Genomic DNA, 43,076 nt, shown 5'->3' on the forward strand with positions numbered 1-43,076 from the left:
GCGCTCATGGACCAACCCCTGCGCGCCCCGCGCCGAACCCCGCGCCGAGATACGCGGCGCGCACCGCCGCATCCGCGCGAATCGCCGCCGGCGTGCCGCTCGCGATGATGCGCCCTTGCACCAGCACGGAAATCCGATCGGCGATCGCGAACACCGCATCCATGTCGTGCTCGACCATCAGCAGCGTGCGGCCCGCGGTGGCTTCGCGAATCAGCTCGATCGCGCGTGCCGCTTCCGCGCGGTTCATGCCGGCAGTCGGCTCGTCCAGCAGCAACGTGTGCGCGCCGCCCGCGAGCGCAATGCCGAGATCGAGCGCGCGCTGCCCGGCATAGCTGAGCGTGCCGGCCTGCACGTCGCGGCGCGCGCTCAGGCCGACTGCGTCGAGCACCTGTGCGGCGCGTGCGTCGACGGTACGCGAGCCGCTGAAGCGCTGCCACCAGCGCGTGCGGTCGCGCTCGGCCAGCATCGCCGCGCAGCGCAGGTTGTCGAACACGGTGAGCCGCGCGAACACGCTGGTGGTCTGGAAGCTGCGCGCGAGCCCGCGACGTGCGATCGCGGCAGGAGCGAGGCGCGTGATCTCCGCGCCGAACAGATCGATGCGCCCGGCGTTCGGCCGCGCGCCGCCGGCAATCAGATTGAAGAGCGTCGACTTGCCCGCGCCGTTCGGGCCGATCAGCGCATGACGCTCGCCGGGCTCGATCGCGAGATCGACGCCGCGCAGAATCTGCGTGGAGCCGAAGCGTTTTTCTATGCCGTAGAGGGCGAGAGCGGGGATCATTGCGAGCTCCCGGCTGTTTGCGTCGAGCTGGAGCGCACGTCGACGCGCGCTCGCGCGCGGCTGGTGTAACGAGCAGCGAGCGCGCCTAGCGCGGCCAGCATGAAGACCGCGACGCCGAACCAAACCGGCGACGCGGCCATTGGCAACGGCAAGCCGGCGACGTTGAAGCCCGCGCCGTCATCCACGCCGAATTGCGCGGCGTACGCCCATTGCACCGCGAGCATCACGGCTGCACTCCACAACAGCGCGGCGGCCACACCCCATAGATAAGCCGCGCGACAGCGGCGCCAGCCGTGCGTCGCGAGGCGCGCCGCATGCCGCTCGACGAAACCCGCCAGGCCATCCGGCGACGCCACCACGACGACGACAAAGAAGAGCCCCAGATAGAACAGCCACGCCCGCGTGACGCTCGCGACCGCGGCGCTGAAAAACGTCAGCACGATCGCGCCCGCGACCGGCCCAAAAAACGCGGCCGTCCCGCCGATCACCGTGGCGATCAGCACGGCGCCCGAGCGCATCATGCCGACGCTTTCCGTCGACACCAGTTCGATATTGATCAGCCCCAGCGTCCCCGCGATGCCCGCGAAAAACGCCGACAGCACCACCACGCCATAGCGAATGCGTCGCGGATAACAGCCGATTGCCGCGGCGCGCGCCGGGTTGTCGCGCACCGCGTTCGCAAGCCGCATGAACGGCGTACGCGACAGCGCGAGCATCGCCGCGCTCGCCAGCAGGCACCACAGCGCGATCAACGCATAGGCCTCGCGCGCCGGACCGAAGCTCCAGTTGCCCAGCCGCGCTCCGCTCGCGCGATCGATCGCCACGCCCGCCTCGCCGCCGAACCAGTCGGGCAGCGCCCACGCGGCCGCCACCACGAGCTCGCCGAGGCCGAGCGTGATCATCGCGAACGCGGTGCCGGCGCGCCGTGTCGCGATGAAGCCGAACAGCACGCCGCACAACGCGCCGCCGAGCCCGCCGACCAGCGGCAACAGCACGAGCGGCACGCCGATCCGGTTGAACACCTGCGCGGCGACCAGCGCGCCAAGCCCGGCATAACCGGCATGACCGAACGACAGCAGCCCGGTTTCGCCGAGCAGCAGGTTGTACGAAAGCGCGAACACGATCATCGTCGCGCTCTGCGCGAGATACGCGAGCAACCAGCTTTGCGGCCAGACGAACGGCGGCACCGCAAGAAACCCGACGAGCGCCAACCACGGCGCGAGTCCGCGCCAGATCGCGCGGGACGGCGCCGCGGGCAGCGCGGACGATTCAGACGCCCCAGACGCTCGGGCCACTTTACGCATGATCGTCGTGCCGTCCGAACAGCCCGCGCGGGCGCAGCGCCAGCATCGCGACGAGCAACAGATACGGAATCAGCGGCGCGAGTTGCGCGAGCGTCAGCGCGTCCCATTCGGGCGGCACCGAAGCGCCGATGATCGCCAGCACATCGCCCAGCGATACATCGCTCGCCACCGCCAGCGTCTGCACGCAGCCGACCAGCAGCGACGCCACCAGCGCCCCGCTCAACGAGCCGAGCCCGCCGAGCACGACCACCACGAACACGATCGAGCCGAGCGACTCCGCCATCGCCGGTTCGATCACGAAGAGCGGCGCGCCGATCACGCCGGCCAGCGCGGCGAGCGCCGTGCCGGCGGCGAACACGCCGGTGAACACGCGCGGCACGTTGTGGCCGAGCGCTTCGACCGCGCTCGCGTGCGTGAGCGCGGCGCGCACGATCAGCCCCGCCTTCGACACGCGCAACACCGCGTACAACGCCACCAGCATCGCCACCGACACCGCCATCATGAACGCCCGGTAGCGCGCGAAAGCTGCGCCGTACACGGTGAACAACGGGCCGTCGAGCACGGGCGGCACCGTCGCGGAAAGCGGGTTCAAGCCCCAGCCGAGCTTGACCAGCTCGCCGAGCAGATACGCGGCGCCGAACGTCAGCAGCAATTCAGGCAGATGGCCATGCACGCGCACGCGCCGCAACAGCCAGCGTTCCAGCGCCGCGCCGAGCAGCCCGACGAAGAGCGGCGCGAGCACCAGCGCGCTCCAGAACCCGGCGCGCGCGGCCACCGAGAAGCCGACGTAAGCACCGAGCATGTAAAAGCTCGCATGCGCGAAATTCAGCACGCCGAGCATGCTGAAAATCAGCGTCAGGCCGGCCGACAGCATGAACAGCAGCAGGCCGTAACTGACGCCGTTGAGCAGATTGATGACGAACGACTGCACGCGCCCGGTCCGCCTATTCCTCTGCCGCCCGCACGGCGGCGTTCAGCGGTTCGAGCGCCGCGCGCAGATCGGCGGGCAGGCTCACCGGACGCCGCGTGACACGATCCACGTACACGTGCACGAAGTGTCCCTGCGCGGCGGGCTGAGCGTCGCCTTCCTTGAAGAGCCCTACTTCGTAACGCACGCTCGAGGTGCCGAGCCGCGTCACCCGCAAGCCCGCCTCAACGCGCTCGGGAAACACCAGCGGCGCGAAGTAGCTGCAATGCGTCTCGACCACGAGCCCGATCGTCGCGCCATGCTCGAAGTCGAGCACGCCGGCGCGGATCAGATACTCGTTCACCACGGTGTCGAAATAGCTGTAGTAGACGACGTTGTTCACGTGGCCGTAGACGTCGTTGTCCATCCAGCGCGTGGTGATCGGCAGGAAATGCGGGTAGGCGGTGCGTGCGGCGGGGGCGGGTTTGTTCATTGGAGCGTGGGGCTTGGCCGGTTATGTTGGCGATCGTCGTCGAGTGGTCGGCGGAGCGCGTCAAAGCGACTCGGTCAGCATGCGGCGGTAGTCGTCGGCCGTGGCTTCGCGGGGGTTCGTGCGGTGGCAGTGGTCCGCGAGCGCGCCCTGCACGACCTTGTCGAACATGCTTGCGTCGACGCCCATCTGCTGGAGCCCGGTCGGCAAGCCGAGTCGCGCCGTCATGTCGAACAACGCCTGCGCGAGATCCGCGTGCTCCGGCAAGTTCATCGCGCGACGCATCCGTGCATAGCGGCGCTCGGCAATCACGCTGTCGGCGGTCTCGTTGAAACGCAGCACCGCGGGCAGCACGACCGCGTTCAGCGTGCCGTGATGCAGCGACGTGCGGCCATTCACCTTCAGGCCGCCCAGCGGATGCGACAGCGAGTGCACGCAGCCGAGCCCCTTCTGGAACGCCATCGCGCCCTGCATCGACGCGCTCATCATATTCAGGCGTGCTTCACGATCGCTGCCGTCCGTTGTCACGCGTTCGATGCTCGCCCACGCGCGTTCCAGACCATCCAGCGCGATGCCGTCCGCGGGCGGATTGAAGGCTGGCGCGAGAAAGGTTTCGATGCAGTGCGCGATCGCATCCATGCCGGTCGCGGCGGTCAGACCCGGCGGCAAGCCGAGCGTGAGCCCGGGATCGCAGAGCGCCGACTTCGGCAACAGATGCCACGAGTGAAAGCCGAGCTTGCGGCCGTCGTTCAGAATCACGATCGCCCCGCGCGCGACTTCGCTGCCGGTGCCCGCAGTGGTGGGTACGGCGATCAGCGGCGCGACAGCGTCGGTGATCTTCGCGCTGCCGCCTTCAATGGTCGCGTAGTGGGTCAGCGTGCCCTCGTGTGTGGCCATGATCGCCACACCCTTTGCCAGATCGATCGACGAACCGCCGCCCACCGCGATCAGACCGTCGCAGCCTTCGTCGCGATAGATCTGCGCGGCCGCCAGCACCATCGCTTCGGTCGGGTTGGACGGGGTGTCGTCGAAGAGCGGCACGTCGCCGAACTGCAACGCGTCGAGCGCGCGCTGTGCGATGCCGGCCGCTACCACGCCCTTGTCGCTGATCAGCAAAGGCCGCTTGATGCCGATTCGCGCGCATTCCGCCGGCAATTGCGCCAACGCGTCATAGCCCAGATGGATGTGGGTCAAGTAGTAGATATAAGCCATGCCTTGCTCCTCGCCGAAACGTGAACTCATTAACTGGCGCAATGAGTGTCGCAATGAGTGGCGCAATGAGTGGCGCCGTGAGTGGCACATTGAGCGACGCGTCGATTGCCGCTCGCGGGTCCGCTTTCCGTCGCGCTCGCTGCGTGATTTGCTACGTGGTTTTTTGCGTGGTCTGATGCGTAGGTAGTTGCGTCGCTTATTGCCCCGGCCTGTCGACGAATTCGAACGGCAAGCCGCGCCGCCGCATCCATTCGCCAAGCGCCTGACCGGTGCCCGCGCGCCACGGCCGCAATCTCGCCGGTTCGACCAGCCGGTATTCGAGCAACTCGGGCGACAGCGCGATGGTTCCGTACGCCTTCACGTGGTACGCGATGATCAGTTCGTTCTTGCGGATGAATTCATACACGCCGATCAACTCGACCGTCTCCGTGTGCAGCGAGGTCTCTTCCAACACCTCACGGGCGATGCCCGCTTCCGGCGTCTCGCCGTTTTCGAGGAAGCCGGTGATCAGCGCGAACATGCCCTCGGTCCACGCGGCATTGCGTGCCAGCAGAATCTTGCCCTCATACTCGACGATCGCCGCCACCACCGGCAGCGGATTGTTCCAGTGGACATAGCCGCACGCGGTATCGGGACAGCTCTGGCGGATGCGGCCGCCGTCATGCTCGGGATCGGCGCGCACGGTCAAAGGTGTGGCGCAGCGAGGACAAAATCGGTATTCGGTCATGGCGTGGGGGGCGTCTCTTTTGTCTTGGGTCTGATTGTGTTTTGCGCGCTGTTTTGTGCGGGGCGGTGCGTGGGTTAAGGCTCAGTTTAGCGTGTGGTTCGTGAACAGTTCGCGGCGTGGTTCGGTCGCAAGGTTTGGTGCTCGGGTTGAATACTCAACGCGCTTCTTCCAGCCCACCTTTTCCAGCCCACCTTTTCCAGCCCACCTTTTCCAGCACACCTTTTCCAGCACGCAATTTCGTGCATGCATTCAGCAACTCACCGCCTCACCGCCGTCTCACGCCGCGCACAGCGTCGAGCGCTTCGGGACAGATGCCGGCATCGTTGTCGGACGCGAAATGCTGCATGGGTGGCGGCGCGCCCGGCGACAGGCGCGCGGTAATGACGGAAAGCGGTCATTTTAGTGCGCCTGCGGGTTATTTGTTTTCTGGTTGCGCGGGTTGGCAGCGACGGGCTCCTCAACAGGCCGTTAGTTGCAATCGCGCGACCGTTAGTTGCAACCGCAATCGGGCATGCGGCTACGGCGATGGCCCCGGCCACGCGGCAGACGCGCCACCGCGATCAGACCCGCCGCGCCAAGCAGCAGCGCGCCCGCTGCGAGCCACAATGCCGGCGAGAATGATCCGGTGTGCTCGGCGATCGGCGCGGCGACCAACGGACCGACGATCTGGCCGACGCCATAGGCCGCGGTCGCATAGCCCATCAGACCAGCCGCTTCGTCTCCGTGCAGACGCCGCGCCTCGCGCATCGCAAACAGCGTGATTGCGGTGAACGGCAGCCCGATCAGGATGCTGCCGAGCGAGAAGCCGCCCGCCGTCGGCCAGACGATCCCGAGCGCGATGCCGCAGGCTTGCAGCGCATAGCAGCCGGCGAGCAGCGTGCGGTTATCCCAATGCCCCGGCAAACGCGCCGCCAGCAGCGCGCCGACGATCAGCGCCGCGCCGAACATCGGCCAGAACAGGTCGGGCCACGACGAGCCCGGCAGCGCATGGCGCGCGATGACGGGCAGGAAAGTCGCGGTGATGATGTACCCGAAGCCGGGAACGCCGTAGAGCAGGATCAGGCAGAGGGCGTCGGCGCGGTGAGGGGTGGGGGTCGAGTCAGGGTGGCTCATGGCGGGATGGCGAGCGGCGGATTGGCTAACGGCTCGTTCGCTGGCGGCGGGTTCGCTGGTGGTGCGCTCACTGGCGGCAGGTTGCCGTGGTTGGTCCGCGTCAGCCGCGTCACCGAACACCGGCCAAACCACAACCGACAGAACCGCACCAATCAACCCGAAGCCGATCCACCCCACCGTCGCGCCATAGCCACCCGCGACGCTCACCAGCAACCCCGTCCCGACGATCCCCACCCCCGGTCCGGTATAAATCACCCCGCTCCACCCATGCGCGCCGAGTTCGGCGAGCCGCCGCAAACCCCACTGCGACGCGAACACGAAAGTCCACGCGCTAACCGCGCCGGCGATGAAACGCACCGCCGCCCACACCCAGAACTGGCTCGTGACGCCCATCGCCAGCGTCAGCAGAACCGTCACGACGAGCCCGCCACGCACCATGCGCGCCGGCTCGACCCGCAACGCGGCGCAACTGACCGCGCCGACAAAGTAACCCGCGTAATTGAACGACGCCAGCCAGCCGCCATGCTGGATGTCGAACTGCGGCTGGCCGAGCGCGCTGCCGTGCAGCATCAACGGCAGCAGCGGCGTGAAGGCGAAACGCCCGATGCCGAGGGTAACGGCCAGCGTCACCATGCAGGCAAGCGCCGCGCGGCGGGCCGCATGGGGTTCGGAGAAGCGATCGTACGTGCGGGAGGCGAGGTCGTTCATGATCGGACGATAAAGGGCAGCGGGGCGGCGGGCCGGCACGTCGGCCGGTTTGGGTTCGTTGAATCGATCTTAGCTTGACCTTTTGATCACGAAAAATGAATAATTCGGATATCACTCATCGCTCGGAGAGAATCATGGATCTGGCCGCCTTGACCATTTTTCGCGCGGTCGTGCGGGAAAACGGCGTGACGCGCGCCGCTGCCAAGCTCAATCGCGTGCAATCGAACGTCACGACGCGTATCAAGCAGCTTGAGGAGCAACTCGGCACCGACCTGTTCATCCGCGACGGCCGCCGCCTCGTATTGACGCCGGCCGGCGAGACGCTGCTGCCCTACGCCGAACGCCTGCTCGCGCTCGCCGACGAGGCGCGTCATGCGGTGCGCGAGGATCGTCCGAGCGGACGCCTGCGTTTGGGCACGATGGAAAGCGTCGCGGCGACGCGCCTGCCTGGCTTGCTCGCGCAATATCACCAGCAGTGGCCCGACGTCGCGCTGGAGCTGGAGACCGGCACGACCGGCAAGCTGATCGAGCGGGTGCGCGAATTCGAAGTGGATGCGGCGTTGGTGGCGACGCCGCTGGACCCGGCTTCGCTCGGGGACATCTTCGAGACGGTGCCGGTGTTCAAGGAAGAGCTGGTGATGCTCACGCCGCGCGGGCATCGGCCGATTCACAAAGTGCGCGACGTTGCGCTGTCGACGCTGATCGCGTTCGAGCGTGGCTGTGCGTACCGGGCTTATATCGAGAAGTGGTATCTGGAGCACGGCGTGAGGCCGGCGCGAGTGCTGGAGCTCGGCTCCTATCACGCGATCGTCGCGTGTGTGGCCGCCGGTGCGGGCGTGGCGGTGGCGCCGCGCTCAGTGCTGGATCTGCAAGCCGATGCCAGCAATATCGCGGTTCATGAACTGCCCGATATCGGGCTGATCGAGACGCTGCTGGTGTGGCGGCGCGGGCATTTTTCGTCCGCGCTCAATGCGCTGCGGCGCACGCTGATGGCCCCGGAGGATGCGGTGGATTTGCTGCCCGCGACGGCCGTTGCGGCTGCGGATGTGCACGCGGCACGCCAATGACTCCCGGCGCTCCGCGTGGCCCATTCGCGGCCTGATCAGACCCGCATCAAAGCTGGCCTTCGACCCAGGCCTTGACGCCAGCCAGTGCAGCGGGCAGGTTCGCCGGCTCGGTGCCGCCCGCCTGCGCCATGTCCGGCCGGCCGCCGCCCTTGCCGCCGACTTGCTGAGCCACGAAGTTGACCAGCTCACCCGCCTTGACCTTCTTGCTTGCGTCAGCCGTCACGCCGGCGATCAGGCTCACCTTGCCGCCTTCGACCGAAGCCAGCACGATCGCCGCGCTCTTCAGCTTGTCCTTCAGCTTGTCGACCGTCTCGCGCAGCGTCTTGACGTCCGCGCCGTCGAGCGTGGCCGCCAGCACATGCACGCCGGCGACTTCAATTGCCTGAGCGGCCAGTTCGTCGCCCTGGCTCGAAGCCATCTTCGACTTCAACGCGCTCAGTTCCTTCTCCAGTGACTTCACCTGATCCTGCACCTGGCTGATCCGCTGCGTCAGTTCCGACGGCTGCGCCTTCAACACCGCCGCGGCCGCATTGATGCGCGCGTCGAGATCCTGCACAAAGCGCACGGCGTTGTCGCCCGTGATCGCTTCCACGCGACGAATGCCCGCCGCCACGCCGCCTTCCATCACGATCTTGAAGAAGCCGATGTCGCCGGTGCGATGCACGTGCGTGCCGCCGCACAATTCACGCGAGAAACCCAAGTCGAGCACGCGCACTTCGTCGCCGTACTTTTCTCCGAACAGCGCCATCGCGCCGCCCTTCACCGCTTCGTCGAACGGCATCACGCGCACGATGCCCGGCGCGTTCGCCAGCACTTCGGCGTTGACGATTTCTTCGACGCGGCGGATCTGCTCGTCCGTCATCGGCGCGTTGTGCGCGAAGTCGAAACGGGTCTTGTCCGCGTCGACCAGCGAACCCTTCTGCTGCACGTGCGAACCGAGCACTTCGCGCAGCGCCTTGTGCATCAGGTGCGTGGCCGAGTGATTGCGTTGCGTGCGAGCGCGGCGCACCGCGTCGATTTCCGCCTTGACGACCTCGCCCACCTTCAGCGTGCCCTGCTCGATCGTGCCGTGATGACCGACCACGTCGGCCTGCACCTTCAGCGTGTCGGTCACCGCGAAGCGCACGCTCGCGTTCGCCAGCACGCCCTGGTCGCCGACCTGGCCACCCGATTCCGCATAGAACGGTGTGTGGTCCAGCACGACGACTGCCTGCTGGCCGTGGGCCGCTTGCTGCACCGATGCGCCGTCCACATACAGCGCGACCACCTTCGCGTCGTCGAAGACGATTTCTTCGTAGCCGTGGAACGTGGTCTTCGCACCCGAGTATTCGAGGCCTTGCGCCATCTTGAACTTGCCCGCCGCGCGCGCCTGTTCGCGCTGACGCGCCATCGCTTCGTCGAAGGCGGCTTCGTCGACCGTCACTTCGCGCTCGCGGCACACGTCCGCGGTCAGATCCAGCGGAAAGCCGTAGGTGTCGTGCAGCTTGAACGCGAGTTCGCCGTCGAGCGTCTTGCCGCCCTTCGCTTCGAGGTCGGCCAGCGCGGCTTCGAGAATCGACATGCCGTGCTCGATGGTCTCGAAGAAGCGCTCTTCTTCCTGACGCAGCACGTCGGTGACGCGTTGCTCCGCTTCCTTCAGCTCCGGGTACGCGCCGCCCATCTGCGCGACGAGGTCCGCCACCATGCGATGGAAGAACGAACCCTTCTTGCCCAGCTTGTAGCCATGGCGGATCGCGCGGCGCACGATCCGGCGCAGCACGTAGCCGCGGCCTTCGTTGCCCGGGATCACGCCGTCGACGATCAGGAACGAGCACGCGCGGATGTGATCGGCGATCACCTTCAGCGAGTTGTTGGTCAGATCGCTCACGCCGGTTTCGCGCCCCGCGGCCTGGATGAGCGCCTGGAACAGGTCGATCTCATAGTTGCTGTGCACGTGCTGCAGCACCGCGGCGATACGCTCCAGCCCCATGCCAGTGTCGACGCACTGCTTGGGCAGCGGCGTCATGTTGCCCTGGGCGTCGCGGTTGAACTGCATGAACACGAGATTCCAGATCTCGATGTAGCGATCGCCGTCTTCCTCAGGCGATCCCGGCGGGCCACCCCACACTTCCGGGCCGTGGTCGTAGAAAATTTCCGAGCACGGACCGCACGGGCCGGTGTCGGCCATCTGCCAGAAGTTGTCCGACGCGTAGCGCGCGCCCTTGTTGTCGCCGATGCGGATGATGCGCTCGACCGGCACGCCCACTTCTTTCGCCCAGATGTCGTGCGCTTCGTCGTCTTCGTGATAGACGGTGACCCAGAGCTTGTCTTTCGGCAACTGGTACACGCCGGTCAGCAATTCCCACGCGTAGTGGATCGCGTCGCGCTTGAAGTAGTCGCCGAACGAGAAGTTGCCCAGCATTTCGAAGAACGTGTGGTGACGCGCGGTGTAGCCGACGTTTTCCAGATCGTTGTGCTTGCCGCCGGCGCGCACGCTGCGCTGCGCGGTGGTGGCACGCGAATACGGACGCGATTCCGCGCCGAGGAACACATCTTTGAACTGCACCATTCCCGAATTGGTGAAGAGCAGTGTCGGGTCGTTGCCGGGCACGAGGCTCGACGAGCGAACGATCGTATGGCCCTTCGATTCGAAGAATTTGAGGAATTTCTCGCGGATTTCGGCGGCTTTCATAGCGTGCGGGGGACGGTCCTGGCTGTTACCGGCGGCATCGTGGGATGCGCCAACTGTTTGTTTCTTAAACGACTGATTATACGGGATCGGCGCCCGTGCGCGGCAGCGCGCCCAGCGCGGTTGGCCGTTTGGCCAGGTTTGGCCGGGTAGCGCGCAATATTGAGATGCACGCGAGTTGTCCTATGACGTTCGACTGACTGCGCCGCCATGCGGGAATCGCTTAAGATTGCCCCCATCCGCGGCGCCTTGCGCGCCGCCTGGCTACCTAGGAGACATTGATCAATATGGGCGCTCTCAGTCATATCCGCGTGCTGGATCTCACACGCGTGCTCGCCGGTCCCTGGTGCACGCAAACGCTCGCCGATTTCGGCGCCGACGTCATCAAGATCGAACGTCCCGAGGTCGGCGACGATACCCGCCACTGGGGGCCTCCGTACCTCAAAACGCCCGCAGGCGCCGACACCCGCGAGGCCGCGTACTACCTCGCGGCGAACCGCAACAAGCGCTCGGTCACGGTCGATATCGCGTCGCCCGAAGGCCAGCGGATCATCCGCGAACTGGCCGCGCAAAGCGACGTGGTGCTGGAGAACTACAAGGTCGGCCAGTTGCAGAAGTACGGGCTCGACTACGCGTCGCTCAAGGAAGTGAAGCCCGATCTGATCTACTGCTCGGTGACCGGCTTCGGACAGACCGGGCCGTATGCGCAACGCGCTGGCTACGACTTCATCGTGCAAGGGATCGGCGGCTTCATGAGCATTACCGGCGAGCGCGACGGCCAGCCGGGCGGCGGCCCGCAAAAGGCCGGCGTGGCGATCGCCGACCTGATGACCGGCATGTATTCGACCATTGCCGTGCTCACCGCGCTCACGCACCGCGACCGGACCGGCGAAGGGCAATACATCGACATGGCGCTGCTCGACGTGCAGGTGGCGATGCTCGCCAACATGAATTCGAACTATCTGGCGAGCGGCCAGCCGCCGATGCGCTGGGGCAACGCGCACCCGAACATCGTGCCCTACCAGACCTTCCAGACCAGCGACGGCTGGATCATCGTCGCGGTCGGCAACGACGGGCAGTTCCGCAAGTTCGTCGAAGCGGGCGGGCGGCCGGAGCTCGCCGACGACGAGCGTTTCGCGACCAACCCGGCGCGCGTGCGTCACCGCGACATCCTCGTGCCGATCCTCGCCGACATGGTTCGCCTGCAAGGCAAGCAACAATGGATCGCCGCGCTCGAAGCGACGGGCGTGCCGTGCGGGCCGATCAACGATCTCGGCGAAGTGTTCGAGAACGAGCAGGTGGTGGCGCGCGGCATGCAGGTCGATCTGCCGCATCCGTCGGGCGGCACGGTCAAGCTGGTGCGCAATCCGATCAACATGAGCGGCACGCCGCCCGAAGCGCTGGCTCACCCGCCTACGCTAGGCGAGCACACCGAGAGCATTTTGCGCGACGTGCTGGGTTATGACGAAGCGAGGGTTGCGGCGTTGCGGGCGAAGTTGGTGATTTGAGGGGGCGCGACGGGGGATTTGTGGCGGCAACGCCGCCATGTTGTGATGGCGAAGCTGCTGCGTCGTCGCATCACATGCGGCGATCCCGCGACCGCCCCAGCCCGACTCGCGGCGCACCCGGCCGCGTCAACGCAAATGCGTCAACGCGAATGCGTCAACGCAAATTCAACCCCGCGCGCCCAACGAGGCCAGCCAGGACCGCCCTTCGTCCCAATCGCCGAGACCGCTATCCGCGTTGATATGGCCGCGTGCGCCGATATCCATCCAGCGGCTGCCCCACGCGTTTGCACAGGTCTGTGAAAACGGCACGCCGCCATAGGGATCGTCGCTGCTCGCCACGACCATGGTCGCAAACGGCAAACGCGTGAGCGGCACCGGCGCGAAGCCGCTGGCGTCCTGCGGAAAATGAGCCTCGGAGGGATCGGGCACGGCGACCAGCAACGCGCCCGCGACCTTCGCGAGCTGCGCCGCGCTCGCGTATTGCGACGCCCAGAAAGCGGTCGTCAGGCAACCGAGACTATGGGCGGCGAACACCACCGGCGCATCGGCGGCGGCCACCGCGGCGTCGAGCGTGCGGCACCAGGCGTCGCGCACGGGATGGTCCCAGTCCGGCATCGGCACACGCGTGCACGCCGGATCGAGCGCCTCCCAGCGTGTTTGCCAGTGGCCGGCGCCGGAACCCAGGTAGCCCGGCAGCACGAGTGTGTTCAGTTTTTGTCCGCTCATCGCGTTCCCCGTTCGTAGTTAGTTTTTTGACGTTCGCGTACAGCCATTTGCTTACCGCTGTTCACTCGTCACTGTTCGCGTCTTGCAACCCGCATCTTGCGGTTCGCCTCTCGCAGCGTTTCTTGCAATCCACAATCGAAGCCCATCTTCGCAGAGTTTATTGTCGACGCTCCGCCGCCCCCGACCTTACCGCATCACACGCCCCACGCCCACACCCCGCGGATCCGCCGCCGGCTCGGGCGTCGTGCCCTCGATGCGGATCATCTGCACGTCGCCGTTGACGGACTGCTCCTCCAACGCACCTCCTGTTACAGCGCCGACCCGGCCTCCGATTCCGCATCAGAACCGCTCAAACGTTGGCTGCGCGCCGCACTCGCCTGCCGTCGGCGGAGTCGTCAGGTAGAATTGCCGGATAAGTGGCCGCATTGCGCGTCCCCGACAGACTTTCACCTTCTCGCATGAATACCGAACGCATCGACGCGCCAGCGGCATCCAATTTCATCCGCAACATCATCGACGACGACAACCGCACCGGCAAGTGGGGCCAGCGCGTCGAAACGCGCTTTCCGCCCGAGCCGAACGGCTATCTGCATATCGGTCACGCGAAGAGCATCTGCCTGAACTTCGGCGTCGCGCGCAGCTACGGCGGCGTGTGCCATCTGCGCTTCGACGACACCAATCCGGAAAAGGAAAGCGTCGAATACGTCGACTCGATTATCGACTCGGTGCGCTGGCTCGGCTTCGAATGGGAAAAAGACGGCAAGGAGCAGCTCTATTACGCGAGCGACTACTACGACAAGCTGTACGAATTCGCCGAACTGCTGATCGAGCGCGGCAAGGCGTACGTGGACAGTCAGTCGGCCGAAGAAATGCGCGCGAACCGCGGCTCGGCCACCGAAGTCGGTACGCCGTCGCGCTTCCGCGAGCGTTCGGTGCAGGAGAACCTCGACCTGTTCCGCCGCATGAAAGCCGGCGAGTTCAAGGAAGGCGAACACGTGCTGCGCGCGAAGATCGACATGTCGTCGCCGAACTTCAACATGCGCGACCCGGTGATCTACCGGATCCGTTTCGCTCATCACTACCGTACCGGCGACACATGGTGCGTGTACCCGATGTACGACTACACGCACTGCATCTCGGACGCGCTGGAAAACATCACGCATTCGCTGTGCACGCTCGAGTTCGAAGACCATCGTCCGCTGTACGACTGGATTCTGAACGAGCTTGCTGAAGCCGGCATCTTCACGCGCCCGCTGCCGCAACAAATCGAGTTCTCGCGCCTGAACCTGACCTACGCGATCACCAGCAAGCGCAAGCTGCTACAACTTGTGAACGAAGGCCACGTGGACGGCTGGGACGACCCGCGTTTGCCGACCATCGTCGGCGTGCGCCGGCGCGGCTTCACGCCCGAGGCGATCCAGTTGTTCTGCGAGCGCATCGGCGTGACCAAGGTCGATTCGTGGATCGACATGAGCGTGTTCGAAGGCGCGCTGCGCGACGATCTCGACGACAAGGCGCCGCGCACGGCCGCCGTGCTCGACCCGCTCAAGCTGATCATCGACAACTTCCCGGAAGGCCTCAGCGAACCGTGCAGCGCACCGGTGCATCCGCATCATCCGGAACAGGGTGTGCGGGAGTTTCCGATTTCGCGCGAACTGTGGATCGAGCGCGAGGACTACAACGAAGCGCCGCCAAAGGGCTACTTCCGCCTGTTCCCGGGCAACAAGGTGCGCCTGCGCTACGGCTACGTGATCGAATGCACGGGCGCGGACAAGGACGAGAACGGCAACGTCGTCGCGGTCCATTGCAACTACTTCCCGGACAGCAGATCGGGCACCGAAGGCGCGAACACCTACAAGGTCAAGGGCAACATTCACTGGGTCAGCGCGGCTGCCGCCTGTCCGGCCGAAGTGCGCATCTACGACCGGCTGTTCAAGGAGCCGCAACCGGACGCCGGCGGCCGCGACTTCCTCGAAGCGCTGAATCCGGATTCGAAGCGCGTGGTCAACGCCTACCTCGAACCGGGTGCGCGCGACGCGCTGCCGGAACAGCGCTATCAGTTCGAGCGCCACGGCTATTTCGTCGCCGACCGGGTCGATTCGAAGCCGGGCAAGCCCGTGTTCAATCGCATCGTCAGCCTGCGCGACAGTTGGGGCAAGCCGGCATAAGCTGGAGCGGCTGCCGTTTGTAGCGCATCCGAAGTTGCGCATCCGAAGTTGAATACGGCGTGCATCTCGCTCACGAGATGCACGCCGTTTCGTTGCATGATGTTTCATCGACAGTCACTGCGCGCTCAGGTGAACGCGCCGGTCCGGGAGGCCCGATGAAAGTTGCAGCCCGCCGCGGGGCAAGTGCCGGAACGATGACGACAGGCACGGCTCGCGGCACACGCCACGCACATTGCACGCGTGCCGTTGCCGCAGCGTGTGCAATGCACGCCGCGCGCTTCGCCTGTCGCACGCGTTGCGCACTCGTCGCGCTGGCCGTGTTCGGCGCGGTGTCGTTCGCCGGCCCGGCTCGCGCCGACGAACTCACCGGCACGCTGAAAAAGATCCACGACGACGGCGTGGTGGTGCTCGGCGTGCGTGAAGCGTCGATTCCGTTCTCGTACTTCGACGGCAAGGGCACGGTCGGCTACTCGCAGATCATCGCGCTGCAGATCGTCGGCGAAATCAAAAAGTCGCTCGGCATGCCGCAACTGAAGGTACACGAAATCACCGTGACCTCGTCGAACCGCACGCCGATGCTGCTGAACAACCAGATCGATCTGGAATGCGGCTCGACCACGCACACGGTGGAGCGCGAAAACGTGGCCGCGTTCTCGAACAGCTTCTTCCAGTACGCGGTGCGCATGATCACGCGCAAGAGCAGCGGCATTACTGATTTTCCGGATCTGGCCGGCAAGCCGGTGGTGACAACCGCCGGCACATCCGACGAACGCCTGTTGCGCCGCCTGAATACCGACAAGCATCTGAACATGCGCATCACCAGCGCGCGCGATCATCTGGAAGCATTCACCGCGCTCAAGGATGACCGGGCCGTGGCCTTCGTGATGGACGAGCCGATCGTGTACGGCTTCAAGGCGACCGACCCGCACCCCGACGACTTCGTGGTGACGGGCACGCCGCTGGGCTACGAGGTCTATGCGTGCATGTTCCGCAAGGGCGACGAACCTTTCCGCGACCTGGTGAACGGAGTGATCGCGCGTGGGCAGACTTCCGGGGACGCGGAACGTCTGTACGAGCGGTGGTTCACGCAGCCCATTCCGCCGCACGGCATCAATCTGAACTTCCCGCTGTCGGAACAGAACCGCGCCCTGTTCGCGCATCCGAACGACCGGGCGCTCGACTGAGCTTGCGGCGTGAAGTGAGGCACGAGGCGTTGGGCTCGCAGGGCGATGATCACCGCGCCTGCCTGCTGCTCACTTGTGACCTGCCCTCGCCGCCGGCCGCCGTCACGCCTATAGCGACCGATGCAGTTCCGCAAGCGACAGCGTCATCTGAAAGAGCCGCGTGAGACTGCGGCTCGCATACTTCGGAACTTCGTCGATCGCGGCCCAGCGGTAGGCATCCATTTCGGGAATCAGCGTGCCGTCCGAGCGCCGCGGGAACAGCGACGTGCAGCTGCATGAACTCAGATCGAGTTCGTCGGCGGCAGCGCGCGCGGCGAACAGATGCAGATCCTTGTCGCGCCGGTAGACGAACAGGCCGAGATCCTTCAGACGCCCGGGCTCGATCGCGATACCGGTCTCCTCGACCAGCTCGCGCAGCGCGGTGACGTGCGGCGCCTCACCCTCTTCGCCATGCCCTTTCGGAATGTCCCAGTGCGACGTTTCAGTGGCGTGCGCCAGCAGCACCCGGCCGTCCGGGTCGAGCAGAACGATGCCGCACGAAACCACCCGCGGGCTCATCGCCGCACCCTGCCGCGGCAACGTGCGGTTTCGAGCCGCGCCGGCACCCGGCCGACGCGCGCCGGCATCACGACCCGCATGCTCAGTGCTTTTTCTGCAATTGCCAGGCGCCGCTGCCTTGCTTGCAGAATTGCGGGTTCAGGTGCATCGATTGTCCCTTCGCATTCAGCACGACGCCGAGATCGCGGCAGGTACGCCCGCCGTCGCGGGCGGTGCTGGCGACGGTGATCGTCGCGTCGATCTTCACACTGTTGCCGGTGCCTTCGTTGACCCAGTTGACGCTTTCGCCGTCCTTCTGATCGTTCAGCGCGGCGATGACGGCCTTCTTGATCGAGTCGTTGTCGCGCTGTCTCATGTAGGTGATCGGCGTGTCGTTCAGAAAGCTGAGATTCGCCGCCTGCGCGCCGATTGCGCTGCCCAGCAGCAGGCTGGCGCAGCTCAGGTGAAGCAGCACACGGGTTCGCATCGACATGAAGGATTCTCCTCGAAAGTATACTGGGCGGTCTCGAGCGCGCGCGCCGCAGCTCTTGATCTGGACCTCAAAAGCATAGCATGCCCCCTTCGAAGCGCCCGCGCAGCGCGGCTTGCGGCTGACCCGCGGCAAGGGAATCCGAACCGCAGCCGTCGGCATACCTCGCGCTCAACCGTCACACGCTAAACGGCCACGATAGGCGCGGTCAACTTTAAGCCGACGCTGATGGCGTCTTACGAAACGCTTTTCTAAGATCGATTTTTTACGCAGCAGCGGCCGTCAGGCTTTGGACCGCTCGTTATGAACATCTTTCTTGTCCTCGAAATTTTCGCCATCACGCTCGCGCTGCTCTGCGTCGCGCTCGTGCCGGTCGCGATCGGTCGCGATCCCGGTCTGGCCCGCCGCATCGTACGGATCGACGCCGTACCGGCGGCGCGCTGGCCCAATCTGCTGACGCGCGTCGGCGTGGCCTGCCTGCTGGTGTCTTTCGCGCTGCTGGTCGGCGCCTGCTACTCCATTCTCGCTTACACCGACTGATCGCGATCGGAGCGATACACAGGCCGCCGAAAGCATGGGCGGCCGGGCCAGCGCCTTCGTCGTCAATGAGCGGCCGCGCCAGTCGCCGCCGTTTTCGCTACCGCGTTCGGCGCGTGATACCCGTCGGTCAGCGTATTCAGAAACGCCACCACGTCCTTGATTTCCGCTTCGTCGAGCGCCGGCTTGTCGCCCGGTTTGCGATCGAACGGCGCCTCGGTGTTCAGATTGGCCCAGTAGCGCTGCGGCAAATCGTCGAACTTCTGCACCTTGCCCTTCGAGACCGGATAGAACTTCTCCGGATTCGTATCGCGTTCGGCGTAAAAGCGCACAACCTGCTCGAGCGAATGGTAGATGCCGTTGTGGAAGAAGCTCTTCTTCAACGCGACGTTGCGCAGCGTCGGCGTTCGGAAGATGCCGCAAAACTCGTCGCGCCCTTTCAGGTCGGTGCGCTCCGGGCCGCAGGCGCCGAGGTCGTAGAAGTGCGGATCGCGATTCACCGGCAGCGCGCGGTTGCGCGGCACGCCGATCGCGATCAGCCCGAAATCGCTGAATTGCGGCGGCGCGCCGTTTCTGGTGCGCTGGCTGATGTGGCAGCTCGCGCAATTGCCTTTCTGTTCGTCGTTGAAAAGTTGCAGGCCGTGCAATTCGGCTGGCGTCAATTGCGCGTTGCCCGCCAGATAGGCGTCGTACTTGCTGGTGTACGGATTGAAGACCTCGGGCGTCTGCTCGAAGGTTTCGAGCGCTTGCAGCACGGCCTTGAAAGTGGCGTCGTCGCTATCGAAGATGTGCTCGCCGAAGGCTGCGCGGAACGCGCCGGCATACGGCGCGGCCTTGACCGCAGCCGTGACGCGGGCCGGCGTGCTGCCCATCTCGAACGACGACAACAGCGGAATGCGCGCCTGCTCGCCGCCACGATCGACCCGGCCGTCCCACGTCAGGCCGCCGGTCGGTCCGGCATCCACGCTTTCGTCGCCTTCGTCGTCGGACTCGTGATAGTGCTCGGCGAACGCCGGCACCGCTTGCAGATACTTCAGCGTCGGCGCGGCGCGCATGCCGGTGCGATGCATATCGCTGCCACCCAGTTGCACCGACAACGCGTTGGCCGGCGCAAAGCCATGGTCCGGACTGTGGCACGACGCGCAAGCCAGCTTGCCCGAACCGGATAACGACGCGTCGAAAAACAGCTGCTTGCCGAGCGCCGTCATTTGCCGCACCGATTCGTAGACTTGCGCGCGGGACTGGCCGGCGTCATGGGCCGCGACCTTCACGGCGGACGCTGCCACGAGTGCGGCGGAGCTTGCCACGGAAGTTGCGCCTGCGCTCGCTGCTGCTTTTGCGCCCACTTCTGCACCTGCTTTCGTCCCGACGCCTGCGCCAGGCCCGCCAGCATCACAAGCGGTCAGGGTCGCGGCCAAAGTCACAGCCGCCAGCGCAAAAACCGCTGACTGCCACGCACTCGCCCTCACAGGCCCCGCGCACTGCCCCGCTCCTCGCCAAACCTTTATTTTCCGAATCCCCGCCAGACCAAGTCGCATATGAACGATGTGAGTTTGCGATATCGAAGATCGCGAGCGTATTTCATTTTTATGTCGCTCAAATGACATTCAGCCGACGAAAAAATCGATAAAGAATTATCTCGTAATTAATTACATCTTTCTGTCAAATTTCCTCGCCAGACTTTCGCTGGCAGCCGTTCGTGTAAGGAACGCACGCGGCGCGTCCCCAACGAGAGAGAAACCATTCAAATGAACAAGAAACTGATCTGCGCGACGCCTATCGCGATCGCAGCAGCGTTGAGTTTGTATGCGTGCGGCGGCAACGAAATCACGCAGCCGGACCTCACGTCGATCAAGACGGTCGTGGTGATTTATGCGGAAAACCGCAGCTTCGACAATCTGTATGGCAACTTCCCGGGCGCGAACGGTATGCAGAACGTGAGCGCGGCGAGCGCCACCCAGGTGGACCGCGACGGCACGCCGCTCGCGACGCTGCCGCAGGTGTGGAACGGCCTGACGCAAACCGGCGTGACGCCGGTGGTCACGCAGGCGATGACGGCCAATCTGCCGAACAGCCCGTTCGCCATCGACGACCCGAAGGGCTTCAACACGCCGATCACCGCCACCACGCGCGACCTGTATCACCGCTTCTACGAGAACCAGATGCAGATCAACGGCGGCAAGAACGACAAGTTCGCCGCGTGGGCGGATTCGGGCGGTCTCGTGATGGGCCGCTACTCGCTGAACGCCGACAAGCTGCCGCTGTGGAAGATCGCGCAGCAATACACGCTCGCCGACAACTTCTTCATGGGCGCGTTCGGCGGTTCGTTCCTGAACCACCAGTGGCTCGTGTGCGCGTGCACGCCGATTTATCCGAATGCGGACAAGAGCCCGGCGGCCGCCTCGATTTCGGCGGTGGAAAGCGATGGCGTCACGTTGAAGGTCGCGTCGAACTCGCCGGCTTCGGCGCTGAGCGGGCCGCCCAAGTACGTGCTGTCGGGCAACCTGACGCCCGACTTCTACGCGATCAACACGATGCAGCCGCCGTATCAGCCGAGCGGCAACAAGGCGGCGGCCGGCGGCGACGCGAACCTCGCCGATCCGGGCCAGGCCACCACGTTGCCGGCGCAGACGCAGAAGCACATCGGCGATCTGCTGAACGACGCGAAGGTGTCGTGGGCGTGGTACGGCGGCGCGTGGGGCGCGGCGGTATCGGCGGCGCAAAACGGCACGTCGAATGTGATCTACGGCGCGAACCTGACGTCGCCGAACTTCCAGCCGCACCATCAGCCGCTCAACTACTTCGCCGATCTCGCCCCGGGCACCGCGAACCGCGCGCAGCATCTGCTCGACGGCGGCATGGGCGGCTCCGAGTTCATCAAGGCGATCGATGCCGGCACGCTGCCGCAGGTGTCGTTCTACAAGCCGCAGGGCAACCTGAACGAGCACGCGGGCTACACCGACGTCGCGAGTGGCGATCAGCATATCGCGGACGTGATCTCGCATCTGCAGAAGAGCCCGCAGTGGAACAACATGCTGGTGGTCGTGACCTACGACGAAAACGGCGGCTTCTGGGATCACGTCGCGCCGCCGAAGGCCGACCGTTGGGGTCCGGGCACGCGAATTCCGGCGCTGATCGTTTCGCCGTACGCGAAGAAGGGTTTTGTCGATCACACGCAGTACGACACGACCTCGATCCTGCGTTTCATCACGCACCGTTTCTCGCTGCCGACGCTGCCGGGTATCGCGGCGCGTGATGCGGCACTGGTCAGCAACGGCGGCAAGCCGCTGGGCGATCTGACGGCGGCGCTCAATATCAGGCAATAAAGGCGTGGCAGCCGCGCGCGTTGCGTCGAGCGCAGCCGGCTGACCTGCCGGTCACTGCGAGTCGGCAATGCGCGTGCGACACGCCGCGCACCGGCACACTGAGCAAGCAACAGTCCGCCGCGTGGCGCGACTTCGACGGGCAGCTTCGGCTGCCCGTTTTTTTTCGTCGCGCGCATGGCCAGCGCGCGGGTTCTGCAGCACAGGTTCACCTGGCGTCAGCACGCGTTTTCACGAGCGGCGTATGCTTCGACCCAAGGCGCGATCGTTCCCGTCGCTGCCCGCACGCAATTCTCCATAACGTGTGGCAGCCATGCCCACTCATTCAGGAGTTCGACAGATGACCGAAAAAACCATCAAGGTCCCCGGTCCGGATCACCCCATCACGGTCGAGCCGGCGAGAGCCCGCGTGGTCGTGACCGTGGCCGGCCGGGTGATCGCCGACACGGAGAAGGCGCTGGTGCTACGCGAGGCGTCGTATCCGCCGGTGTATTACGTGCCGCGCAACGATGTCGAGATGGCGCTGCTGGAGCGCACCGATCACACGACCTACTGCCCGTACAAAGGCGACTGCGCGTACTACAGCGTGCCGATCGGCGGTGAGCGGACGGTGAATGCGGTGTGGACCTACGAGTTGCCGTATGCGTCGGTGAAGGAGATCGCGCAGCATCTGGCGTTCTATCCGGACCGGGTCGATTCGATCGACGTGCAAGCCGCCTGAAAACGGCGCGCGCAGCGTAGCGAGGTATGCCGCTTCGCTGCGCGCGTGATGGCGCTGATTCGTGATGCTGACACCCGCCCGACTCTCCACACCCGGCGGAGAACCTGGCGACGTTCTCAACGCATCGAGAAACGCGAGTATCGACGCATGAAGTCACATTAGAACGTGAGCAAGATCGTGCTGGCGACCTTCGGTCAGAGGGCTTGTGACGCGAACGAGGACGCGGATTTGATCTATGCCGCCGTGCGGCGGAGGGCGACGCAAGCAAAACGCGCTGCGCCGTGAACCGTGGCGAGCGCACTTGAACGCATGTGAAGTACGGCAGGAGGGACTCGAACCCCCCACCCTCGGCTTAGAAGGCCGATGCTCTATCCAGCTGAGCTACTGCCGTAATGAAGTGGGGCGATGCAGCGTCAATGTATGACGCGCACCACCCGCAATGAGAACCCGCGTACCGGGTATTGGAACCTGAGCTCACGCGAGCCACAGGGCTCGTGCATACCGAAATTGTAACTGACCGGGCCGGGGACCGGAAATCCTGGTCCCGCGCTGCGGCCCGCTTCGCTCCAGACCGGCGCTTCACCCGATCACAAAACAGACCGGCCGGCCGTTTGAGCCGGGCCCGGATTATAACCGATCGTCACCCGCGCGCCAGCGCACAGCGCACGCGTCGAATGCGCTCAGGCCGGTTGCGGATGCAGCACAAACCAGCCGAGGAACAGAATCCCGGCGATCGCGCAATACAGGCCGAACGAGGCCAGACGTCCGCGGCCTTCGAAGTAGCGCATCAGGAAACGCACGCTGAGATACGCGGCGATCGCGGTCAGCACGCCACCCAGCAGCGCGTCCGCGAGTTGGCCCGGCGCATGAAACAGCTTCGGCAGCTCGAGCACGCCCGCCGCGAAGATGATCGGCGTGCCGAGCAGGAACGAAAACTCAGCCGCCTTCTCTGCCGTCAGACCGGCCGCATTGCCGGCGATCATCGTCAGGCCGCTGCGCGAGAAGCCCGGAATCAACGCGCCGATCTGCGCGAGGCCGACGAAAAACGCCTGGCGGAACGTCAGCTTCTCCGGCGCCCGATGCGCCCGCGCACGCTGCAGGCGATCGCCGAACCACAGCAGCACGCCGTTGACGATCAGCGCGATCGCGACGATACGCAGATCGTGAAAAAGCTGCTCGAGGCGTTTTTCCAGCAGCAGCCCGACCAGCCCGGCCGGAATCGTGCCGATGATGAGCGCCCACATCATGTGCGCGTCGTCGTTGCGGCGGCCGCCGAACGACGCGAAGAAGCCGCCCACCAACGCATACCAGCGCTTGCGGAAATACCACAGCAGCGCGAACGCGGTGCCGAGATGCAGCGCGACGAGGAACGGCAGCAGTTGCGGCGCATGTTTGTCGATATGCATACCGAACAGCGCGGGCACGAGTAGCGTATGGCCGAGGCTGCTCACCGGAAACAGTTCGGTGACGCCCTGCAGCACGCTCAGAAAGATCAGAAACGACAGGTTCACGCGGCGGTCCTTGTAAGGAAAGTGTCGGGGAACAGCGCGCCGCAAAAGGAAACAGCCGGCGCGTCCAAAGCGCACCGATTATGCCTGGCTGCAATGTCAGCGCCAAGCGTTTGAGCCACATTCGGGGAAATATTGATGCGCCGCGTCACAACTGGAAACCGTTGTTACGCCGTCGCAAAGAAACGGGCTGCCGTGGCGGCGGCCCTGCGTGATCGGAGATGCGGAATGGTTGAAAAACGGGGCTTGAACGAGTCTTGCGCGAGGTCCGCAATGACGGACCGGCGAGGCGCAATGCCGGTATCAGCGTCCGAGCTTGTGAAAAAAGTAGACGGTGCTTGCCGCGAACATGCCGAACAAAGCCACACCCATTGCCATTGCGAGATCCATAACGCCTCCTGAGCCGATCTCGCCCGGTAGTTGGAGTTACCGGGCAGTGAGACGGATTATCGGTAAGGATCAGGTTTTTCCGACACCCGCAATTTCCCGAGAAGGGTTTCCCCGTAGCGCAAAGCAGCGCAAAATCCTTCTCTCGCGTGGCGCCGTATGCCGATTACGATGGCCGCAAGATACGCTCGCGCGGGCTTCGAGCCACCTTCAACCCTTACTCACCAGCTCATCGACCATGCCGCTCTCCCCGCAACAGGACCTTCTCGAGATCGCCCAGGACGCCTCCGTGCTCCGCTTTTCCCCGCAAGCCGGCGGCCGTCTGCTGTCGTGGACGATCGACGACGAAGAGGTGATCCATTGGCCCGAACGCGCCGACTGGAGCCAGCCCGCCAGGATTCGCGGCGGCAACCCGCTGCTCTTCCCGTTTCTCGGCCGGCATCGCGTCGACGGCAAGATCGGCTTCTGGCGCGACGCCAAAGGCACGGTGCGCGAGTTGCCGATGCACGGCTTCGCCCGCGACCTGCCGTTCGAAGCCCACGCCGACGTGCACGGCGCCGGCTTGCGCATGGTCCTGACCGACAGCGCAGCGACGCGCGGCGGCTATCCGTTCGGCTTCCGTTTTGAAGCCGCGTACAGCCTCGTCGATGCACGCACGCTGGACGTCACGTTCACCACTACCAATACCGGCGCTGCGCGGCTGCCTTACTACGCCGGCCATCATTTCTACTTCACGCTGCCGCACACACAGCGCAGCAAGACCACGCTCGAATTGCCCCGCACCGAGCGGCGCTATCAGCAGGACGACGGTTCGATCAGCGCCGCCGAGCCGGGCGAGGCGCGCTACACGCTCGACGAGGCGCGCATTCACGACCGCTTCCATTGTCTCGCCGGCACGCCGGATCAACCGGTACGGCTCGTCGCGCCGGGCCTCGGCCGGGTCGTGACGATCGATCTGCAACGGCCGGGCTCGGTGCCTTGGTACGCAGTGACGACATGGACCGAAGCCGCGGAGTCGGACTTCTATTGCGTCGAGCCCTGGCTCGGTCTGCCGGACGCGATCCACAACGGCATGGGTCTGCGCTGGCTCGAATCCGGGCACACCGAGATTGCGGCACTGCGTATCAGCGTCGAAAAGACGGCTTGAGCGCAGCATTCAACACCGCGCAAACCCGCCTCATCACCCCGTTTTCGGATGCTGCACCGCAAAACCGTTAGAATCGGACGCTTTGTATCTACCTGCCACGTGATCGGGATCGGCGCGCGGCAGCGCTTTGCGAGGTCCAATGCTGGAAACTACAAAAATGATGAAACGACTCGCCTGCGCGTCGTTGCTGGCGCTGCTCGCCGCGTGCGGGTCGGCGCCGGTGGGGCCAGGTTTTTATCGGGTCGAACGGGGCGATACGCTGTCGAAGATCGCGCGCAGTAACCGGCAATCGGTGCAAAGCATCGTGCGCTGGAACAACCTGGCCAATCCGGACAGCATCGAAGTCGGCCAGGTGCTGCGCGTTGCGCCGCCGGGTGGCGCGGCATCGACGAGCGGCGCAGTGCGCAGCAGCGGCGGCGCCAGCGCTTCGGCCGCGCCGCGTCCGGCGCCCGCGGAGAGCGCGCCGCCCGCCGCGCCGGCTTCGACGATCTCGCTGCTGTGGCCGGCCGACGGCACGGTGATACGGCGCTTCGATGGTGCCAATTCGAAGGGCATCGACATCTCGGCGGCGGCGGGCACGCCGGTGATTGCCGCGGCGCCGGGTACGGTCGTGTATGCGGGCAACGGCTTGCGCGGTTACGGCAACCTGCTGATCCTCAAGCACAATGCCGAATATCTGACCGCCTACGCGCACAACCGCGTGCTGCTGGTGAAGGAAGGCGAGTCGGTCAAGCGCGGCGAGAAAATCGCCGAGATGGGCGACACCGATACCGACCGCGTGATGCTGCATTTCGAGCTGCGCTACCAGGGTCGTTCGATCGATCCGTCGCGGGCATTACCGCCGCGCTAGGCGCACGCTGGGCGCCGCGCGTATTCAACAGATTCGCGGCGTCCCGGCGCGTGTACGCATGATTGTTCCGCGCCCGTGCCGTGTCGTCGGGCACGCGCCCTGCAAGCGGAGCGCGGGAACCCGGCGTGCTATAAAGCGCTCCATCCTCGGAGACTTGGCCTCGCGCCACGTCTTCCACCGTTATCTGTAAGGAATTTTCAATGAAGAGCGCATTTGCGTCCGTCGCGACGGCCGCGGCGATCGGTCTCGGTCTGCTGACGCTTGGCAGTCTCGGCGGCTGCTCCAGCACCACCACCATGACCTACCTGCCGAGCGGCGACACCGGCTTCGCGATCAACTGCAGCGGCAGCGACGCGAGCGCCAGCTGGGCCGAGTGCTACAAACGCGCGGGCGAAGTCTGCGGCAATTATGGCTACGACGTCGTGTCGAAAGACGTCGACAATGGCGCCACCTCGGGCGGCACGGTCGGTGGAGTATTCGGTGCGAACGTGAAGAACCGGTCGATGGTGATTCGCTGCAAGCAATAACGACAACGGCGCCGCGCGAGCTAGCGGCGCCGCCAGCGCCCGGAGCGCGGATCGATGTGCGCGGCGAAGCGCAATAGCACGCCCAGCGCAATCGGCCAGGCGCCGAGAAAAATAATCAACCAGGTCATGTGCGGCGCAATGAAAAGATAATCTTTCATGATCGACGGCACATGTGAATCCATCGTGTCCCAGTGAATTGGCGGGCGAAAAAAAGCCCGGCACGAGGGCCGGGCTAACGGGGGTTTGGCGCATATCGGCAAAGGACCGGTTCACCATGCGCCAGAACGAAATCTATCAATCCCCATTTACAAGCGCAATCTATTAATTTCTCGGTCAATGTGACGCGGCGTACTGATCCGCGATACGTGAATCAAAGATGTCGGAATCAAACCGGCTAAAAGCGCCTTGCGTTTCCATATAGCACGCAATCAATACGCGAATCGAAAATCGTGAATGGCGCACCGAACCGCGCAACGCAAGGATCTGGCGAAATCGCCCGGAAAAAGGCTGAGGAAAGGCCGCTGGCCGATTTTTGCTAATCTCCCAGCATGAAACCGACGCTTTGCACTTCGCGTAATCTTGGTGCGCCAACGCACCAAACCGATCTATTAGTCGATATTGGATATCCGTATTAACAATTGATTTGCCCGCATGCAAATTCGCGAATAGCGGAATATCAATGCTATCAAATCAACCGACAAATTTCGACATCAAATTCAAACAGCGCTTTTTTATTCGCTCAATCAAATGACAAATACCGGCAGCCAATTGTTCAGGCCAGCCGGATCGCCAAACCAGCCAGCTAAAAATGGGACTCACATGACCCGCAAACCGAGTTCGGTGACGAGCACCGCAGCCTGCTGATGCGAAATCGTCGCGCCTTTGAAAAGCGCCGCATCGACGAGCCGCATGCCGCTGAGATCCGCCTTGCGCAGGTCCGCGCCGTCGAAGCGCGCGCCCTTCAGATGCGCGTCCTTCAGGCTGCCGCCGTCGAAAATCGCCTCGCGGAAATCGACCCCGGCGAGGTCGGCATCGGAGAGATCAAGCTGCTGCAACGTGGCCTTGCGAAACGACAGGCCGCGCAGATGCGTGCCGGAAGCCGGCGTCGTTGAATCCAGTGACATGAAGGTTCAGAATCGATTTTCGAAGGCCCTAAGCGTACCGGAACGCGCCCGCCGTGGCGGCCCGCGCCGATGGTTTATAGTAACGGCCCCGTCAGAACCCGCTTACGATGACTTCCAACGACGCCACCCCTAGCCCGCTGTACGCCAAGCTGCTCGCCGAGACTGCGAAGATCGGCTGGGCCGAACTCGAACGCTTTTTCGCGCGCGGCATCCTGCTGCGCGTCGCGCGCGACCTCGATCTGGTGAGCGTCGCCGAAGCGATCGCCAGCGACGACACCACCCAGGTCACACAATGGCTGTCCGCCGGCCTCGTCGAGCGCGTGCAGGCGGAAACCGCCGCCGATTTCGCCGCGCGCGACCCCGACCTCTGGGCGGTAGTCGTGTCGCCGTGGGTGTGCGTGCAGGAACGCAATTGAGCGACACCGCGCACGGCGCGGACACGCCCGCGTCCGCTGTTCCGGTGCGCTGGCATCGCCGAGTGCTGGCGCTCGCGTTTCCGATCGTCCTCGCCAATCTGACGCAGCCGATTCTCGGCGCGGTCGACACCGCCGTCGCCGGTCATCTGAACAGCGCGTCGTATCTCGGCGGCGTCGCGCTCGGCGGACTGTTTTTCAACTTCGTGTTCTGGGGCTTCGGCTTCCTGCGCATGGGCACCACCGGCCTCGTCGCGCAGGCGCACGGCGCGGGCGACCACGCCGAGTTGCGCAACACCGTCATCCGTGCGCTGCTGATGGCGGCCGCGATCGGCGCGGCGGTGCTGATGCTGCAACTGCCGTTGATTGATTACGCGTTGCGCGTGATCGGCGGCAGCGACGCCGTGCAGCATCACGCGCGGATCTACTGCCACGCGCGCATCTGGGCCGCCCCGCTCGCGCTCGGCAACTACGTCGTGCTCGGCTGGCTGCTCGGCACGCAGCGGGTGCGGCTCGCGCTGCTCTCGCAGGTGTTCATCAACAGCGTGAACATCGCGGCCGTGCTGCTGTATGTGTACGGATTCAACTGGGGCGTGGCCGGCATCGGCGCGGGCACCGCCACCGCCGACGCGCTCGGCTTCGTGCTCGGCGCCGCACTGCTGTGGCACGGCAGGCCGCGCGGCCTGCCCGCGCTGAAGCGCGCCGTGTTGTTCGACACGACGGCGCTCAAGCGTCTGGTCGTACTCAATCGTGACATCTTCGTGCGCACGCTGTGTCTGCTCTCGTCGTTCGGCTGGTTTGCGCATCTGGGCGCCCGGCAAGGCGACGCGACGCTCGCCGCGAATGCGCTGCTGCTCAATTTCCAGACCTTCATGGCCTATGGACTCGACGGCTTCGCACACGCCGCCGAAGCGCTCGTCGGCGCGGCGATCGGCGCACGCGACCGGCATGCGTTCGCGCAGGCGGTCAAGGTCACCGCGCTGTGGTCCGCGCTCGGCGCGCTGGGGTTTGCGCTGGTGTACCGGGGCGCGGGCTCGTGGATCGTCGAACGCTTGACCGATCAGCCCGCGGTGCGCGCCGCAGCCGAAACCTATCTGCCGTGGGCTGCGCTCTCGCCGGTGATTTCCGTGTGGGGCTTTCTGCTTGACGGCGTGTTCATCGGCGCAACCCGCACGCGCGAACTGATGATGTCGATGATCATGTCGTTGGCGGTGTTCGTGGCAGTGTCGTCGGCATTGCTGGCGCTGCGCGGCAATCACGGCCTGTGGGCCGCGATGATGATCTTCATGGCCGCACGCGGCGTCACGCTTGCGCGTTATCTGCCAGGTGTCGTGCGCGGTGTGAGGGGCGCGAGTGTTTGAGCGTCGCTCTGATGATGCTCAAACACGCGTGTTCGCGAACACCTGGCTTGTGTAACCGCGGCATGCGTCCAATGCGCCAGTCGTTCGGCGCCCGGTTTCACACCGAGCGTTCTTCATACTGAAGTAAGCGGTTCATTGGGGCCGCCAACAGCCGAACCTCGACACACCGCGTTGCCCATTTCGCATCGCCGCACCCGTTACGGCTTGAAACAGGCGCATACATTTCGCTGGCGAAGCTCGTCCTGGAATGACTTCAGCCCGCGCTCTGCGCGCGAACAGTCTGCGCGGGTCAGAAGCACCGGCGTGCCCGCGCCGGTGCTTCGCCTCGCCTTTTCAACTGGCGCCCGGCGGCTCTCAAGGCGCGACTGGCGCAGGCACCATAGAGGGCGGCCGGTTGTCGGTGGGCACGCCGTGATAGTCGGCGGGATCTTGCGGCGGGCCGCTGCGGTGGCCAGACGGATTGTCCGCACAGCCGGCAAGGCCGGCGAGCAGCAGCAACGCAATCATCGGGATGCGGATCATAGACAGTCGTCTCTCCAGACAGAATCAAATAACGGCGGCCAGGTGGCAACCTGAGCGCCGAGAGTCTACCCGCAAAGCGCTATCCGCGATGCCGAAGCAGGCTGCCCGCCCCTGCCATTTCGCGACGTGTGACCTACTATAAAGTCACAGCCGCATGTGAGAGGAGATTGCCATGGACGCTGAATCGATCGCGGGTCTGATCGGACTCGGAGTAGGCTTGATCGTGCTGCTCGCCCTGTCGATTTTCGAATCGAGAACGTACCGGCGCGAACACGACGGCGAAGGGATGCTGCATCATTGGCTGACTCATCAGCACCTGCATATGCCGCATTGGAGGCGCCCTCGGCACTGAGGCAAACTCCGGCCGCTTGCTGCGCTTGCGGGCATCTCGAGCGATTGACTGATTGAGCCGCTGCGTGGTCGAACCGATCTCGATCACGGAGTGCAAGCAGTCGGCCGTCATCGCCGCAATGATGCAGGGTGGCCTGAAGAAAATCGGCGGACCAATGCCGCGCCTTGTGCTGCACGAAGCGATGCGCGCCGACAATCGACGGCGCGATCCTGACGCTCGCCGATTGCTTCGGCGAGTGCAACCTCGCACTCGCCACTCCACGCGCCCCATACGCGCAGTTGCGTCGCAACTACGCACCGCATGCGCAAGTTTTTCCTCCCCATCAGAAGCGAATGTCTGCGCGCCCCCGAGCCACCGCTCGGACGCCCGCAGCCGCCCCTGACGTCCACTCCGTTGCCGCCCACATAGGCACATGCCTTGCTGAGCATGAGCTTGCAACGCACGCGCACGGTGCACGTCGATTGTCGCGACGCGCATGCGCCGAACCGACCCGACAATGCGGCCCAGCCATCCCGAGGGCCAGACAGGGAGAATTCAAATGACCATCGGAACCATCCTGCTGATCGTGCTCATCCTGCTGCTGATCGGCGCGTTGCCGAGTTGGCCGTACAGCAGCGGCTGGGGCTACCGGCCTACCGGATTGCTCGGCGTCGTGCTGGTCATCGTGATCGTGCTGCTGCTGTTGGGACGCTTATAACCTGTGCTCTCGAACTTCGTTTTCAGCCCGACGCAAATCATGGTTGACTCTGGCACCCAATGCCACGTAGAATCCCGGATTCGTCGGAGCGTAGCGCAGCCTGGTAGCGCATCTGATTTGGGATCAGAGGGTCGAAGGTTCGAATCCTTTCGCTCCGACCACCAAAAGCAATACGAAACCCGCGTAGCCTCCGGCTTCGCGGGTTTTTGCTTTTGGGCCGCGCGTTCGATGTGCGTCGCGCGCTTATACGGCTCACCAACCAGCTCACTGAGCAGCTCACTAAGCAGATCACTAAGCAGATCACTGAGCAGATCACCGGGAAGCCACCGGGCACGACTCGCCGAGTGATGCCCCGAAGCCCCCACCTTGCGGACCACCGGACCCGCATGCGACAGTGATCAAAAACCGGCGCTGCTTATCCGCCGCAACCAGAGTCAAGGAGACACGCATGGATCTGATTCTCTGGCGTCACGCCGAAGCCGAAGATTTCGCCGCCAACGATCTCGCCCGCGCGCTCACCACCCGCGGCCGCAAGCAGGCGCAAAACGTCGCCAGATGGCTGCGCACCCGTCTGCCCGCCGACGCCGTGGTGCTCGCGAGCCCGGCGGTGCGCACCATCCAGACCGCCGAGACGCTGAGCGACCAGTATCGCGTGGTACGCGAACTCGCTCCCAACGCCAGCGCGGACGACGTGCTCAACGCCGCCGGCTGGCCCAATGGCATCGCGCAAACAGTGGTGATCGTCGGCCATCAACCGACGCTCGGCCATGTCGCCGCGCAGTTGCTCGGCAACAGCGAGGCAAGCTGGCCACTGAAGAAAGCCGGTGTGTGGTGGATCGCGAGCCGCGAACGCGACGGCGGCGAACAGGCTGTGCTGCGCGCGGCGATAAGCCCCGATCTGGTCTGAGCCAGCGCTGACGAATTGAACCGGCGCATCTGCAATGACGGCCTCGACCAGCCCGGATTGCGCCAATACAACACTCGCGCCGCGGTTCGCCGACATTACAACCCGCGCGCCCGCGGCTTACGGGCAGTCATCCAATCGTCACGGTTTTGCCATGCGAACGTCATTAGGCGTTACTACATTGGCGAAAAAAGAAATCTCCCTTTTTTCGACCAGGACCCCCAATGCGAGAACTGCCGACGCCCACCCTGCCCCTCGCTTCGATCTTCGAGTTGCGTCGTCTGCCGCGCGCCGAGGAAACGGTCACCGCACAGCATCGCCTGCAAGTCACATGGGCGCGCACCGACGAAGAGCTGCGTGAAGCGCAGCGTCTGCGCTACCGGGTGTTCGCCGACGAAATGGGCGCGCGTCTGACAGGCCCCGCGGGTCTCGACGTCGATGCGTTCGACTCCTACTGCGATCATCTGCTGGTGCGCGATCTCGACACGCTGAAAGTGGTCGGCACGTATCGCGCGTTGCCGCCGCATCAGGCCGCGCGCATCGGACGGCTGTATGCGGAAAGCGAATTCGACGTGTCGCGTCTGACGCACCTGCGCGCCAAGATGGTCGAAGTGGGCCGCTCGTGCGTGCACCCCGACTATCGCAGCGGCTCGGTGATCATGTCGCTGTGGGCCGGACTCGCCGCGTACATGAAGCACAATGGCTACGAGACGATGCTCGGCTGTGCGAGCGTCGCGATGGTCGACGGCGGCCACTACGCGGCGAATCTGTATTGCTCGCTGCGTGAGAACGCGTTGACGGCGCCGGAATATCGCGCCTTCGCGCACACGCCGCTGCCGGTCGATGAATTGCAGACGGGCGCCGCAGTGGCGCCGCCGCCACTCGTGAAGGGTTATCTGCGTCTCGGTGCGAAGATTTGCGGCGCACCGGCATGGGATCCCGACTTCAATACCGCGGACTTTCTGACGCTGTTCCGTCTGTCCGATATCAACGCGCGCTATGCCCGCCACTTCCTGGGCGATGCGTTGCCGCGCTGAGCGCGCTTCGCGTGATAGACGCGCGCGATAGACGCAAAGGAAAAGCCCGGTGGTCGCCGGGCTTTTCGATTCACGAGTGCATCACGACATCACGGGCATCAATCGTCCGTATATACGACGCGATACGGTATCCCGACCTTCTCCCATTCCGCGGCTTCCTGGATCAGGCTGTAATCGGTCAGCGGATTGTTGGCCACCCATTCGTTCGGCAAGCGCACCTCATAACCGCCATTGACCTGCGCGACCGTGATCCCCGGCAAACCGACATCCGCGCGCCGGCGGCACAGCAGCGCCGCGAGCCGCACGCAGAACAGCAGCGGCCACTCCACTTCGCGCGTCTGCGAAAGTTTGCCGAGTTTGCCCGCGTGCCCGAGCACCAGTGCGGCGAGACGCGCCTGGTCGGTGCGCGAGAAGCCCGGCATGTCCGCGTTGCTGGCGATGTAGGCCGAATGCTTGTGATAGGCGCTGTGCGAAATCGACAGCCCGATTTCATGCAGCGCCGCCGCCCAGCCGATGAACATGCGGTTTTCCAAACGGCGCTCTTCGTCGGGCTCCACGAACTGGTCGTAAAAACTCGCCGACAGATCGCTGATTCGCCCGGCCTGCGCGCGATCCACGCCATAGCGGCGCATGAAGCCGCCCACCGTCACCGTGCGCATGTCTTCATGCTGCGACCGGCCCAGCAGGTCGTACATCACGCCGAGGCGCAGCGCGCCGTCGGTGGTATCGACGTAATCGACACCGAGTTCGTCGAACACCGCGATCATGATCGACAGGCCACCGGCCAGCACCGGAACGCGGTCAGCCTTCAACGCGACCAGCTTCAGCCGATTGACGTTCTCCGCCTTGATCAACGCGCGCTTGAGGCGCTCGAGCCCGCCGCGCGAGATGCCGTGCGTGACGCCCGGATCGTTGAAGCCGTTCGCCTCGACCAGTTCGGCCAATGCGCGCGCAGTGCCCGACGAACCGATCGCCTGTTCCCAGCCGGTCTTCTTGTACTCGGCGGAAATGATCTGGATTTCGCGGCCCGCGGCGAGTTCGGCCTGGCGCATCGTGTATTCGTCGACGTTGCCGGCCGGGAAAAACGCGCGGCTATGGCTGACGCAACCGATATACAGACTCTCCATCTTGATAGGCGTGTAGTGCGAACCGATGATGAATTCCGTCGAGCCGCCGCCGATATCGACCACGAGCCGTTTGCCGGCGCTCGCCGGCACAGAGTGTGCAGCGCCCGCATAAATCAGACGTGCTTCCTCGCGCCCGGCAATTACTTCAATCGGAAAGCCCAGCGCGGCCTGCGCCTCGCCGAGAAATTCTGCGGCGTTCTTCGCGATACGCAACGTATTGGTGGCCACCGCGCGAACGTGATCAGGATGGAAGTCGCGCAGCCGCTCGCCGAAACGCTTGAGCGCGTCCCAGCCGCGAACCTGCGACGCGCGATCGAGCATCTTGTCGCGCGACAGACCGGCGGCAAGACGCACGGGCTCGCGCAACGCGTCGACCTGATAGATCTGGCTGCCTGCGTCGGTTTCCTCGACCCGGCCGACAATCAGCCGGAAGCTGTTCGAACCGAGATCGACGGCAGCGAGAAGTTGTGGCGTATTGACCATCGGGTAAGCGGACTCCATGCGCGCTAGCGCGGCGGCAGTGAGCGCGGCGGGCGCTGCGGGGCCACCCGCTGCTCTGGGCGCCTTGCGGCCGGCCGCGCTGTTCAAAGACGCCATTCTAAGCGTACCGGACCTCACGATGTCACCTCGCAGCGATGGCGGTGTCCTATGGTCCCATATACACTGCGTCATATTTACGACACGCAAAGAATCCGGCAATCCGGCGTAGAATCGATCAATCCACGAATATCATAAGAACGTCATCATACTGTGAGAATTTCCGAGCGTCTTTCTGCCTCCCTACCTGACATTACATTCTCGCTGCCGATGTCCATCCGCTATCCCTTATTGAATCGCGAGCTGGGCATTCTGGGTTTCAACGAGCGTGTGTTGGCGCAAGCTGCCGACCCAGCCGTCCCTTTGCTCGAACGCCTGCGCTTCATCTGCATCACCAGTAGCAATCTCGACGAATTCTTCGAAGTCCGGATGGCCGGACTGCAGGAACAGATGCGCGACAACCCCGGCGCGCTGTCGCCGGACGGCATGTCGTTGCAGCACGTCTACGACCTCGTGGTCGAGCGCGCGCAGAAGCTCGTGCATCGTCAATACACGATGCTGCACGACACGGTGCTGACCGCTCTCGAAGCGGAAGGCATCTATTTTCACGGCACCGAAGCGTGGAACGAAGCGCAGACCGAATGGGCGCGCAACTACTTCTTCGGCGAACTGCTGCCGGTGCTCACGCCGATCGGTCTCGATCCGGCGCACCCGTTTCCGCGCGTGCTCAACAAGAGTCTGAACTTCGTCGTCGAACTCGAAGGCAAGGACGCGTTCGGCCGCCAGGCGATGATGGGCATCGTGCAGGCGCCGCGCGCGCTGCCGCGGCTGGTGCGCATGCCGCCGGAACTGTCGGGCTATCCGCATGGCTTCGTGCTGCTGAGCTCGCTATTGCAACGCTTCGTCGGCGAGCTCTTTCCGAACCTGGTGGTGCGCAGCTGCAATCAGTTTCGCATCACGCGCAACAGCGAACTGTTCGTCGACGAAGACGAAATCACCAATCTGCGCGTCGCGTTGCAGGGCGAATTGCCGGCGCGGCATCTGGGCAATGCGGTGCGGCTCGAAGTGTCGGCGGAAACGCCCGCGCACGTCGTGCGGCGCCTGCTCGATGAAAGCGGCCTCGTGAACAAGGACTGCTACTACGCGAACGGCCCTGTCAATCTGGTGCGGCTGATGCAGTTGCCGGAGATGGTGGACCGGCCCGATCTGAAGTTCGTGCCGCACCTCCCCGCAACCCCGCCGCGAATCGCCAACAGCGCCAATATGTTCGACGTGATCGATCAGGGCGACGTGCTGCTGCATCATCCGTACGAGAGTTTTCAGCCGGTGCTCGAACTGCTGTTGCAGGCGGCCAAAGATCCGAACGTGATGGCGATCAAGCAGACCATCTATCGCACCGGCACCGACTCGCCGCTGATGGACGCGCTGATGCAGGCCGCGCGCAACGGCAAGGAAGTCACGGTGGTGGTCGAGCTGCTCGCGCGCTTCGACGAGGAAACCAACATCAACTGGGCCTCGCAGCTCGAAGCGGTCGGCGCGCATGTCGTGTACGGCGTGGTGGGCCACAAGTGCCACGCGAAGATGATGCTGATCGTGCGGCGCGTGTCGGAAGGCGGCAAGGCGATGCTCAAGCGCTACGTCCACCTCGGCACCGGCAACTATCATCCGCGCACCGCGCGTCTTTATACCGACTTCGGTCTGATGAGCGCGGATCAGAAGATTTGCGAAGACGTGCATCACGTGTTCCAGCAACTGACCGGCATCGGCGGCGAACTGAAGCTGCATGAGTTCTGGCAGTCGCCGTTCACGCTGCATCCGAAACTGGTCGAATCGGTTCGCGCCGAAGCCGAGCACGCGCGCGCCGGCAAGAAGGCGCGCATCGTCGCGAAGATGAACGCGCTGCTCGAACCCACCGTGATCGCCGAGTTGTACGAAGCGTCGCAGGCGGGCGTGAAGATCGATCTGATCGTGCGCGGCGTGTGCTCGTTGCAGCCGGGCGTGCCGGGACTGTCGGAGAACATCACGGTGCGCTCGATCGTCGGGCGCTTTCTCGAACACCATCGCATCTTCTACTTCTACGATGACGGCCGGGAACAGGTCTATCTGTCGAGCGCCGACTGGATGGACCGCAACTTCTTCCGGCGCGTGGAAATCGCGTTTCCGGTCAATAACCGGCGCCTGAAGCGGCGCGTGATCGCCGAGGGCCTGTCGGCGTTTCTCGGCGACAATCAGTCCGCGTGGCTGATGCAAAGCGACGGCCACTATCGCCGGCGGCGGCCCGGCAAGTCGTCGCGCAATGCGCAGATGAGTCTGCTCGGGAAATTCTGCCCGTAACGGTGGCGGCGCTCGCCGCTCTGGCGAGCCGCCCCAGCGCGCATGAAAAAACCGCCTTTTAAGGCGGTTTTTTCATGCCGACGCTTCGGTCAAACCGGCGCCGGCTGCAGGCGCGCGGTGCGATACACCGGAAAGCGCACGGTGAACGTGCTGCCCCGTCCCTCTTCGCTCTTCACGTCGAGTTGCGCTTCGTGCCGCTGCAGCACGTGCTTGACGATCGCAAGACCGAGGCCCGTGCCGCCGGTGTCGCGCGAACGGCTGCGGTCGACGCGATAGAAACGCTCGGTCAGACGGGGAATGTCCGCCGCCGGAATGCCCAGGCCGCTGTCCGCGACGGAGAACACCGCATGGCCGCCTTGTGCGTGCCAGTTGACCTTGATTGTGCCGCCGTCCGGCGTGTAGCGAATCGCGTTCGTCACCAGATTGCCGAGCGCGCTGAGAATCTCGGTTTCGACGCCGGTCACCGTCAGCCCCTCGTCGGCGTCGAACACGATCCTGTGATGATCGCTCGACAGGCTCTGCCCGTCCTCCTGCAGATGCCGCAACACCGCGCGCATGTCGATCATCTGATCGCTCGGCGGCTTGTTGTCGCCCTCGAGTTTCGCGAGCACCAGCAGATCGCTGACGATATGGCGCATGCGCGACGCCTGCTGCTCCATCAGTTCGAGATAGCGCGAGCGCTCGGCCTCGCTGAGCGGCAACTCGCGCATCGTCTCCAGAAAACCGGAGAGCACCGTCAGCGGCGTCTTCAGTTCATGCGAGACATTGGCGACGAAGTCGCGCCGCATCGCGTCGGTGCGCTCCAGTTCGGTAATGTCCTGCGACAGCACCAGCTTGCGATTCTCGCCATAAGGAAACACCTGCACCGACAGCACGTTCTGGCGCTTGTCGCCCATGCCGCGCATGATCAGCATTTCCTCGTAGCGGTGCGAATTCAGGTAGCGGACGAAATCGGGGTGACGCACCAGATGCGTAATGTGCTGGCGCAGATCGCGCTTCGCGTCGAGGCCGAAGTGGCTCTCGGAGATCGCGTTGCACCACTCGATCTGATCGTGATCGTCGAGCATCGCCACGCCGTTCGGCGACGCCTGGATCGCCTGGATGAAACGCGAATGCTGCTGCTCGACCTGACGCACCTGCGCGTGCCAGCGCTTCGCGAGCTTATGCAGACGATAGTAGATTTCGCCCCAGATGCCAGGCGCGCTCGGCACTTCGCCATAAACCGGCGCGTCGAGCAAACGCCACAACCGTTGCTTGTGAAATGTGCTGAAGAGGCTCTGCGCAAGCAGCATGACAATCGCGAGAACGAGTCCTGCCTTGACGTTCACGAGTGCGCCGACCACCACGCACAGAACAGCCAACAGCACGATCGACACGATGGAGCGCGCCCAGATGATGTTCATGGTCTAGCGATCGAAGAGAAAAGCACACGCACCGGGCTGGATTTGCAGCGCCTGGCGTGGCGAATGTGACTAGGTGAATCCGTACGTACGGCACGGGCGGCGCAGGCGCCACAATCTGCTGTCAGGCGCTCTTCGCAAGCCGGTAGCCGCTGCCGCGCACTGTTTCAATCATAGCATCGCACCCGGCCGGCTTGAGCGCCGCGCGCAGACGTTTGATGTGCACGTCCACCGTGCGCTCTTCCACGAACACGTGATCGCCCCACACCTGATCGAGCAGTTGCGTGCGGCTATGCACGCGCTCCGGGTGCGTCATGAAGAAGTGCAGCAGACGGAATTCCGTCGGACCGAGATCGAGCTTGATCTCGCTGCCTGCGGCATGCGCGGCCACGCGGTGCGTGGCCGGGTCGAGCTTGAGGCCGTTGATCGCGACCAGGTCTTCGGTCAACTGCGGCGCACGGCGGCGCAACACCGCCTTGATCCGCGCCATCAGCTCTTTCGGCGAGAACGGCTTGGTGACGTAGTCGTCGGCGCCGATTTCGAGGCCGAGCACCTTGTCCTGCTCATCGCCACGGGCGGTCAGCATGATGATCGGAATATGCTTCGTGCGCTCGTTATTGCGCAGATCGCGGGCGAACGCGATACCCGATTTTCCCGGCAACATCCAGTCGAGCAGGACGAGGTCGGGCAGCACGTCGCTGATCAGGTTCTGCGCCTGCTCCGCGTTGTACGCGCGAATCGGGCAGTGTCCGGCGTGTTGAAGATTGACCGAAATCAGTTCTGAAATTGCGGGCTCATCTTCGATGACGAGAATGCTGCTGGGCATCGGCACCTCTGGTCCTTATCTCTGGATTAACTGAGCGCTTCGCGTTCGAGCGCGTCGCGCGACTTGTGCCGCACGTCGGTGCCCTTCACGATGTAGATGATGAATTCCGCGATGTTCTTCGCGTGGTCGCCGATCCGTTCGATCGCCTTGGCGATGAACAGAAAATCCAGGCCCACCGAAATCGAGCGCGGATCTTCGGTCATGTACGAAATCAGCTTGCGTACGAAAGCGCGGAATTCTTCGTCGATCGCTTTATCGTCGCGTACGATCTGCGCGGCGGCGACCGTATCGAGGCGCGCGAACGCGTCCAGCGCGCGGCGCAGGATCGACACCGCCATTTCGCCCGACAGCTTGATCTCGGCGATATTGATGGTGCGCGATGCGCCGTCTTCCATCAGACGCTTGGTGCGCTTGGCGATTTTTTCGGCTTCGTCGCCGGCGCGCTCGAGATTCGTGATGGTTTTCGAAATCGCGATCAAGAGACGCAAATCGCGCGCGGCCGGCTGACGGCGCGCGATGATGTTGCTGCACTCTTCGTCGATGTCGACTTCCATCTGGTTCAGGCGATCTTCGGCGGCAATCACCTGCTCGGCGATATCGAGGTCGAATTCGTTGAGCGCCTGCATCGCATTGACGATCTGCGACTCGACGAGACCGCCCATTTCGAGCACCTTCGAGGAAACCAGGTTCAGGTCGGCGTCGAACTGGCTGGACAGATGCTTATCGGACATGTCGTACTCCGTTGTTTTGCCCGGCGGATTAGCCGAAGCGGCCAGTAATGTAGTCCTCGGTTTCCTTGCGAACCGGCTTGATGAAGATCTTTTCGGTGTCGCCGAATTCGATCAATTCGCCGAGGTACATATAGGCAGTGTAGTCCGAACAGCGGGCCGCCTGCTGCATGTTGTGCGTGACGATCACCACCGTGTAATCGCTCTTCAATTCGGCGATCAGCTCTTCGATACGGCCCGTCGAAATCGGGTCCAGTGCCGAGCACGGCTCGTCGAGCAGCAGCACTTCCGGACGGATCGCGATGCCGCGCGCGATGCACAGACGCTGCTGCTGGCCGCCGGACAAACCGTAGCCGCTCTGGCCGAGCTTGTCCTTCACTTCGTTCCACAACGCGGCCTTGGTGAGCGCCCATTCGACGCGGTCGTCCATTTCCGAGCGCGACAGCGTTTCAAACATTTTCACGCCGAACGCGATGTTGTCGTAGATCGACATCGGGAACGGCGTCGGCTTCTGGAACACCATGCCGATCCGCGCGCGCAGCAGCGAAATATCGCGCCTGGAGGTCAGCAGGTTTTCGCCGTCCATCACGATCTCGCCTTCGGCGCGCTGCTCCGGATAGAGCGCGTACATCTTGTTCAACGTGCGCAACAAGGTGGACTTGCCGCAACCCGACGGGCCGATGAACGCAGTCACCTTGCCTTCGGGAATGTGCAGATTGATGTTCTTCAGCGCGTGATACTTGCCGTAGAAGAAGTTCAGGTCGTTGATCTCGATCTTCGGACGCGACGGCGAGGACGCCTGGCCGCTCCGGGCGGGATCGAAACCAGCGGGCGCGGTAGAGCGCGGGGTCGGATTGAGTTGAGTTTCTGCCATATTCATCGGATTACACTCCGCCCTTACTTGTTCGAGAAGATCGTGCGCGCGAGGATGTTCAGTCCCAGCACCGCGAGCGTGATCAGGAAGACGCCAGCCCACGCGAGCGATTGCCATTGCGCGAACGGGCTCATCGCAAACTTGTAGATCGTGACCGGCAGGTTCGCGACCGGCTGGCTCATGCTCATCGAGAAGAACTGATTCGACAGCGCCGTGAACAGCAGCGGCGCGGTTTCGCCGGCGATCCGCGCGACCCCCAGCAGCACGCCGGTGACGATGCCGGAAATCGACGCCTTCAGCGTGATCGACAGCACCATCTTCCACTTCGGCGTGCCGAGTGCGAAGGCCGCCTCGCGCAGCGCGTTCGGCACCAGTTGCAGCATGTTTTCCGTGGTGCGGATCACGATCGGAATCTGCAGCAAGGCGAGCGCGAAGATGCCGGCCCAACCGCTGAAGTGACCCATCTTCGCGACCACCAGCGCATAGACGAACAGACCGATCACGATCGACGGCGCCGACAGCAGGATGTCGTTGATAAAGCGCGTCACGTTGGCAAGCCAGCCTTTCTGGCCGTATTCGGCGAGATAAACGCCCGCCAGAATGCCGATCGGCGTACCGACGAAAGTGGCGAGGCCGACCAGCATCGCGCTGCCGACAATCGCATTGGCGAGACCGCCGCCATCGGTGTTCGGCGGCGGCGTCGATTGCGTGAACAGCTCGATCGACAAGCCGCTGATGCCCAGGCGCAGCGTCGTATAGAGAATCCAGATGAGCCACACGAGACCGAAAGCCATCGCTGTGAGCGACATCGTCAGCGCGATCGCGTTGGTCATGCGGCGGCGGCCTTGCAGACGCACGCGCATCGCTTCGAGCGCGGCCGGGTCGTTCGAACCCGGCATGTTCAAAGTGGGCTGGCTCATTTCGCGCCCTCCCCTTTTTCGAGGCGAAGCAGCATGATCTTCGAAATCGCCAGCACGATGAAAGTAATCACGAACAAAATCAGACCGAGCTCCATCAGCGCCGACGTGTGCAGGCCCGGCTCCGCTTCCGCGAATTCATTGGCGAGCGCCGACGTAATACTGTTGCCCGGCGAAAACAGCGAAATATTGTCGAGCAAATTGGTGTTGCCGATCACGAACGTGACCGCCATCGTCTCGCCGAGCGCACGGCCCAGACCGAGCATGACGCCGCCGATCACGCCGCTCTTGGTGAAGGGCAGCACGATCTTCCAGATCACTTCCCACGTCGTGCAGCCGATGCCGTACGCCGATTCCTTCAACAGCACCGGCGTGACTTCGAACACGTCGCGCATCACCGACGCGATGTACGGAATGATCATGATCGCGAGAATCACACCCGCGCACAGAATGCCGATGCCGATCGGCGGGCCGCGAAACAGCGCGCCGACAAACGGCATGCCGCCGAGCACCGCGCCGAGCGGTTTCTGGAACCACTGCGCGAAGATCGGCGCGAACACCAGCAGACCCCACATGCCGTACACGATCGACGGAATCGCGGCGAGCAGCTCGATCGCGATGCCGAGCGGCCGGCGTAGCCACGCGGGCGCGAGTTCGGTCAGGAAAAGCGCGATGCCGAAGCTGACCGGCACCGCGATCAGCAGTGCAATGATCGACGTGGCGACCGTGCCGTAGATCGGCACCAGTGCGCCGAATTGCTTGCTGGGTGGATCCCACTCGGCGGTCCACAGGAAGCTCAAACCGAACTCCCTGATCGACGGCATGGAGGCGATGATCAATGAAACGATGATGCCGCCGAGCAGCAACAGCGTAACGATGGCGGAGAGGCGGGCCAGGCCGCCGAAGATCACGTCGCCGGCGCGGCTGGGCGCCTTCTGCTGCGACGTGCCGCCGGGCGGGGTGGCCCTGCTGGCGCCGGACGCTAATTGGATATCGGACATGAGAGCCTGATGGACCTGTTTCCAGTTGCCGTATGACGCGTGTCGTGCGGCCGGTAATGCTCGGGGTTGATGCCAATGCCATTGGCCGTCCTCACATGAGGACGGCCAATGTGTTACAGCTTGCGGTTGCTTACTGCCACAAAGCTTACTCGGCGATCGGCTTGCCCGCTGCGTCCTTCACCTTCTGTTTCCACTGCGAGCGGATTTCCGACACGACCGAATCCGGCAGCGAGATGTAGTCCAGATCGTTCGCGGCCTGCGTGCCGTTCTTGAACGCCCAGTCGAAGAACTTCAGCGTTTCGGCGCCTTGCGCCGGCTTGTCCTGCGCCGTGTGC

At 64.2% G+C, this 43,076-nt stretch carries 40 protein-coding genes, 2 tRNA genes and 2 pseudogenes (1 of these 44 only partly in view); 18 read left to right on the forward strand and 26 right to left on the reverse strand.

The features are described 5' to 3' along the window. The 8 genes from HV744_RS26915 to HV744_RS26950 all read right to left on the reverse strand — a co-directional run. On the reverse strand, positions 1 to 8 hold the beginning of the coding sequence (locus HV744_RS26915; RefSeq protein WP_175152411.1) for an ABC transporter ATP-binding protein. 706 nt of this gene lie to the left of the window's left edge; the window shows 8 of its 714 coding nt (coding positions 1-8); it begins with the start codon at positions 6 to 8; its stop codon lies off the left edge, out of view. Further along, a complete protein-coding gene (locus HV744_RS26920; RefSeq protein ID WP_175152412.1) occupies positions 5 to 778 on the reverse strand; it encodes an ABC transporter ATP-binding protein in 774 nt (257 codons plus the stop codon). The genes HV744_RS26915 and HV744_RS26920 overlap by 4 nt, the downstream gene beginning before the upstream one ends. After that, positions 775 to 2,082 carry a branched-chain amino acid ABC transporter permease gene (locus tag HV744_RS26925; RefSeq protein WP_175152413.1) on the reverse strand — a complete coding sequence of 436 codons (1,308 nt, stop codon included), beginning with the start codon at positions 2,080 to 2,082 and terminating at the stop codon, positions 775 to 777. The genes HV744_RS26920 and HV744_RS26925 overlap by 4 nt, the downstream gene beginning before the upstream one ends. Next, a complete protein-coding gene (locus HV744_RS26930; protein ID WP_175152414.1) occupies positions 2,075 to 3,013 on the reverse strand; it encodes a branched-chain amino acid ABC transporter permease in 939 nt (312 codons plus the stop codon). Before HV744_RS26930 ends, HV744_RS26925 begins: the two co-directional genes overlap by 8 nt. 13 nt (positions 3,014 to 3,026) lie before the next feature. Continuing rightward, positions 3,027 to 3,482, reverse strand: coding sequence for an acyl-CoA thioesterase (locus HV744_RS26935; protein WP_175152415.1), 456 nt, complete (start codon positions 3,480 to 3,482; stop codon positions 3,027 to 3,029). 60 nt (positions 3,483 to 3,542) lie between these two features. After that, positions 3,543 to 4,691: an iron-containing alcohol dehydrogenase gene (locus HV744_RS26940; protein ID WP_175152452.1), complete on the reverse strand. Its 1,149-nt coding sequence runs from the start codon at positions 4,689 to 4,691 to the stop codon at positions 3,543 to 3,545. A gap of 196 nt (positions 4,692 to 4,887) precedes the next feature. Next, positions 4,888 to 5,418 (reverse strand): NUDIX domain-containing protein, encoded by a 531-nt coding sequence (locus tag HV744_RS26945; RefSeq protein ID WP_175152416.1) that lies wholly within the window; start codon positions 5,416 to 5,418, stop codon positions 4,888 to 4,890. Positions 5,419 to 5,907: 489 nt separating this feature from the next. After that, positions 5,908 to 7,239 carry a YbfB/YjiJ family MFS transporter gene (locus HV744_RS26950; RefSeq protein ID WP_175152417.1) on the reverse strand — a complete coding sequence of 444 codons (1,332 nt, stop codon included), beginning with the start codon at positions 7,237 to 7,239 and terminating at the stop codon, positions 5,908 to 5,910. Positions 7,240 to 7,373: 134 nt separating this feature from the next. Here HV744_RS26950 and HV744_RS26955 point away from each other — a divergent pair, with 134 nt between their 5' ends. Further along, entirely contained in the window at positions 7,374 to 8,306 is a 933-nt protein-coding gene (locus HV744_RS26955; protein WP_175152418.1) for a LysR family transcriptional regulator, read from the forward strand. Between the two features lie 46 nt (positions 8,307 to 8,352). Here the strand turns inward: HV744_RS26955 and alaS are convergent, their stop codons facing one another. Next, a complete protein-coding gene (alaS, locus tag HV744_RS26960; RefSeq protein WP_175152419.1) occupies positions 8,353 to 10,977 on the reverse strand; it encodes an alanine--tRNA ligase in 2,625 nt (874 codons plus the stop codon). Between the two features lie 284 nt (positions 10,978 to 11,261). Here alaS and HV744_RS26965 point away from each other — a divergent pair, with 284 nt between their 5' ends. After that, positions 11,262 to 12,482 (forward strand): CaiB/BaiF CoA transferase family protein, encoded by a 1,221-nt coding sequence (locus tag HV744_RS26965; protein ID WP_175152420.1) that lies wholly within the window; start codon positions 11,262 to 11,264, stop codon positions 12,480 to 12,482. A 165-nt stretch (positions 12,483 to 12,647) separates the two neighbouring features. On the opposite strand, the gene HV744_RS26970 is transcribed toward HV744_RS26965, so the two are convergent. Then, entirely contained in the window at positions 12,648 to 13,208 is a 561-nt protein-coding gene (locus HV744_RS26970; RefSeq protein WP_175152421.1) for an RBBP9/YdeN family alpha/beta hydrolase, read from the reverse strand. A gap of 458 nt (positions 13,209 to 13,666) precedes the next feature. On the opposite strand from HV744_RS26970, the gene HV744_RS26975 reads away from it, so the two are divergent. Beyond that, a complete protein-coding gene (locus HV744_RS26975; protein WP_175152422.1) occupies positions 13,667 to 15,376 on the forward strand; it encodes a glutamine--tRNA ligase/YqeY domain fusion protein in 1,710 nt (569 codons plus the stop codon). Between the two features lie 263 nt (positions 15,377 to 15,639). Next, a complete protein-coding gene (locus HV744_RS26980; RefSeq protein WP_175152423.1) occupies positions 15,640 to 16,560 on the forward strand; it encodes a transporter substrate-binding domain-containing protein in 921 nt (306 codons plus the stop codon). A 108-nt stretch (positions 16,561 to 16,668) separates the two neighbouring features. Here HV744_RS26980 and HV744_RS26985 read toward each other — a convergent pair whose 3' ends face one another. Both HV744_RS26985 and HV744_RS26990 read right to left on the reverse strand, forming a co-directional pair. Next, on the reverse strand, positions 16,669 to 17,118 hold the full coding sequence (locus tag HV744_RS26985; protein WP_175152424.1) for an NUDIX hydrolase: 450 nt from the start codon (positions 17,116 to 17,118) through the stop codon (positions 16,669 to 16,671). Between the two features lie 82 nt (positions 17,119 to 17,200). Next, positions 17,201 to 17,590 (reverse strand): RT0821/Lpp0805 family surface protein, encoded by a 390-nt coding sequence (locus tag HV744_RS26990; RefSeq protein WP_175152453.1) that lies wholly within the window; start codon positions 17,588 to 17,590, stop codon positions 17,201 to 17,203. A 300-nt stretch (positions 17,591 to 17,890) separates the two neighbouring features. Between HV744_RS26990 and HV744_RS26995 the strand changes: the two genes are divergently transcribed. Then, positions 17,891 to 18,127 carry a hypothetical protein gene (locus tag HV744_RS26995; protein WP_175152425.1) on the forward strand — a complete coding sequence of 79 codons (237 nt, stop codon included), beginning with the start codon at positions 17,891 to 17,893 and terminating at the stop codon, positions 18,125 to 18,127. Between the two features lie 62 nt (positions 18,128 to 18,189). Here HV744_RS26995 and HV744_RS27000 read toward each other — a convergent pair whose 3' ends face one another. Continuing rightward, positions 18,190 to 19,662: a cytochrome-c peroxidase gene (locus HV744_RS27000; protein WP_175152426.1), complete on the reverse strand. Its 1,473-nt coding sequence runs from the start codon at positions 19,660 to 19,662 to the stop codon at positions 18,190 to 18,192. Positions 19,663 to 19,872: 210 nt separating this feature from the next. Between HV744_RS27000 and HV744_RS27005 the strand changes: the two genes are divergently transcribed. Together HV744_RS27005 and HV744_RS27010 are read left to right on the forward strand one after the other, a co-directional pair. Next, positions 19,873 to 21,450 carry an acid phosphatase gene (locus tag HV744_RS27005; protein ID WP_175152427.1) on the forward strand — a complete coding sequence of 526 codons (1,578 nt, stop codon included), beginning with the start codon at positions 19,873 to 19,875 and terminating at the stop codon, positions 21,448 to 21,450. 337 nt (positions 21,451 to 21,787) lie between these two features. Next, the gene (locus HV744_RS27010) at positions 21,788 to 22,168 is read left to right on the forward strand and encodes a DUF427 domain-containing protein (protein ID WP_175152428.1); all 381 of its coding nucleotides are present in this window, start codon (positions 21,788 to 21,790) and stop codon (positions 22,166 to 22,168) included. Positions 22,169 to 22,485: 317 nt separating this feature from the next. Here HV744_RS27010 and HV744_RS27015 read toward each other — a convergent pair. Further along, positions 22,486 to 22,559 (reverse strand) — tRNA-Arg (locus tag HV744_RS27015). Positions 22,560 to 22,848: 289 nt separating this feature from the next. Continuing rightward, the gene (locus tag HV744_RS27020; RefSeq protein WP_175152429.1) at positions 22,849 to 23,679 is read right to left on the reverse strand and encodes an undecaprenyl-diphosphate phosphatase; all 831 of its coding nucleotides are present in this window, start codon (positions 23,677 to 23,679) and stop codon (positions 22,849 to 22,851) included. A 622-nt stretch (positions 23,680 to 24,301) separates the two neighbouring features. Here HV744_RS27020 and HV744_RS27025 point away from each other — a divergent pair. The 3 genes from HV744_RS27025 (at position 24,302) to HV744_RS27035 (ending at position 26,587) form a co-directional block, all read left to right on the forward strand. After that, a complete protein-coding gene (locus tag HV744_RS27025; RefSeq protein WP_175152430.1) occupies positions 24,302 to 25,210 on the forward strand; it encodes an aldose epimerase family protein in 909 nt (302 codons plus the stop codon). Positions 25,211 to 25,349: 139 nt separating this feature from the next. After that, entirely contained in the window at positions 25,350 to 26,060 is a 711-nt protein-coding gene (locus HV744_RS27030; RefSeq protein WP_175152431.1) for a peptidoglycan DD-metalloendopeptidase family protein, read from the forward strand. A 200-nt stretch (positions 26,061 to 26,260) separates the two neighbouring features. Beyond that, entirely contained in the window at positions 26,261 to 26,587 is a 327-nt protein-coding gene (locus HV744_RS27035) for a hypothetical protein (protein ID WP_175152432.1), read from the forward strand. Between the two features lie 20 nt (positions 26,588 to 26,607). On the opposite strand, the gene HV744_RS37655 is transcribed toward HV744_RS27035, so the two are convergent. Both HV744_RS37655 and HV744_RS27045 read right to left on the reverse strand, forming a co-directional pair. Then, positions 26,608 to 26,757 (reverse strand): hypothetical protein, encoded by a 150-nt coding sequence (locus tag HV744_RS37655; RefSeq protein ID WP_175152372.1) that lies wholly within the window; start codon positions 26,755 to 26,757, stop codon positions 26,608 to 26,610. A gap of 645 nt (positions 26,758 to 27,402) precedes the next feature. Next, positions 27,403 to 27,681: pseudogene (locus HV744_RS27045) on the reverse strand (pentapeptide repeat-containing protein); the annotation flags it as partial. A gap of 137 nt (positions 27,682 to 27,818) precedes the next feature. Here HV744_RS27045 and HV744_RS27050 point away from each other — a divergent pair. Beyond that, positions 27,819 to 28,127 carry a DUF2288 domain-containing protein gene (locus HV744_RS27050; RefSeq protein WP_175152433.1) on the forward strand — a complete coding sequence of 103 codons (309 nt, stop codon included), beginning with the start codon at positions 27,819 to 27,821 and terminating at the stop codon, positions 28,125 to 28,127. Next, positions 28,124 to 29,485, forward strand: a complete 1,362-nt coding sequence (locus HV744_RS27055; RefSeq protein WP_175152373.1) for an MATE family efflux transporter — start codon at positions 28,124 to 28,126, stop codon at positions 29,483 to 29,485. Before HV744_RS27050 ends, HV744_RS27055 begins: the two co-directional genes overlap by 4 nt. Before the next feature lie 354 nt (positions 29,486 to 29,839). Here the strand turns inward: HV744_RS27055 and HV744_RS27060 are convergent, their stop codons facing one another. Further along, positions 29,840 to 30,007, reverse strand: coding sequence for a hypothetical protein (locus HV744_RS27060; protein ID WP_175152434.1), 168 nt, complete (start codon positions 30,005 to 30,007; stop codon positions 29,840 to 29,842). A 172-nt stretch (positions 30,008 to 30,179) separates the two neighbouring features. Between HV744_RS27060 and HV744_RS27065 the strand changes: the two genes are divergently transcribed. The 5 genes from HV744_RS27065 (at position 30,180) to HV744_RS27085 (ending at position 32,997) form a co-directional block, all read left to right on the forward strand. Then, positions 30,180 to 30,359, forward strand: coding sequence for a hypothetical protein (locus HV744_RS27065; RefSeq protein ID WP_175152435.1), 180 nt, complete (start codon positions 30,180 to 30,182; stop codon positions 30,357 to 30,359). Between the two features lie 538 nt (positions 30,360 to 30,897). Beyond that, the gene (locus tag HV744_RS27070) at positions 30,898 to 31,056 is read left to right on the forward strand and encodes a DUF3309 family protein (protein ID WP_175152436.1); all 159 of its coding nucleotides are present in this window, start codon (positions 30,898 to 30,900) and stop codon (positions 31,054 to 31,056) included. A gap of 84 nt (positions 31,057 to 31,140) precedes the next feature. After that, a tRNA-Pro gene (locus HV744_RS27075) sits at positions 31,141 to 31,217 on the forward strand. A gap of 287 nt (positions 31,218 to 31,504) precedes the next feature. Continuing rightward, a complete protein-coding gene (locus HV744_RS27080) occupies positions 31,505 to 31,963 on the forward strand; it encodes a SixA phosphatase family protein (RefSeq protein ID WP_175152437.1) in 459 nt (152 codons plus the stop codon). A 221-nt stretch (positions 31,964 to 32,184) separates the two neighbouring features. After that, complete coding sequence (locus HV744_RS27085) at positions 32,185 to 32,997, forward strand: GNAT family N-acetyltransferase (RefSeq protein WP_175152438.1); 813 nt, start codon at positions 32,185 to 32,187, stop codon at positions 32,995 to 32,997. Between the two features lie 98 nt (positions 32,998 to 33,095). Here HV744_RS27085 and ppx read toward each other — a convergent pair whose 3' ends face one another. Then, positions 33,096 to 34,721 (reverse strand): exopolyphosphatase, encoded by a 1,626-nt coding sequence (ppx, locus tag HV744_RS27090; RefSeq protein WP_175152439.1) that lies wholly within the window; start codon positions 34,719 to 34,721, stop codon positions 33,096 to 33,098. Between the two features lie 210 nt (positions 34,722 to 34,931). Here ppx and ppk1 point away from each other — a divergent pair, with 210 nt between their 5' ends. After that, the gene (gene ppk1 / locus HV744_RS27095) at positions 34,932 to 36,995 is read left to right on the forward strand and encodes a polyphosphate kinase 1 (protein WP_175152440.1); all 2,064 of its coding nucleotides are present in this window, start codon (positions 34,932 to 34,934) and stop codon (positions 36,993 to 36,995) included. A gap of 89 nt (positions 36,996 to 37,084) precedes the next feature. Here ppk1 and phoR read toward each other — a convergent pair whose 3' ends face one another. From phoR to HV744_RS27130, 7 genes and pseudogenes are all read right to left on the reverse strand, one after another. Continuing rightward, positions 37,085 to 38,398 carry a phosphate regulon sensor histidine kinase PhoR gene (gene phoR, locus HV744_RS27100; protein WP_175152441.1) on the reverse strand — a complete coding sequence of 438 codons (1,314 nt, stop codon included), beginning with the start codon at positions 38,396 to 38,398 and terminating at the stop codon, positions 37,085 to 37,087. A gap of 121 nt (positions 38,399 to 38,519) precedes the next feature. Next, positions 38,520 to 39,221: a phosphate regulon transcriptional regulator PhoB gene (phoB, locus tag HV744_RS27105; RefSeq protein WP_175152442.1), complete on the reverse strand. Its 702-nt coding sequence runs from the start codon at positions 39,219 to 39,221 to the stop codon at positions 38,520 to 38,522. A 26-nt stretch (positions 39,222 to 39,247) separates the two neighbouring features. Further along, the gene (phoU, locus tag HV744_RS27110) at positions 39,248 to 39,952 is read right to left on the reverse strand and encodes a phosphate signaling complex protein PhoU (RefSeq protein WP_175152443.1); all 705 of its coding nucleotides are present in this window, start codon (positions 39,950 to 39,952) and stop codon (positions 39,248 to 39,250) included. Between the two features lie 28 nt (positions 39,953 to 39,980). Continuing rightward, a complete protein-coding gene (gene pstB, locus HV744_RS27115; RefSeq protein ID WP_175152444.1) occupies positions 39,981 to 40,829 on the reverse strand; it encodes a phosphate ABC transporter ATP-binding protein PstB in 849 nt (282 codons plus the stop codon). A gap of 17 nt (positions 40,830 to 40,846) precedes the next feature. Beyond that, positions 40,847 to 41,743 (reverse strand): phosphate ABC transporter permease PstA, encoded by an 897-nt coding sequence (gene pstA, locus HV744_RS27120; RefSeq protein ID WP_175152445.1) that lies wholly within the window; start codon positions 41,741 to 41,743, stop codon positions 40,847 to 40,849. After that, entirely contained in the window at positions 41,740 to 42,741 is a 1,002-nt protein-coding gene (gene pstC, locus HV744_RS27125) for a phosphate ABC transporter permease PstC (protein ID WP_175152446.1), read from the reverse strand. Before pstC ends, pstA begins: the two co-directional genes overlap by 4 nt. A 145-nt stretch (positions 42,742 to 42,886) precedes the next feature. Next, a pseudogene (locus tag HV744_RS27130) lies at positions 42,887 to 43,076 on the reverse strand (phosphate ABC transporter substrate-binding protein PstS); the annotation flags it as partial.

The organism is Paraburkholderia ultramafica, assembly GCF_902859915.1.
Taxonomy (GTDB): domain Bacteria; phylum Pseudomonadota; class Gammaproteobacteria; order Burkholderiales; family Burkholderiaceae; genus Paraburkholderia; species Paraburkholderia ultramafica.

Excerpts from the sequence above, each read along its gene's own strand:
- HV744_RS26920 (WP_175152412.1), bottom strand. The coding sequence starts at position 778 with ATGATCCCCGCTCTCGCCCTCTACGGCATAGAAAAACGCTTCGGCTCC.
- HV744_RS26925 (WP_175152413.1), bottom strand. The coding sequence starts at position 2,082 with ATGCGTAAAGTGGCCCGAGCGTCTGGGGCGTCTGAATCGTCCGCGCTG.
- HV744_RS26935 (WP_175152415.1), bottom strand. The coding sequence starts at position 3,482 with ATGAACAAACCCGCCCCCGCCGCACGCACCGCCTACCCGCATTTCCTG.
- HV744_RS26940 (WP_175152452.1), bottom strand. The coding sequence starts at position 4,691 with ATGGCTTATATCTACTACTTGACCCACATCCATCTGGGCTATGACGCG.
- HV744_RS26945 (WP_175152416.1), bottom strand. The coding sequence starts at position 5,418 with ATGACCGAATACCGATTTTGTCCTCGCTGCGCCACACCTTTGACCGTG.
- HV744_RS26950 (WP_175152417.1), bottom strand. The coding sequence starts at position 7,239 with ATGAACGACCTCGCCTCCCGCACGTACGATCGCTTCTCCGAACCCCAT.
- HV744_RS26955 (WP_175152418.1), top strand. The coding sequence starts at position 7,374 with ATGGATCTGGCCGCCTTGACCATTTTTCGCGCGGTCGTGCGGGAAAAC.
- alaS (WP_175152419.1), bottom strand. The coding sequence starts at position 10,977 with ATGAAAGCCGCCGAAATCCGCGAGAAATTCCTCAAATTCTTCGAATCG.
- HV744_RS26965 (WP_175152420.1), top strand. The coding sequence starts at position 11,262 with ATGGGCGCTCTCAGTCATATCCGCGTGCTGGATCTCACACGCGTGCTC.
- HV744_RS26970 (WP_175152421.1), bottom strand. The coding sequence starts at position 13,208 with ATGAGCGGACAAAAACTGAACACACTCGTGCTGCCGGGCTACCTGGGT.
- HV744_RS26975 (WP_175152422.1), top strand. The coding sequence starts at position 13,667 with ATGAATACCGAACGCATCGACGCGCCAGCGGCATCCAATTTCATCCGC.
- HV744_RS26980 (WP_175152423.1), top strand. The coding sequence starts at position 15,640 with ATGCACGCCGCGCGCTTCGCCTGTCGCACGCGTTGCGCACTCGTCGCG.
- HV744_RS26985 (WP_175152424.1), bottom strand. The coding sequence starts at position 17,118 with ATGAGCCCGCGGGTGGTTTCGTGCGGCATCGTTCTGCTCGACCCGGAC.
- HV744_RS26990 (WP_175152453.1), bottom strand. The coding sequence starts at position 17,590 with ATGTCGATGCGAACCCGTGTGCTGCTTCACCTGAGCTGCGCCAGCCTG.
- HV744_RS26995 (WP_175152425.1), top strand. The coding sequence starts at position 17,891 with ATGAACATCTTTCTTGTCCTCGAAATTTTCGCCATCACGCTCGCGCTG.
- HV744_RS27000 (WP_175152426.1), bottom strand. The coding sequence starts at position 19,662 with ATGCGACTTGGTCTGGCGGGGATTCGGAAAATAAAGGTTTGGCGAGGA.
- HV744_RS27005 (WP_175152427.1), top strand. The coding sequence starts at position 19,873 with ATGAACAAGAAACTGATCTGCGCGACGCCTATCGCGATCGCAGCAGCG.
- HV744_RS27010 (WP_175152428.1), top strand. The coding sequence starts at position 21,788 with ATGACCGAAAAAACCATCAAGGTCCCCGGTCCGGATCACCCCATCACG.
- HV744_RS27025 (WP_175152430.1), top strand. The coding sequence starts at position 24,302 with ATGCCGCTCTCCCCGCAACAGGACCTTCTCGAGATCGCCCAGGACGCC.
- HV744_RS27030 (WP_175152431.1), top strand. The coding sequence starts at position 25,350 with ATGCTGGAAACTACAAAAATGATGAAACGACTCGCCTGCGCGTCGTTG.
- HV744_RS27035 (WP_175152432.1), top strand. The coding sequence starts at position 26,261 with ATGAAGAGCGCATTTGCGTCCGTCGCGACGGCCGCGGCGATCGGTCTC.
- HV744_RS27050 (WP_175152433.1), top strand. The coding sequence starts at position 27,819 with ATGACTTCCAACGACGCCACCCCTAGCCCGCTGTACGCCAAGCTGCTC.
- HV744_RS27060 (WP_175152434.1), bottom strand. The coding sequence starts at position 30,007 with ATGATCCGCATCCCGATGATTGCGTTGCTGCTGCTCGCCGGCCTTGCC.
- HV744_RS27065 (WP_175152435.1), top strand. The coding sequence starts at position 30,180 with ATGGACGCTGAATCGATCGCGGGTCTGATCGGACTCGGAGTAGGCTTG.
- HV744_RS27070 (WP_175152436.1), top strand. The coding sequence starts at position 30,898 with ATGACCATCGGAACCATCCTGCTGATCGTGCTCATCCTGCTGCTGATC.
- HV744_RS27080 (WP_175152437.1), top strand. The coding sequence starts at position 31,505 with ATGGATCTGATTCTCTGGCGTCACGCCGAAGCCGAAGATTTCGCCGCC.
- HV744_RS27085 (WP_175152438.1), top strand. The coding sequence starts at position 32,185 with ATGCGAGAACTGCCGACGCCCACCCTGCCCCTCGCTTCGATCTTCGAG.
- ppx (WP_175152439.1), bottom strand. The coding sequence starts at position 34,721 with ATGGCGTCTTTGAACAGCGCGGCCGGCCGCAAGGCGCCCAGAGCAGCG.
- ppk1 (WP_175152440.1), top strand. The coding sequence starts at position 34,932 with ATGTCCATCCGCTATCCCTTATTGAATCGCGAGCTGGGCATTCTGGGT.
- phoR (WP_175152441.1), bottom strand. The coding sequence starts at position 38,398 with ATGAACATCATCTGGGCGCGCTCCATCGTGTCGATCGTGCTGTTGGCT.
- phoB (WP_175152442.1), bottom strand. The coding sequence starts at position 39,221 with ATGCCCAGCAGCATTCTCGTCATCGAAGATGAGCCCGCAATTTCAGAA.
- phoU (WP_175152443.1), bottom strand. The coding sequence starts at position 39,952 with ATGTCCGATAAGCATCTGTCCAGCCAGTTCGACGCCGACCTGAACCTG.
- pstB (WP_175152444.1), bottom strand. The coding sequence starts at position 40,829 with ATGAATATGGCAGAAACTCAACTCAATCCGACCCCGCGCTCTACCGCG.
- pstA (WP_175152445.1), bottom strand. The coding sequence starts at position 41,743 with ATGAGCCAGCCCACTTTGAACATGCCGGGTTCGAACGACCCGGCCGCG.
- pstC (WP_175152446.1), bottom strand. The coding sequence starts at position 42,741 with ATGTCCGATATCCAATTAGCGTCCGGCGCCAGCAGGGCCACCCCGCCC.